Raw genomic sequence first — 57,671 nt, forward strand, 5'->3', positions numbered from 1 at the left:
TCGCGGCCAGCTCCCGTTCGACGGCCGCCAACTCCTCGGTCAGCTCGGTGCGCTGCCGGGCCAGCCCACGTCGACGGCGGTGGGACTCGGCGAGTTGGGCGGCCACCGCGTCGGCGAAGGTGGCCACGTCGGTCGGGGCGGTGTCACCGGCGGCCAGCGTGCGGGCGTACGTGCCGCCGGCCCGGTCGGCCAGCCGGGTGAGGAACTGTCGTCGCTGCGTCTCGACCTCGGCGTCGTCGTCGACCTCGGCCAGGGCGTCGGCCAGTTCCCGGGCCCGCCGGGTGAGCGCGTCGACCTGACCGTCGGTGCTGCGGGGCTGCCGCCAGGTGCTCACCTCCACCCCGAGGACGGTGACCGCGCCCCCGCCCCCGGTGCGCAGGGAGTCCCGGCGCAGCCGCAGCGGCAGGGGGGCGATCCGGATCCGGTGTTCCCCGGCGGTCAACCGGGTGCTCCCCCGGCGGGTGACCCGGGCCCGGTCCGGATAGACGGTGACCGCGACGACGGGTGCTTCGATCTCCACAGCGTCCACGGCGGCGAGGGTAGCCGGGGTGCGCTCGTGGCCCGCGCTGCCGGTCCGTGGCGGGAACCGCTTGATCGCGCTCGATCCCGGAGGTGGTCCCCTCCGTCGCGCGGCCGGATGCCACTACGACACGGATCGAGCGCGATCATGGCGGGGTCCGGTGGGCCCGGCCCGGCTACCCCGGGGGGAGGCAGACGATATCGAGGCGGCGGGGGCCGTGCACGCCCTCCACCCGGTTCAGCTCGATGTCGCTGGTCGCGGAGGGGCCGGAGATCATCGTCAGGGGGCGGGTGGGGTCGGGCAGCGCGATCACCAGGTCGGGCACGTCGGCCACGATCTGCGCGGCGCGGACCACGCAGACGTGGTGGTCGGGGACCAGGGTCAGCAACCGGCGGCCCTGGGCCGCGCCCCCGTCGAGGACCAGGGTGCCGGTCTCGGCGACGGCGAGTGCGCAGCCGGTGAGCACGGACAGGCCGGGGGCGTCCAGCTCGGTGGCGGTGAGCGTGTCGCCGGCCAGGGTGGGCGGGCCGAGCCGGGTGGTCCACTGCGGTGGTGTCCCGGGCGGCAGCACCACGGCGGTCGCCCCGGCGAGCAGGGTGGCGAGCAGCCCGGGCAGTTCCGCCGGGGTGCAGGGGTGCACCCCGGCGTGGTGGTCCCCGGCCCGGGCGACGAAGAGCGCGGTCAGCTCAGGAGTCATGGGTGCGGTGCCACCAGTCGCGGAAGGACTCCTCGGCGGGCAGTGGGGCGTCGCGGTGCGTCGTCCACGCCGACAGGGGCCACGGGGCGCGGCGCAGCCGCCCGTCGTGCCGCCGGCCCAGCACCCGCAGGGGCCGGCCGCCGGAGCGGGCCGCCCGCAGCGCCGCCCGCCACCGCCGACGGTCACGCATCGTCCAGGCGAGCCACGCCATCGCCACGCGTTCGGCGGCCGGCTTCGGCCCCGTCTGGCGCAGGTGGACCAGGATGGCCGGGATGTCGATCTTGACGGGGCAGACGTCGTAGCAGGCCCCGCAGAGCGTCGAGGCGTACGGCAGGGTCGCGTTGTGGCCGGCGTCCTGCCCGGTGAGCTGGGGCGACAGGATCGCCCCGATCGGCCCGGGATAGACCGAGCCGTAGGCGTGGCCGCCGACCCGCTCGTAGACCGGGCACACGTTCAGGCAGGCCGAGCAGCGGATGCAGCGCAACGCCGCCCGGCCCACCGGGTCGGCCGCCACCCGGCGTCGGCCGTTGTCCAGCAGCACGACGTGCAGCCGACGCGGCCCGTCGCCGGGGGTCACCCCGGTGAAGATCGAGGTGTACGGGTTCATCCGTTCGCCGGTCGACGAGCGCGGCAGCAGCCGCAGGAAGTCACCGAGATCGGCGAAGCGGGGCAGCAGCTTCTCCACCCCGACCACGGCGATCAGGGTGTCCGGCAGGGTCAGGCACATCCGGCCGTTGCCCTCGGACTCGACGACCACCAACGAGCCGGTCTCGGCCACCGCGAAGTTGGCCCCGCAGATCGCCACCCGGGCCGCCAGGAAGGTACGCCGCAGATAGTCCCGGGCGGCACCGGCCAGCACCGCCGGATCGTCCGAGTCGGCGTGGAAGCCGGGCATCCGCCGGGCGAACAACTCCCGGATCTGCCCCCGGTTGTAGTGGATCGCCGGCACCAGGATGTGCGACGGGGTGTCGTCGGCGAGTTGGACGATCAGCTCGGCCAGGTCGGTCTCCACCGCCGTCACCCCGGCCGCCGCCAACGCCTCGTTGAGGCCGATCTCCTGGGTCGCCATCGACTTGACCTTCACCACCTGGTCGACGCCCTGCGCCCGGACCAGGTCGGTGACCACCGCGTTGGCGGCGGCGGCGTCCGTGGCGTGGTGCACGGTCGCCCCGGCGGCGGTGGCCGCCCGCGTGAACCGGTCCACCAGCTCGGGCAGCCGGTCGAGCACGTCGTCCTTGACCCGGGCCGCCCGGTCGCGCAGCTGCTCCCAGTCGGGCACCTCGGCCACCACCGCGGCCCGCTTCTCCCGGATGGTGCGGGTGGCCCGGCCCAGGTTGGCCCGTAGTTGGGCGTCGCGCAGCGCACCGGCCGCCGCCCGGGGGAACGGGGTGACGGCCACGATGGGCAACTGCCGGCCCGGCGGGGGGTGTCGGGTGCTCATCCCACCGCTCCGGCCCCGGTCGCGGCGAGGATCTCGGCGTAGTGGACGGGTCGCGGGGCGCCGGGCCGGCGGGCCAGACCACCACCGATGTGCGCCAGGCAGGAGCTGTCGGCGGCGGCCAGGTAGTCGGCCCCGGTGGCCACCGCGTGGGCGCACTTGTCGGCGAGCATGGCACCGGAGACGGCGGCGTTCTTGAGCGCGAAGGTGCCCCCGAAGCCGCAGCACTGCTCCGGCTCGGGCAGGCCCAGCAGTTCCAGGTCACGCACCGCGCCGAGCAGCCGCAGCGGCCGGTCGCCCAGCCGCAGCATCCGCAGCCCGTGGCAGGTCGGGTGATAGGTGACCCGGTAGGGGAAGCGGGCCCCCACGTCGGTGACCGCGAGCACGTCCACCAGCAGCTCCGACAGCTCGTACACCGGCAGTCGGGTGTGCGCCCGCAGGTGGGCCACGCAGGAACCGGACGGGGAGACGACGACGTCGTGGCCGGCGAACGCCGCCTCGGTGCTCTGCTCCAGCGCGCGGGCCGGGCCCGGATAGCCGGTGTTGGCGTGCAACTGGCCGCAGCAGCTCTGCCCGGCGGGAAAGGTCACGGTGTGGCCGAGCCGCTCCAGCACCGTCACGGTGGCGATGCCGACGCGCGGGAAGAGCGCGTCGTTGAGGCAGGTGACGAACAACGCGATGCGCACCGTGCCCCCTCACCGCTCCCGGCCGCGATCGAAGAAATCGTATATGATCTATGGCGTCCGGTGCGAGGTGCGATGTGCTGCGGTCCCGGCGGCCGGGCGGGCGGCTGGCCCGCCGATCGCCACGGCACACCGGCCCCGGTGGACGTCCGGTGCGGGTGGGGCGTCCGCCGGTCCCTGTCGCCCGTGCTACGAGGTGCCGAGATGACGGATTTCCACGGTCTGGTGGCGGCGGTCACCGGCGGCGGTTCGGGCATCGGCGCGGCGGTCGCCGACCTGCTGGCCGCGCGTGGGGCCCGGGTCGCCGTCCTCGACCGCGACCCCGGTGCGGGCGGCGGGCACCTGCGGCTCACCGCCGACGTCACCGGCCCGCTGGACGGGGTCATGGACCGGGTCGCCGCGACCCTGGGCGGTCTCGACGTGCTGGTGAACTGCGCGGCGGTCAGTGCGGTGGGGGCGGTGGAGGCCGCTGACGACGCCGAGTGGCACCGCTGCCTCGACGTCAATGTCGTCGGGGTCGCCCGGGCCTGCCGGGCCGCCCTGCCCCACCTGCGGCGTTCGACCAGCGCCGCCATCGTCAGCATCACCTCGATCGCGGCGACGGCGGGGCTGGTCGACCGGGCCGTCTACTCCGCCACCAAGGGTGCGGTGCACGCACTCAGCCTGGCCATGGCCGCGGACCTGGTGGGCGACGGCATCCGGGTGTGCACGGTGGCGCCGGGCACGGTGGACACCCCGTGGGTGACCCGGCTGCTCGCCGGGGCCGGGGACCCGGCCGCGGAGAAGCGCCGGCTCGCCGCCCGGCAGCCCACCGGCCGGCTGGTCACCGCCGACGAGGTCGCCCAGGCGGTGGCCTTTCTCGCCTCCCCGCTGTCGGGGGCGACCACCGGCACCGCGCTGGCCGTCGACGGCGGCATGTCGGGCCTGCGGCTGGTCCGCTGATCCGGGCGGACGGCAGGGCCACCCGGGCAGCGGTCGCCGGCTCCCGTCGGGCCGGTGCCCGCTCCCGTGGGGCTGGCGCCCGGCTCCCGTCGGACCGGTGCCCACTCCCGTCGGGCCGGTGCCGGCCCGTCAGAATCGCCGGCAGCGGCTCCCCGCCGCCGGTCAGGCCGCCGCCATGGTGACCCGTTGCCGGCCCAGCCCGTCCACCTCGACCTCCACCACGTCACCGGGCCGCAGGTAGGGGAACCGGCCGGACAGGGCCACCCCCTCCGGCGTACCGGTGTTGATCACGTCACCGGGGTCGAGCACCGTGTACTGCGACAGGTGCCAGATCAGGTACGCCACATCGAAGACCATGTCCGAGGTGCGGGAGTCCTGCCGGGGCTCGCCGTTGACCCAGGAACGCAACCCGAGATCCTGCACGTCGGCGATCTCGTCCGGGGTGACCAGCCACGGGCCGAGCGGCTGGAAGGTCTCACAGGACTTCCCCTTGGACCACTGGCCACCGGAGTCACGCAGCTGGAAGTCGCGCTCGGACACGTCGTTGGAGACCAGGTAGCCGGCGACGTGGGCGAGGCTCTGCGCGGGCGACTCCAGGTAGCGGGCCCGCCCGCCGATGACCACGGCCAGCTCGACCTCCCAGTCGGTGGCGGTCGCGCCCCGGGGCACCAGCACGTCGTCGTACGGGCCGACCACCGTGTTGGGTGCCTTGTAGAAGATGATCGGGGTCTCGGGCGGGGCGGCACCGGACTCGGCGGCGTGCGCGGCGTAGTTCTGCCCCACGCAGAGCACCGCGCCGGGCCGGGCCACCGGCGGACCGACCCGCAGGCCGGTGACGTCCACCTCCGGCAGGTCGCGGGCCGCCCGGACCCGGGCCGGGCCGTCGGAGGCGAGGAAGGCGGCGTCGATGTCCGTGGTGAGCGGGGACAGGTCGTAGTGCCGGCCGTCGGCGTGCAGCACCGGCCGCTCCGCGCCGGCCGGGCCCACCCGCATCAGTTTCATCCGGTCCCCCTCCACTGACGACAGTGCACGCTATCCTGCCCGATGCCACTGCGACCGGGGACGAGGCACACATGGATCCGCAACCCAGCACGGGGTTACGGCAGGCGGTACGCACGGGTGCGCTGGTCCTCGCGGGCCTGCTGACGGCGACCGGTTGTTCGGGCACCGCCGAGCCCGTCGCCGCGAGGTCGGCCGGGGCGTCGCCGCCACCCCCCGACCCCGCCGTGCCGCGGTTGGACAAGCCGACGACGGTGCTGGGCACCTGGAACGAGTCGCTCGACCGGCGACTGACCATGGTCGCCCAGAGCACCATGTCAGGGCTCAAGCCGCTGCTCGACGGTGAGCCGGGCAGCGCGGTGGGCACCGCCTACATCCCGGTCAAGGAGGAACACTCGGCCGAACTCGGGCTGTACCGACCCGGCGACCGTCGGGTCGTCCTGCTCAGTGGGGTCTCCGGCACGGTCCCCGACCCCGAGCGGGCCCTGGACCAGATCTTCGCCCGGCTCACCGCCATCACGGATGTGACGCCGGTGCCCCCGGGGCCGGTCGGTGGGTCCGCCCGCTGCGGGCACGGCCGCAGCGGGGGTGTCTGGTTCGACGTCTGCGCCTGGGCCGACCGGCACACGCTCGGTGTGGTCCACCTCGCCGACTTTCCGCAGACCGCCCAGCCGCAGGAGATCTTCCGGCAGATCCGGGCCCAGACCGAGCACGCCGCGCCCTGAACCACGCCCACCGGCGGCACCACGGTCGGCGGCGCCACGGTCGGCGGCGCCACGGTCGGCGGCGCCACGGTCGGCGGCCCGACCCCAGCAGCAGTCGCCGGCCGGACTGCGACGCCCGGGGTTGCCGGCCGGACTGCGACGCCCGGGGTTGCCGGCGGCTCCCCGACCTGCCCGGGGCCGGGGGGTCGGGGAGCCGCCGGCCGCCCGGTCAGCTGGACGTGGTGGCGGGTTCCCCGGCACCGGCCTCCGGTCCGACGGCGACCGGGGTGGCCTGCCGGTCGGCCAGGTGCCGACGCAGTGACCAGGTCACCGCGGCCACCCAGAGCACCACGACGATCAGGTAGCTGGCGTAGCGGACGGCGTCCGGCGCACCGATCCAGTCGCTGCGCAGCAGGGTCCGGATGTTGGTCAGGACGATGACCCCCCCGACGGCGGAACCGAGCACGCGGGGCGGGACCAACCGGACGAGCCAGGCGGCGATCGGCGCGGCGATCATGCCGCCGAGCAGCAGCGCCCCCACCCAGCCGAAGTTGATGTTCTCCGAGCCGATGCCGACCAGGAAGCCCAGGCTCGCGGCGACCGCCACCAGGAACTCGCTGGTGTCGATCGAGCCGATCACCCGGCGGGGCTCCAGTCGGCCGCTGGCCAGGATCGCGGGCGTGCCGACCGGGCCCCAGCCCCCGCCACCGGTGGCGTCGACGAAGCCGGCGACGAGCCCCAGCGGCCCGAGGAAACGCTTGCGCAGGGGCAGCCCGACCCGGTCGCGGGGCAGCCCGGCGACGGTGAACCGGATCAGCACGTAGAGGCCGAGGGTGAGCAGGATCAGCGACATGATCGGGGCCGCGGTCGCGGTGGAGAGGCTGGACAGGAAGGTCGCGCCGGCGAACGCCCCCACGGCGCCCGGCACACCGACCCGGCGGACCACCGTCCAGTCGACGTTGCCGAACCGCCAGTGCGCGGCACCCGAGACCAGGGTGGTGCCGATCTCGGCCAGGTGAACGGTCGCCGAGGCGCTGGCCGCGCCTGTGTTGAGGGCCAACAACAATGTGGTGGATGTCACGCCGTACGCCATCCCGAGGCTGCCGTCGACCAGTTGCGCACCGAGGCCGACGAGGGCAAGAAGAAGCAGGCTACGCACAATTACCGCCGATCCGGAAGGTGAATGGGGAAAGTCGGCCCGGCTAGGGCGGATCACCGTGGCGGTGACGGACGTCCCGGCTGGTCGGGGCCTGTACGGGGGTGGGCACCGCTGGCGGAATCCCCCGCAGATCGCTTGCGCCGACCCGCAGGAGGGGGATCGGCAGACAGCGCGTGAAACGTTCGTTAAGTGAGTACGTCGACTGTCGTCAAAGCTTGGCGTTTGACCAGCCCAGAGCCGTTATCGGCGACACCGGCGGGGCATCTTCGCGCGGCCGATGGTCACCGCCGAGGTCAGCGGCGATGGGCGAGGCGGGAGCCCGGGTGACCGACACCCCGCCCCCGACCAGGGATTCTAATGATCGAAGCCAATCTCACCTCGCCTCACGAATGCCATATCAAATCGATGGGTAATGACGGCAAGAATGCCGATACGGATCTTTAATGTTCACCGCAATCCATGGCAAGGCCCGTTCCACATCGTGGGATGCGCGGCGAGTTGATCTCTGCTACCAGGAGGTTCTCGATCAGCAGAAAACAGTTTGGAAATAAACCCGCAAATGAACTGGCAACTCACCGTGGCACGATCTGGCGACAGCGTCGGCTCACCGGCCGACATTTTGCCTGGTGACCCCGAGGGCATATCCGGTAGCCTTGGTAGGAAATCTTCACTGCGGCGGCTCCGACGGTTGGATTTAACCGGGATGTAACTGAGCCACACTAGATTGTGACTCAGCGCGACATTGACTGCCGCAAATCAGAACCGCGCTCGCTGGCGTTCGGCCGGCAGATCCCCCCGTCACCACGCGATCCTTCGCGACCGAAGTGGGAGCCCGATGAGTAGCGCACCGTACACGCGTGACCTGATCCTGGTCGTCAATCCTGTCGGCGTCCTGGAACCCGGCCCACGGATCACGGCCGCCACCACCGCCGGTGGTGGGCGCGGCATCATCGACCTGGCCGCCGGCGACGACTGGTCGTTACGGGCACTTACCCGGGCGGCGAACTGGTCGGCCGACCCGATCGGCATCCGGGTGCCCGCCGGCTGCCGGGCCACCCCCGCCGACGTGGCACGCGCCGCGGCCGGCCGGGTGGATCTGGTCGTGGTCGAGCCGGCGAGCCCGTGGCCGCTTGCCGAGATCACCGGGCACCACCGGGTGCTCGTGGAGGTCACCAGCCGGGCCGAGGCGCACGCCGCAGCGGCGGCCGGGGCACACGGGCTGATCGCCCGGGGAATGGAGGCCGGCGGCCGGGTCGGCGAGCTCAGCTCGTTCGTCCTGCTCCAGCAGCTCGTCGCCGACGACACCCTCGACCTGCCGGTCTGGGTGGCCGGCGGGATCGGCCCGCGGACCGCCGGCGCCTGCCTGGTCGGCGGCGCGGCCGGCGTCGTCCTGGACACCCAGCTCGCCCTGATGCCCGAGTCGGAACTCCCGGCCGACGTCCAGGCCGTGATCCGGCGGATGGACGGCTCGGAAACCGTGCTGCGCGACGGGGTCCGGGGCATCCGCCGGGGCGGGCCGCACCAGGCCGACGCCGAACTGCTCCCCGTCGGCCAGGACGGCTGGCTGGCCGCCGCCTTCGCCGACCGCTGGCCGGACACCGCCGCCGCCGTACGCGGCATGCGCGCGGCGATGCTCGACGCCGTCGACGGCCCGGACGCCGCCGACCTGCTCCAACCCGGTGCGCCCCTGGCCGAGGCCCTCGGGGTGCGGGTGCCCGTCGCCCAGGGCCCGATGACCCGGGTCAGCGACGAGGCCGCCTTCGCCGCCGCCGTCGCCGACGGCGGCGCGCTGCCGTTCATCGCGCTCGCCCTCAACTCCGCCGACCAGTGCCGCCGGATGCTCACCGAGACCGCCGCCCAGCTCGGTGACCGCCCGTGGGGCGTCGGGGTGCTCGGTTTCGCCCCCGAGGAGCTGCGCGCCGCCCAACTGGCGGTCATCCAGGAGATCCGGCCCGCCTGCGCGATCATCGCCGGTGGCCGCCCACCGCAGGCCCGCGCCCTGGAGGAGCAGGGGATCAGCACCTTCCTGCACGTGCCCTCCCCCGGCCTGCTGCGCCAGTTCCTGCGCTCCGGCGCCCGTAAGTTCATCTTCGAGGGCGCCGAGTGCGGCGGGCACGTCGGACCCCGGGCGAGCTTCCCGCTGTGGGAGGCCCAGCTCGCGGTGCTCGACGAGCACCTCGACACCGACCCGGCCGCCGGCGCCCAGCTCCAGGTCTTCTTCGCCGGTGGGGTGCACGACGCCCGGTCGGCCGCGATGGTCGCCACGATGGCCGCGCCGCTGGCCCGCCGGGGCGCCCGGGTCGGCGTCCTGATGGGCACCGCCTACCTGTTCACCGCCGAGGCCGTGACCCACGGCGCGGTCCAGCCGTTGTTCCAGCGTGAGGCGCTCACCGCCGAGCACACCGCGCTGCTGGAGACCGCCCCCGGGCACGCCACCCGCTGCCTGCACACCCCGTTCGTCGACGACTTCCACCAGTTGCGCAACCAACTGGAGGGCGCCGGGGCGGAGAACCGCGAAGTGTGGGAACAGTTGGAGCTGCTCAACGTCGGCCGGCTGCGGATCGCCAGCAAGGGCCTGCGCCGCTCCGGCGACGTCGTCGAGTCCGTCGACGAGAGCGTCCAGGCCAGCGACGGCCTGTTCATGGCCGGCCAGGTCGCCGTACTGCGCAACACCGCCACCACCGTCGCCGCGCTGCACGACGAGGTGACCACCGAGGTACGCGGCTTCCACGCCTACCGGCTCGACGCGCTGCGGGCCCGGCTCACGCCGCCGACCGCCGACCTCGACGAGTCGCCCGCCCCGCTGGACATCGCCATCGTCGGGATGGCCTGCATGCTGCCCGGCTCCCCCGACCTGGACAGCTTCTGGCGTACCGTGCTCAGCGGTGTCGACACCGTCACCGAGGTGCCGGCCGACCGCTGGGACACCGACCACTACTACGCCCCCGAGGTCGGTCCGGGGCAGACCGGCCGGATCAGCGTCTCCAAGTGGGGCGGGTTCATCGACCCGGTGCCCTTCGACGCCATCGGCTACGGCATTCCGCCGGCCGCGCTGAGCAGCATCGACCCGACCCAACTGCTCGCCCTGGAGGTCTCCCACCGGGCGCTGGTCGACGCCGGTTACGCCTACGACGCCCCCGGCGCGGACCACGCCCGCACCGGCGTGGTCTTCGGCGCGGAGGCCGGCAGCGACATGGGACACGCGCAGACCCTGCGCACCATGCTCCCGGCGTACCTCGGTGAGGTGCCCGAGCAGATGCAGGAGCTGCTGCCCACGGTCACCGAGGACAGCTTCCCCGGCGTGCTGGCCAACGTGATCGCCGGCCGGGTCGCCAACCGGCTCGACCTGGGCGGGCCCAACTACACCATCGACGCGGCCTGCGCCTCGTCCCTGGCCGCGATGGACGCCGCGTGCAAGGAACTGGTCGCCGGGGACAGCGACCTGATGATCTGCGGCGGAGCCGACCTGCACAACGGGGTCAACGACTACCTGATGTTCACCTCGGCGCACGCGCTGTCCCCCACCGGCCGGTCGCGCCCCTTCGACAGCACCGGTGACGGGATCGCCCTCGGCGAGGGCGTCGCCTGCGTCGTACTCAAACGGCTGGCCGACGCCGAACGCGACGGCGACCGGATCTACGGCGTGATCAAGGGGCTCGGCGGGGCCAGCGACGGGCGGGCCCTCGGCCTGACCGCGCCGCGCCCCGACGGGCAGCGCCGGGCCCTGGACCGGGCCTACCACCGCACCGGCATCTCCCCCCGGGAGGTCGGGCTGGTCGAGGCGCACGGCACCGGCACGGTGGTCGGCGACCGCACCGAACTGGAGACGCTGACCCGGATGTTCGTCGAGTCCGGCGCCGAACCGGGCAGCTGCGCGCTCGGCTCGGTGAAGTCCCAGATCGGGCACACCAAGTGCGCCGCCGGCCTGGCTGGGCTGATCAAGGCGACGCTCGCCCTCTACCACGGCGTCCGGCCCCCCACCATCCATCTGGAACGACCCAACCCGGCCTGGCACCCGCAGCAGAGCCCGTTCGCGTTCTTCACCGAGGCCCGCCCGTGGCCGGTGCCGGCCGCCGAGCGGATCGCCGGGGTCAGCGCCTTCGGCTTCGGCGGCACCAACTTCCACGTCGTGCTCAGCGCCTACCCCAACGCGGCGGAACCCCGGCACGCGCAACGGATCTGGCCGGCGGAGCTGTTCTGCTTCCGGGGCACCGACCGGGCCGCCGCCCACCAGGGCGTCCGGCAGCTGCTGGAGAGCCTGGCCGCCGACGGGACCGGCAACCGGTCGGGTCGGCTGGCCGAGCTGGCCGCGTCGGTCGCCGCCAAGGCCGCCAACCGGCCCGGGACGACCCAGGTCGCGGTGGTCGCCCGCGACCTGGCCGAACTGGAGACCCTGCTGCACCGGGCGCTGGCCGGCGAACACGACCCGGTCCGGGGCCTGGTCCAGCCGACCGGGGTCGACCCGGTCGGGCCCGGTCAGCTGGCGTTCCTCTTCCCCGGCCAGGGCAGCCAGCGCCCCGGCGCGCTGGCCGAACTCTTCGTCGCCTTCCCCGAGCTGCGGCACTACCTCGAACTCGACCCGGCCGCCGCGGAGCTGCTCTTCCCGCCGGCCGCCTTCGACCAGGACTCCCGCCGCGCCCAGGACGACCGGGTACGCGACACCCGGACCGCCCAACCGGTGCTCGGCATCGGCGGTCTGGCCATGGACCACCTGCTGCGCAGGCTCGGGGTCCGCCCCGACATGACCGCCGGCCACAGCTACGGCGAACTCGTCGGCCTCTGCGTCGCCGGGGCGTTCGACGCGGCCACCCTGCTCGACCTGAGCCGGGAACGGGCGGCGGCCATCCTCGGCGCGTGCGGTGAGGACCCGGGCACCATGGCGGCCGTCACCGCCACCGCCGACCAGGTCGCCCAGGTGCTCGCCGGGGCCGGCCTGACCAGCGAGGTGGTGCTGGCCAACCGGAACGCGCCGCAGCAGGTGGTGGTCTCCGGCCCGACGGCGAAGGTACGGGCGGCGGTGGTCGCGCTCAAGGAGGCCGGCCTGTCGGCCCGGACCATCCCGGTGGCCTGTGCCTTCCACAGCCCGGTGGTCGCCGGGGCGGTGGAGACCTTCGCCGAGGTGCTCGCCGCCCGGCCGATCGCCGAGCCCCGGATCCCGGTCTGGTCGAACCTGACCGCCGCCCCGTACTCCGGTGACGCCGGCCAGGTCCGGCACCACCTCGCCGAGCAGATCGGCGCACCGGTGCGCTTCGTCGAGCAGGTCGAGGCGATGTACGCCGCCGGCGCCCGCCTCTTCGTCGAGGTCGGCCCCGGTCAGGTGCTCAGCCGGCTGGTGCAGGCGGTCCTCGGCGACCGGCCGCACCGGACCGTCGCCTGTGAACGCGGTCCGTCCGACGGGCTACGCGGATTCCTGATCTCGGTGGCCGAACTCGCCTGCGCCGGCGCACCGGTCCGCCCCGACTGGCTCTTCCACGGGCGGGTCGCGGACGACACCACCACCACCGCTCCGAGTCGTCGTCCGCTGTGGACGGTCGACGGTCAACTCGTCCGGGACCAGCACGGCAACTGTCTTCCCGGTGGCATGACCCCACCCCGACGGATCAAGGAGTTGTCGATGACCCCCGCCAACGGCACCGCCACCACCCCCGGCACCGCCACCGGCACCGTCCGCGCCCCCGAACCGGTGACCGTCCGCGAAGTCCGGACCGTCACCGTCCCCGAGCCGGCGGCCGTCCGGGACATCCGGGGCGAGCTGCTCAGCGAATACCTGCGCACCACCCGGGAAATGATCGCCACCCAACGCGACGTGATGCTCGCCTTCCTCGGCGACTCCGGTGACGGCGGCGGTCGGGTGGGCGGGCAGCCCACCGAGACGTACCGGGTCGAGCAGTACCCGGCGCTGCCGGCCGGCCCGGCCCCGACGCCCACCCCGGCCCCGGTGCCCGCCCCGGCGGCGACGCCCGTGGCGACGCCCCGACCCTCGGTGACGCCGGCGGTGGCTCCGCCTCCCACCCCGACCCCCCGGGCCGTGGCGGCTCCGGCAGCGATGCCCGCCGTGGCGGCGTCGAACGGCGGCACGGCGCTGGCCACCGCGCCGGTGATCGAAAGGCCCGCGCCGGTCACCCCGGACCTCGTGCCCTCCTTCCCCACGGTCGGTGGTGTCGTCCCGGCTGCCGCCCCGGCGGGCGTGGTCGTGGCTCCGGCCGGGCCGGGCATCGCCGAGTTCCAGCAGGCGATCCTGGCGGTGATCAGCGAGCGCACCGGCTACCCCGTCGACCTCATCGAACTCGACCTCGACCTCGAAGCCGACCTCTCCATCGACTCCATCAAACGCGCCGAAGTCGCCGGCGAGGTCGCCCAACGCCTCTCCCTCAGCGTCGAAGGCGACGAGAGCGAACTCGAAGACCTCGTCAAGGCCCGCACCGTCCGCGCCATGGTCACCTGGCTCGACGAGAAGATGAGCGGCACGGTCACCGCCACCGCCACCCTGACCGCCGCGCTGCCCTCCGGCGACCAGGTCGGCGTGACCGCAGCGGACTTCCAGCAGGCGATCCTGGCGGTGATCAGCGAGCGCACCGGCTACCCCGTCGACCTCATCGAGCCCGACCTCGACCTCGAAGCCGACCTCTCCATCGACTCCATCAAACGCGCCGAAGTCGCCGGCGAGGTCGCCCAACGCCTCTCCCTCAGCGTCGAAGGCGACGAGAGCGAACTCGAAGACCTCGTCAAGGCCCGCACCGTCCGGGCCATGGTCACCTGGCTCGACCAGAAGATGAGCGGCACCATCCACGTCTCGTCCACCACGACCGGCCCGCTGGCGGCCACCCCCGCCGGGGCGCTCCCCGCCGCCCCGGTGGCGCTGCCCGCCGCCGCCCCGGCCGGGCCGGTCACGCCCGCCGGTGCCAGCCTCGCGGACTTCCAGCAGGCGATCCTCACCGTCATCAGCGAGCGCACCGGCTACCCCGTCGACCTCATCGAACTCGACCTCGACCTCGAAGCCGACCTCTCCATCGACTCCATCAAACGCGCCGAAGTCGCCGGCGAGGTCGCCCAACGCCTCTCCCTCGCCGTCGAAGGCGACGAGAGCGAACTCGAAGACCTCGTCAAGGCCCGCACCGTCCGCGCCATGGTCACCTGGCTCGACCACAAGATGAGCGCCACCGTCACCGTCACCCCGACGGTCGCCGTCGCCGCCGCACCGCCCGCCCCGGCGACCGTCGCCGCACCGGCCGCCGTCGCCGCCCCGCCCGCCGCACCGCCCGCGCCGACCGAGGTCGGGGTGGGGATCGCACCGAAGCGACTGGTCGCCCGGGAGAGCACCCAGGCCGGCCAGCAGCTCGACCCCGCCACCACGCTCACCGGAATGCGCTTCCTGATCACCGGGGGCGGCCCGGTCGGGGCGTACCTGGCCGAACTGCTCGGGGCCCACGGTGCCGGCGGCCAGCTGGGAGTGCTCGACAGCGAGCAGGCCGACCAGGGGTTCGACGGGGTGCTGGTGCTCGACGGGTTGACCAACCTCGACGAGCCGCTGCTGCCCGACGTGTTCCCGCTGTTGCAGCGGGCCCTGGCCGCCGGGCCGCGCTGGCTGCTCGCCGCCGGGGCACAGGACGTCACCGGCGCGGCCGACGGCATGCCCGGCCTGTTCCGCACGATCGCCCGGGAGTACCCGGGGCTGACCGCCCGCTTCGTGGCGGTCGACCCGGCCGCGTCGCCGGAGGTCCTCGCCCGGCAACTCCTCGACGAACTGCTCACCGCCTCCGACGCCCCGGTGGTCGCCCGACGCGGCACCGACCGGTACGTCGCCGACCTGGTCCCGGTCGAACTGGGCGCGCTGGCCGCCGGGGGTGCCGGACCGGCCGGTGACGGGGTCTCCGAGGCGGCCGCGATCGGCCTGGAACGCGACTCGGTGGTGGTGCTGATCGGTGGGGCGCGGGGCATCACCCCGTGGTTCGCCCGGGCGCTCGCCTCCGCCACCGGCTGCCGCATCGAACTGGTCGGCCGTACCCCGTTGCCGACCGGCCCCCAGGACCCGGAGCTGGCCGCCGCCACCGACCGCGCCGCGCTCGTCGGTGTGCTGGCCCGGCGCGGGTCGTCCTCGCCGGCCGAGATCTCCCGCACCGCGCAGGCGATCCTGGCGGCCCGGGAGGTGACCGCGACCATCGCCGAGCTGACCGAGCTGGGCGGTGAGGTCCGCTACCACGCCCTGGACGTCCGGGACGCGGCGGCGACCAGCGCGCTGCTGGCCGGCATCCACGCCGAGTACGGCCGCCTCGACGGCGTGGTCTACGCCGCCGGGATCATCGAGGACAAGCTGATCGCCGAGAAGGACCCGGCGTCGTTCACCCGGGTCTTCGACACCAAGGTCGACGGGGCGCGGGGCCTGCTGGCCGGCCTCGACGCGCTGCCCACCGCGCCACGGTTCCTGGTCTTCTTCGGCAGCATCGCCGCCGCCTACGGCAACCGGGGCCAGGCCGACTACGCGGCGGCCAACGACGCGCTGGACGCCATCGGCACCCGGTACGCCGCCCGGACCGGGGTGCGCTGCGTGACCGTCCACTGGGGTCCGTGGGCCCCGGGCGTCGGCCACGGCGGCATGGTCACCGCCGAACTGAGCCGGGAGTACGCCCGGCGCGGCATCGGCCTGATCGACCCGGAGGAGGGCGCGCTGGCCCTGCTGCGCGAGCTGGCCTGGGCCGACCCGTCGGTCACCTCGGTCGTCTACACCGCCTCCGGGTGGTGAGGGTGTCGATGCCTCGTCCCGCCCCCACCCGCCCCATCCGTCGGAGGAACCGATGAACAACGGCGCCGCTGCGCCCGGCCAGATCGCGATCGTCGGGATGGCCGCCCTGATGCCCTCCGCCGGTGACCTGGAAAGCTACTGGCGCAACCTGATCGGCGGGGTCGACGCGATCACCGACGTCCCCGCGCACCGTTGGGACGAGGAGTTCTACGACCCGGAGCAGTCCCACCGGGCCGACCGGATGTACTGCCGGCGCGGCGGGTTCGTCGACGAGTACGCCACCTTCGAGCCGCTGCGGTTCGGAGTGATGCCGGCCTCCGTCGGCGACATCGAGCCGGACCAGCTGATCACGCTGGAGGTGGCCGCCGCGGCGATCGACGACGCGGGCGGCGGCGACCGGCTCCCGGCCCGCGACCGGATCGGCGTGATCCTCGGCCGGGGTGGCATCCTCAGCCCCGCCCAGGCCCGCTACGCCCAACGGGTGCGGATGTCCAGCCAGGTCGTCAGCATCCTGCGGGAGCTGATCCCCGATGTCGACCCGGCCCGGTTGGAGCTGCTGCGCAAGAAGTTCGACGAGCGGCTCGGGCCGTACCAGCCGGAGGGGACGATCGGTCTGGTGCCCAACCTGGCCGCCTCCCGGGTGGCCAACCGGCTCGACCTGCGCGGCCCGGCGTACACCATCGACGCCGCCTGCGCCTCGTCGCTGATCGCCGTCGACCAGGGCATCACCGAGCTGGTCAACGGTCGGCTCGACGCGGTGCTCGCCGGTGGCGTGCACCACGTCCACGACATCAGCTTCTGGTCGGTGTTCAACCAGCTCCGGGCGTTGTCCCGGCAGGGGGAGATCCGGCCGTTCGACGCCGCCGCCGACGGCCTGCTGATCGGCGAGGGCACCGGTGTGGTGGTGCTCAAGCGGTACGCCGACGCGGTGCGCGACGGCGACCGGGTCTACGCGGTGATCCGGGGCAGCGGGGTGTCCAGCGACGGCAAGTCGGCGAGCATGTTCAACCCGGCGGTCTCCGGTCAGGTGCTGGCGATCCGCCGGGCCTGGGAGGCCGCCGGGCTCGACCCGACCGCCCCCGACGCGTTGGGGCTGCTGGAGGCGCACGGCACCGGCACCCCGACCGGGGACGCCGCCGAGCTGACCACGGTGGCGGAGGTGTTCGGCCCGTACACCGGTGGGCCGCGTCCGGTGATCGGCTCGGTGAAGTCGATGATCGGGCACACCATGCCGGCCGCCGGGGTGGCCGGCCTGATCAAGGCCGCGCTCGCCGTGCACCGGGGGGTGCTGCCGCCCACCCTGCACTGCGAGACGCCGCGCAAGGAGATGGCGGCGACCCGGTTCGCGCCGATCGACACCGCCCGGCCGTGGGAGAGCGACGGGCCGCGCCGGGCCGGCGTCAACGCGTTCGGGTTCGGTGGGATCAACGCCCACCTGATCATCGAGCAGGCCCCGGTGTCGGTGGGCGAGCCGGTGGTGGGGCTGACCGCCCCGGCCGCCGGCCGGGCCGTCGTCGACGAGCCGGACCAGGTGCTCTGGCTGGCCGCGTCGGACCCGGCCGGGCTCGCCGACCTGCTGGACCGCGACGACCAGGAGGTACGCCGGATCGGCGTCGAGCTGGCCGCCCGCTCCGGCGGGGAGGCCCCGCCGCAGACCCGGCTGGGCATCGTCAACCCGACGGACAAGCTGCTCGCGGTGGCCCGCAAGACGGTTGCCCGGGGGCAGGCGTGGCGGGGCGGGCGGGACATCTGGTTCAGTCCCCGGCCGCTGCTCGGCCCGGGGGCGGGCAAGCTCGCCTTCGTCTTCCCCGGCCTGGAGGCGGAGTTCGCCCCCCGCACCGCCGACCTGGCCGCCCACTTCGGCCTGCCGGACCGCGAGTGGTCCGCCGCCGACCTGGGCCGGCACGGCGCCGGCCTGATCGAGGTGGGCAAGCTGCTCGACGACGCCCTGGCCCGGATGAGCGTACGACCCGACGCGGTCGCCGGGCACAGCATCGGCGAGTGGACCGCCGCCGCGGTCAGCGGCCAGATCAGCACCGCCGCGATGGACGAGTTCCTCGACCTGTTCAACGCCGACTCGGTGGAGGTCTCCGGCTACGTCTTCGCCGCCGTCGGGGCCGGCGCGGACCGGGTCGCCCCGCTGCTCGGCGACTACCCGGGGGTGGTCCTGTCGCACGACAACGCTCCGGCGCAGTCGGTGGTCAACGGGCCGGAGCCGCAGGTCGACCGGCTCGTCGAGGCGCTGCGTACCCGCAACATCCTGTGCCAGAAGCTGCCGTTCCGGTCGGCGTTCCACACCCCCGCCTTCGCCGACGGGCTCACCTCGATCGGTGCCGCCCTGGGCCGCTGGGAGGTGCACCCGACCCGGATGCCGGTCTGGTCGGCGACCCTGCACGCGCCGTTCCCCGCCGACGAGGAGGAGGTCAACCGGATCTTCGTCCGGCACATGATGGAGCCGGTCTGGTTCCGGCAGACCGTGGAGGCGATGTACGCCGCCGGGTTCCGGGTGTTCCTCCAGGTCGGCGCGGGGCAGCTCGCCTCGCTGATCGGGGACAACCTGCGCGGGCGCGACCATCTGGCGATGCCGGTGAACACCGCGCACCGCAGCGGGTTGAACCAGCTGCGCCGGGTCGCCACCGCCCTGTGGGTGGAGGGGGCCTCCCCGGATCTGGGCGCGCTGACCCCGGCCGATCGGACGGCGGCCACGACGCAGCGCCGTACCCCGGATGCGGCCGGCACCGACGGCCCGGCGAAGCCCGGGGTGGGCACCGGCCGACGCGGTCCCCGGATGAAGCTCGACCTCGGCGGGCCGCTGGTCCGCCTCGGCGCGGACGCCGCCGGCCTGCTCGGCGTGACCGCGTCGCAGGACGCTCCGCTGTCCACCCCGGGCAACGGAAACGGCGCGGCCCGGCCGGCCGTGGTGCCCGCCACGGTCACCCGGCCGACCGCCGTGCCCGCTGCGGTCACCCGGCCGACCACAATCACCCCGCCGGCTGCCGTGCCCGCTGCGGTCGCCCGACCCGCCGCCGCACCGCCGCCGGTCACCGCACCGCCGCCGGCCGTGGCACCGACGGCCGCACCGGTCCCGGTCGCCCGGGTGGCCGGACAGCCGGCCGCCGCCACGCCGGCCGGTGCTCCGGCCGCCGCGCTGGACGCGCTGCACCGGCTCTCCGGCGGTTCCAGCGCCGCCGCCGAACTCGCCGCCCTGCTGCGGGAGAACACCCGGGGCACGGCCGACGCCCCGACGGCCACCGGTGGCAACGGCACCGCGACGTCGGCCCGACCCGCGACCGCCCCCACCGGGCGGCCACCCACCACGCCGACCGGGATGCCGCCCACCACGCCGATGGCGAAGACGCCCACCGTGCCGACGGCGCAGACCGCCACCGTGCCGACCGGCAACCGGCCGGTGACGCCGGCCGCCCCGGTCCGCCCGGCGACCGTCGCAGCGGTCGGCGCGGAGATCGGTCGGATCACCCGGCGGATCTCCCTGGAAACCATGCCCTACCTGCTGGACCACTGCTTCTTCGTGCAGCCCGACGACTGGCCGGACCCGGAGGACCGGTGGCCGGTGGTGCCGGCGACCGCCCTGGTCGCGCACATGATGGAGGCCGTGGAGCAGCTGGTGCCCGGCGTCCCGGTGGTGGCGGTGCACGACGCCAAGTTCAACCGGTGGCTGATCGCCGAACCGGCCACCGACGTGGAGATCGTGGTCCGCGCGGCCGGCCCGAACCGGTACGCGGTCGCCTTCGCCGGGTACGCCCGGGCGACCATCGAGGTCGGCACGGCGTACCCGACGCCGCCGCCGGTCTGGACCCACGACCCGGCCACCGAACGCCCGCCCACCCTCGGCGCCGCCGAGATGTACGCGGAGCGGCTCATGTTCCACGGCCCGCAGTTCCAGGGCGTGACCGAGGTGCACGCGCTCGGCGACATGCACGTACGCGGCATCGTCACCGCACCGGTGCCCCCGGGTGCGCTGCTGGACAACGCCCTGCAGCTCATCGGCAACTGGCTGATCACCACCCAGCCGTTCCGGACCGTCGCGCTGCCGGTCGGTCTCGGCCAGGTGCGGTTCTACGGTCCGCCACCGCCGGCCGGCCGGGCGTTCGAGTGCGTCGCCCGGGTCCGCGTCATCGACGACGGCAAGCTCGTCGCCGACACCCAGCTCAGTTACCAGGGCCGGGTGTGGTCGGAGATCGAGGGGGCGGTGGACCGGCGGTTCGACAGCCACCCGCAGGCCCGGGTCGCGGAACGGTTCCCCGAGCGGCACCCGATGTCGCTGTTGCAGCCCGAGGGCTGGACGATGGCCTTCGACTGCTGGACCGACCTGGTCACCCGGGGCATGGCCGCCCGGGGCATCCTCGGCGGGGCCGCCTACGCCGAGTACGAGCGGCACCCGGCCAAGACCCGCAAGCAGTGGATGCTGGGTCGGATCGCGGCCAAGGACGCGGTGCGGGCCCGGCTCTGGGAGGACGGCCACACCGACATCTACCCGATCGAGCTGACCGTCGGCAACGACCCCGACGGCCGGCCGTGGGTGCGTGGGCGGCCCGGCCGGGGCCTCGGCGACTGTGACGTCTCGCTGGCGCACTGCGCGGAGATCGGGGTGGCGATCGCCCGCCGCCGGGCACCCGACGCGGTGCCCGGGTCCCCCGGCGTCGGCATCGACGTCGCGGAGGTCACCGAGCACCCGGAGAGCACCTTCACCTTCGCCCTCACCCCGGCCGAGCTGACCCTGCTGACCTCCCTCGCCGGCACGGACGTCGAGGCCCGGCGGTTGTGGTTCACCCGGTTCTGGGCGGCCAAGGAGGCGGTCGCCAAGGCCGAGGGCACCGGGCTGGACGGCTCGCCGCGCCGGTTCCGGGTCTACTCGGCCACCGACGTCGGGATGACCGTCCAGATCGGCGGACGGGCCTACCGGGTCGGTCACCGGGACGTGGCCAACCCCGAGGACCTCCCGCCGCGCCGTTACGTCGTGGCCTGGACCTGGGGGCCGGAGCCGGCACCCGCCACCCCGCCCGGGGTGTCCCGGCCGTGACCCGGCACCCGGTGCGCAGCACCGCCCAACCCATCCGATCAGCAGAAGGAGCAACGATCATGCCCGCGGCCCAGGACACCATCCTCGCCGAGCTCACCGAGATGATCGACGCCGTACTGGGCGACTTCGCCGACGACCAGGTGGTCACCATGGACACCACGTTCTCCGGTGACCTGGGGATGGAGAGCATCGACGTGGTCGCGCTCGCCGGTCGGCTCCAGTCCCGCTACGGCGACACGGTGAACTTCGCCCACTTCGTCGCCAAGCTGGACCTGGAGACCGTCCGGGAGTTGAAGGTCGGCCAGCTCGTCACGCACATCGCCGAGTCGCTGGGGCAGGCCGACGAGGTCGGGGCGGGCAGCCGGTGACCATGGTCCGGGCGAACGGGATCACCCTGCACACGCAGCGGCTCGATCCCCCCGGTCCGGCCGTCGACGGCCGGACCGGGCCGACGCCGACCGCCGTGCTGATCCACGGGATGGCCTCGGACACCATGGCGAGCTGGTACTTCACCCTGGCCGAGCCGCTGTCCCGGGCCGGCTTCCCGACCGTCCTGTACGACCTGCGCGGCCACGGGCGCAGCGAGCGCCCCGCCACCGGGTACGCCCTGGACGACTTCGTCGACGACCTGGCGGAGCTGCTGGCCGCCCTGGACGTCACCGGGCCGCTGCTGTTGCTGGGCAACTCGTTCGGCGGGACCATCGCGTTCGGGTACGCCGCCCGGCACCCCGAACGGGTGGCCGGCATCGTGACCGTGGAGTCCGCGCCACCGGTCCCGGAGTGGATGCGCCGGGTCCGTGAGCGGCTGGCCCGGGTCGCCGACCGGCTGCCCCGGGCCGGGGCGGTCACCGAGATCGGAGCCCGGCGGGGCCGGGTCGCCGCCCAACGGGCCGCCGAGACGCACCGGATGCTCACCGACACCAGTCTGGCGCAGGAGTTGCCGGCGAGCCCGCTGCCGACGGCCGGGGCGCTGGCCGCGATCGACTGCCCGGTGCTCTGCCTCTACGGCGGCGACTCGGCGGTGGTGGAGCTGGCCCCGACGGTACGCGGGCTGCTGCCGCAGACCCGGGTCGTGGTGCTGCCCGACCAGCGGCACACGGTGCTGATCGACCGGCCGGAGGAGGTGCGCCGGCAGGTCTTCGCCTGGCTCGCCGAGGACTGCTCACTCGACGTGGCCCAACCCACCACAGCATGACGACGCGACACGCAGGAGGAGTACCGATGGACACCCCGATCACCGGCCGGTCGATCATCATCAGCAACGGTCGGTGCGGCTCCACGCTGCTGTCCGACCTGATCCACGAGGAGCCGGACACCCTGTCGGCCCAGGAGTTCTTCATGTCGGTCGCGCCGTGGGCGCGCAGTGCCGAGGTGCTCACCGGCGCCGAATACTGGGCGGTGCTGGCCAGCCCCAAGGCGGAGCTGTCCACGCTGTTCCGGATCGGCCTGCCGCCGAAGGAGGTCCGTTACCCGGCCACGGGCCGGTGGGCCGACCGGCTCACCGAGCTGCCCCGCATCCTGGCGATCACGCTGTCGAAGCTGACCCCCGACCCCGATGCGCTGTTCGACCAGCTCGCCGAGCGGGTGCCGCAGTTCCGCACCCAGACGGTGGCCCAGCACCACCACGACTTCCTGGATCTGCTCGCCGTGCTGACCGGCAAGACCCGGTGGGTGGAACGCTCCGGCGGCTCCAGCCACGTGGCGCCGTACCTGCTGCGGGGGTTCCCGGACTGCAAGGTCGTCTACCTGACCCGCAGCTGGGAGGACACCGCCCGGTCGATGAGCCGGCACTCGTCGTTCCAGCTCATCCAGTTGCGGGTGGAGTTCCTCGGCCGGTGCGGTCTGGACCCGTTCCGGGTCGGCGCGGACCAGGCGGTGCCGGAGGACCTCCAGCCGTACCTGCCGGACCGGTTGACCGCCGACGCGCTGCGCGAGCGGGGCCAGGACCTGCGCCGTTACCTCGGGTTGTGCGCCTTCATGAGCAGCCAGGCCGACCAGGCGCTGCGGGACGTGCCCCCGGCGCACCTGCTGCGGATGTCCTACGAGGACCTGGTCGCCGACCCGGTGGCCGAGCTGACCGGTCTCGGCCGGTTCCTGGACTTCCCCGACCCGTCCGGGTGGGCCGAGCGGATGGCGTCGCGGGTCGTCGCCCCGGCGCCCCGGAAGCTGCCCGCCGCCGTCTAGGCGGTCCCTGTGTGTCCCTGCCCGCTACCGGGTCCGGTCCGCCGGGCCCGGGAACGGGTGTCCACCTTCCTTCGAAAGAGAGATTGTTGGTGAATCCACTCCGGTTCTCCGCACGGCGGTTGTCGACCGCCGTCGCCGTACTCGGACTCGGGTCGGTGTTGGCGGTTCCCTCGGCGGCGCTCGGTGCGCCACTCGACGCCGCCGACCCCGGCAGCGCGGCCAGCGCGGCCGGCGCGCAGCAGAGCAGCCCGCAACTGCTCGCCAAGGCTCAGCCGGACGAGTGCTTCGCCGGGATCGGGCTGCCGTACCCGGCCGGGCCGCCGTGCGCCGAGGGCAAGACCAAGGTCAACCAGGCGTACCTGTGGGGGATGACCCGGGTCGGCAAGATGCTGTGGTTCGGCACCGGAGCGAACGTCAACTGCCTGACCAGCGGACGGGCCCTGCGCAACACCACCCCGACGGTCAACGACGACTGGGTCTGCGAGTACGGCGAGAGCCAGGTCGCCAAGCGCAACCCGCAGTTGCCGCCGATCCTCGGTGACCACCGTCAGCCGCGCCTGTACACCTATGACACCCGCGCCAACAAGCTGACCGAGAAGACCGACCTGGTGAAGGCGGCCTCCACCGAGGACTCGAACCGGTTGCAGACCACTGCGGGCATCCGGGCGGCCGGCAGCTTCAACGGGGTGGCCCTGCTGGGCGGCCCGGCGCTGGGCACCAGCGTCAACCTGTTCGCGTTCGACACCGACACCGGCGCGTTCCTCGGCTCCCGCAACTTCCCCATGTACGGCAACATCCGGCACTTCACGGTGGCCGGTGACGCCCTGTACGCCGGGGTGGGTGTCGGGGCCAACGGGGGTGAGCGCGGCAACGTGCTGCGCTGGACGGGCAGCAAGTCCGACCCGTTCGCGTTCACGGTGGTGGCGAACCTGCCGGCGCAGGCCGCCGACCTCACCGTCCACCAGGGGCGGCTGTTCGTCACCACCTGGCCGGGCTCCGACGCCGAGCTGGCCGGCCCGACGGCTGGTTCGGCCGCCCCGCCGCCGAGCATCGCCGCGGTCTGGATGAGCCCGCTGCTGGCCTCGGGCGCCCCGGGGCTCAACCCGGAGGACGCCGACGGCTGGCAGCAGGTGTGGAACGTGTCGGAGTACGAGCCGGACCCGGTGGTGGCCCGCGCGTACGCCCTGGGTGGCCTGGCCTCCTACGGCGGTTTCCTGTACTGGGGCACGATGCACGTGCCGATGAAGGCGACCACGGTGCACATGTCGACCTACCCGCCGGTGGACGAGGCGGCGGCGCAGGCCACCATCCAGAACACCCAGCGGTCGATCAGCATCTACCGGGGCCGCAACTTCGGCTCCCACTTCGAGAAGGTCGAGCTGCTGTACGGCGCGACCGAGCTGCCCGCGTTCGACCCGGCGGCCAACAACGGGGTCGGGGCGTGGGCGTTGCAGTCGACGCACCAGACGCCGAAGTTCGGCCCGCCCGGTTTCGGTAACCCGTACAACAACTACACCTGGAAGATGGTGGTGGCCGGCGGGAAGCTGTACGTCGGCACGATGGACTGGAGCTACCTGGCCAAGGAGCTGGGCAAGGAGACCGCCGCCGAGTTGGGCCTGTCACCGGCGTTGGCCGACGACCTGGCCCGGGCGCCGATGGACGCGGCCGGGATGCGCTCCAGTGCCCTGCCGGAGGCGGTCTACGGCGGTGACCTGTACGCCTTCTCGTCGCCGACGAAGCCGGCGACGACGGTGGACAACACCGGGTTGGGCAACTACCTGAACTACGGCATCCGCAACATGGTCGCCGACGGTCCCACCCTCTATCTGGGGATGGCGAACCCGATGAACCTGCGGGCGGACCCGACCGACGACGTCCCCGAGGGTGGTTGGGAACTGCTCCGGCTCCGGGGCTACTGAGCTGAGGCGTCGGCCCGGTGACCGCGTCGTCGCCGGGCCGGCGGCCTCCGCCGTCCCTTGCCCAATCCTGGCGCGTCCCTGACGTTGCTCGAACATTCCCGGGCGAAAGTATTGATATGATGCCTTTTACCGTTTTTCGCCCTGAAGTCGGGCAGCACTCCGCCCGGCCGGGCCGGTCGGCTCGTCGGCTCGTGGGGGCGCTCGCCCTGCTCGTCGCGCTGACCGCCCCCGCCGGATGCAGCCCCCGCCGCGAGGACGCCACGCCCACCGGCGGCACCACCCCGCCCGCCAGCGCCGCACCCTCCGCCGACGCCCGGCCGGACGTCGCCGTCGGCAGCTCCACGCACACCATCACCGTGGACGGGCGGGAACGCAGCTACCGGCTCTACCGGCCCGCCTCGGCCGACCTCAGCGGGCCGGTCCCGCTGGTGGTGATGCTGCACGGCGCGGCCGGCACCGGCGAGCAGGCCGAGCAGGCGTACGGCTGGACGGCCCAGGCCGACCGGGACGGCTTCCTGGTGCTGTTCCCGGACGGGCTGAACCGGGCCTGGGCCGTCGGTCCACAGTGCTGCGGCGCACCCGCCCGGGAGGGCGTCGACGACGTCGGCTTCATCACCGAACTGGTCACCACCGTCGGCCGGGAGCTGCCGGTCGACCCGGCCCGCCGCTACGTCACCGGGATCTCCAACGGCGGGCTGCTGGCGTACAAGCTGGTCTGCGACACCACGACGTTCGCCGCGATCGGCGCGGTGGCCAGCACCCTCACCGGGCAGTGCGCCGATCCGAAACCGGTCTCGGTGCTGCACATCCACGGCCGCCAGGACCAGACCATGCCGTACGCCGGTGGCCCCGGCCGCCGGGACAACGGCGGCACCGGCCGCAACCCGGTCAAGATCGACGGTCCGCCCACCACCGAACTGGCCGCCCGCTGGCGCTCCGTCGACTCCTGTGGCGCACCGAAGGTGACCACCGACGGGCCGGTCACCCGCACGACGGCGAACTGCGCCCAGGGCCGCGCCGTCGAGCTGATCACCGTCGCCGACGCGGGACACCAGTGGCCCGGCGGACGGCCCAACCCGCCCCGGGCGGAGAAACTGCTCGACCTCGATCCCCCCTCCACCGCGCTGAACGCCACCGACACCATCTGGCGGTTCTTCGCCGCGCACCCCCAGCCCTCCGGCGGCTGACGGCACCACCACCGGCCCCGGCTGCTGACGGCACCACCCGCCGGCCGGGGTCGGTACCCGCACCCCACAGGACAGGAGTTGAGATGCCCAGCAGAGACGGGCCGGCAGTGGTCGAGGTCGACGACCTCGTCAAGCGTTATCCCCGCGCGGACACCAACGCGGTGGACGGGCTGTCGTTCACCGTCGCGCCGGGCGAGATCTTCGGGCTGTTCGGGCCGAACGGGGCCGGCAAGTCCACCACCGTCGGCATCCTGACCACCCGGCTGCGGGCCACCGGCGGCCGGGTGGTGGTCGGTGGGGTCGACGTGGGCCGGGACCCGGCCGCCGCCCGCGCCCAGCTGGCCGTGGTGCCGCAGCACAACAACCTGGACCGGGCCCTGACCCCCCGGCAGAACCTGGTCTACCACGCCACCTACCACGGGGTACGACGTCGGGAGGCGCAGGCCCGCGCCGCGGAGTTGCTGGAGCGGTTCGGTCTCACCGAACGGGCCGACCGGCGGATCGAGGCGTACTCGGGCGGGATGGCGCAGCGGTTGATGATCGCCCGGGCGCTGACCCACGAGCCGACGGTGCTCTTCCTCGACGAGCCGACCAACGCCCTCGACCCGCAGACCCGCCTGTTGATCTGGGGGCAGCTGCGCGAGCTGCGGGCCCGCGGGGTGGCGATCGTGCTGACCACCCACGCGATGAACGAGGCGGCCCGGGTGGTCGACCGGGTCGGCATCGTCGACCACGGCCGGCTGCTCACCCTCGACACCCCCACCAACCTGGTCCGGGGCCTGGCCGGGGACGCGCTGCTCGACCTCACGGTCACCCCGGCCGGCGGGGACGACCCGGACGCGCTCTGCGCCGCCCTGGGCGAGCTGACCGGCGTACGCAAGGCGGAACGGTTGGCGACGCCGACCGGCCCGCCCGGCGGGCGACCGGGCGGGCTGGCCGGTGTCGGTGCGGGTGGTGCCGCGATGTTGGCCGCGCTCGCCGCCGGTGGTGGTGGGCGGCCCGGTGGCGGCCGGTTGGCCGCCCTGGCCGGGGCGGGTCTGCTGGGGCGCGGCGGCGGCGCTGCGGGCAACGGCGGCCGGGGCCGGCTGCGCATCCGCCTGCACCTGGCCGGCGATGCCGCCACCCTGCTCGGCCCGGCGGTGGCCGCGCTGGCCGCCCGGTCGGCGGCGGTCAACGCGGTCGACATCAGCGAACCCAGCCTGGAGGACGTCTTCATCGAACTCACCGGAAGGCAACCGAGGTGACCGCTCTCGACACCCCGACCCCACTGCGCCCGGCCACCGAGCCGCGCTCCCGCCCCGGCACCGGGCGGGTGTTCGCCGCGGTGCTGCGCCGCGACCTGATGGTCACCGGCCGGGAACTGTGGGTCATCCTGGTGCAGGTCGGGTTGACGCCGCTGTTCATGCTCTTCGTCTTCGACACCGTCCTGGGCAGCCAGGGCCTCGTCGGGCGCGGCTTCGCCGACGTCTTCCTGCCCGGCATCATCGCGCTGGCCGCTCTCACCACCGCGTTGCAGAGCGTGGCCCTGCCGCTGGTGAAGGAGTTCGGCTTCACCATGGAGATCGAGGACCGGTTGATGGCGCCGCTGCCGACCGGGTACGTCGCGATCGGCAAGCTGGTGATCGCCACCATCCGGGGGCTGCTCGCGGCCGTGCTGATCTATCCGCTCGGGGCGCTGATGGTCGGTTCCGCGCCGTGGCGGCCGGCGGGGCTGCCGCTGGCGTTCGTGGTGGCGCTGCTCGGGGCGTGGATCGGCGGGGCGATCGGGATGAGCCTGGCCACCACCCTGCCGGTGCAGCGGATCAACGTGACCTTCTCGGTGATCCTCACCCCGATCATCTGGACCGGCTGCATCCACTACCCGTGGCCCCGGCTGTCGTCGGTGCCCTGGTACCAGGTGGTCACCGCGCTCAACCCGATGACGTACGTCTCGGAGGGGGTGCGCGGGGCGTTGCTGCCCGGCGTGCCGCACCTGCCGGGGTGGGTGTGCCTGACCGTGCTGACCGGGGTGGCCGTCGTGCTGACCTGGGTCAGTGTCCGCTGCTTCAACCGTCGGGCGATCCAGTGACCAGCCGCGCCCGGCACCGCACCCGCACCACGCCCGTTCCCGACAGGTCGAGGAGTTGCCATGGTTGACCCCACCATCGCCGAATCCGACGCGGCGCTCGCCCGCCGGCTCGCCGTCCTCGCCGGTGAACTGCTGCTCCGGGTACGTGCCACCCACGGTCACGCCGATCCCGCCGCGTTGAAGGCCGCCGGTGACCGGGCGTCGCACGACTTCCTCCGGGCCGAGCTGGCCCGGTGGCGGCCCGCCGACGCGGTGTTGTCCGAGGAGGACGAGGGCTCGCGGCTGGTCGACGGCGGGGACCCGGTGTCCCGCCGGACCGCCGACCGGGTGTGGATCGTCGACCCGTTGGACGGCACCCGGGAGTTCTCCGAGCCGGGGCGTGCCGACTGGGCGGTGCACGTGGCGCTCTGGGCCCGCGACGCGGCCACCCCGCACGGGTTGGTCGCCGGGGCGGTCGGGTTGCCGGCGCAGAGTCGGGTGCTGGCCACCGACGATCCCACCGCACCGCCGCCCCCGCCTGGCGGGGTGATCCGGCTCGCGGCCAGCCGCAGCCGTCCCCCCGCGTTCCTGGCCGCGCTGGCCGAGGAGGTCGGCGCGGAACTGGTGCCGATGGGTTCGGCGGGGGCGAAGATCGCGGCGGTGGTGACCGGTGAGGTGGACGCCTACATCCACGCCGGCGGCCAGTACGAGTGGGACTCCGCCGCACCGGTGGCGGTGGCCACGGCCGCCGGGTTGCACGCGTCCCGCATCGACGGTTCCCCGCTGACCTACAACGAGGCGGACCCCCGGCTGCCCGACCTGCTGGTCTGTCGCGACGAGCTGGCCGGGCCGCTGCTGGCCGCGCTGCGACGGCAGCTGGCCGGCACGGCGGTCCCGTCCGGTTCCCCCGTCCCCCACCCCGGAAAGGACCCGAGATGAGCAGCGGATCGGCTGCGTACCAGGTCTCCCAGCTCGACGAACTGGAGGCGGAGAGCATCTTCGTGATGCGTGAGGTGGTCGCCGAGATGGAGCGGCCGGTGCTGCTCTTCTCCGGTGGCAAGGACTCGATCGTGATGCTGCGCCTGGCGCAGAAGGCGTTCGCCCCGGCCGGCATCCCGTTTCCGGTGATGCACGTCGACACCGGGCACAACTTCCCCGAGGTGCTCGACTACCGCGACCAGCGGGTGACCGAGTTGGGTCTGCACCTCATCGTGGCGAGTGTCCCGGAGGCGCTCACCCGGGGCCTGGTCCGCGAGTCCGGTGACGGGATGCGGAACCGGATCCAGACGCCGGTGTTGTTGGACGCGGTGGAGAAGCACCGGTTCGACGCGTTGTTCGGTGGGGCGCGGCGGGACGAGGAGAAGGCGCGGGCGAAGGAGCGGGTGTTCTCGTTCCGGGACGAGTTCGGGCAGTGGGATCCGAAGAATCAGCGGCCGGAGTTGTGGTCGTTGTACAACGGTCGGCATCATCCGGGTGAGTCGATCCGGGTGTTCCCGTTGTCGAACTGGACCGAGTTGGACATCTGGCACTACATCGCGCGGGAGCGGGTGCCGTTGCCGTCGATCTACTACGCGCACGACCGTGAGGTGATCGAACGCGACGGCATGTTCTACGCCGTCAACGAGTTCTTCACCCCCCGGGCCGGCGAGGAACCCTTCACCGCCCGGGTGCGGTACCGCACGGTCGGCGACGCGTCGTGCACCGCCGCCGTCCGCTCCGACGCGGACACGGTGGAGAAGGTGATCGACGAGGTCGCGTCGACCCGGATCACCGAGCGGGGCGCCACCCGGGGCGACGACCGGGTCAGCGAGGCCGCCATGGAGGACCGCAAGCGGGAGGGCTACTTCTGATGAGCACCGAGATGCTGGCACCGGCCGGTTCCCCGGCCGAGGCCCGACCGATGGACCTGCTGCGGTTCGCCACGGCGGGCAGTGTGGACGACGGCAAGTCGACCCTGATCGGTCGGTTGCTGTATGACACGAAGTCGTTGTTCACCGACCAGTTGGCGGCGGTGGAGGCGGTCAGCGCGGCCCGGGGTGACGAGTACACCAACCTGGCGTTGCTCACCGACGGTCTGCGGGCCGAGCGGGAGCAGGGCATCACCATCGACGTGGCGTACCGCTACTTCGCCACCCCCCGGCGCAAGTTCATCATCGCCGACACCCCCGGGCACACCCAGTACACCCGCAACATGGTCACCGGCGCGTCCACCGCGGACCTCACCCTGGTGCTGGTGGACGCCCGTAAGGGCCTGGTGGAGCAGTCGCGGCGGCACGCGTTCCTGTGTTCGCTGCTGCGGGTGCCGCACCTGGTGTTGTGCGTCAACAAGATGGACCTGGTCGACTACTCCCAGGACGTCTTCGAGCAGATCGCCGACGAGTTCACCGCCTTCGCGACCAAACTCGACGTGCCCGACCTGGCGGTGATTCCGGTGTCGGCGTTGCAGGGTGACAACATCGCCACCCGCGCCGACACCATGCCGTGGTACGAGGGTCCGTCGCTGCTGCACCACCTGGAGCACGTGCACATCGCCTCGGACCGCAACCTGGTCGACGTCCGGTTCCCGGTGCAGTACGTGATCCGCCCCCAGTCGACCACGGTCACCGACTACCGGGGCTACGCCGGGCAGGTCGCCTCCGGGGTCCTCAAGCCCGGCGACGAGGTGATGGTGCTGCCGTCCGGCTTCACCAGCCGGATCGCCTCGATCGACACCGCCGACGGCCCGGTCGACGAGGCGTTCCCCCCGATGTCGGTCACCGTCCGCCTCGACGACGAGATCGACGTGTCCCGGGGCGACATGATCTGCCGGCCGAACAACACCCCGACCGTCTCGCAGGACATCGAGGCGATGGTCTGCTGGATGGACGAGACCCGCCCGTTGGAGGTCGGCGGCCGGTACGTCGTCAAGCACACCACCCGGACGGCGCGCGCCATCGTCCGCGAGCTGCACTACCGGCTCGACATCAACACCCTGCACCGGGACGAGAGCAGCACGTCGCTCGCGCTCAACGAGATCGGGCGGATCCGGTTGCGGACCACCGTGCCGTTGCTGGCCGACGACTACCACCGCAACCGCACCACAGGCGGTTTCGTCATCATCGACGAGACCACCAACCGCACCGTCGCCGCCGGCATGGTCATCCAGCGGGACTGACGCCGCACCACGCACCGGCCGGCCCGGCACCTCCCCGCCGGGCCGGCCGACCCCGGCCTTCAGGACCGGTCGGCGCGCGGCGGGCCGAACCAGCGGGTGAGCGCGGCCCGCAACCCGTCGCGGTCCGCGTCGTCCCGGGTGGACTGCCAGGCCACGTAGCAGTCCGGACGCAGCAGCAGCGCGGTCGACGTGCCGTCGCCGGGCGCGTCGGCCGCTGCGGTGTCCAGGGCGAACCGCCCGGTGACCACGTCGACCCGGTCCCGCCACGGCCCGGCCACCTCGGCCAGCTCGCCGGTGGGGTCGAGCAGCAGCGCACGGGCGGTCCGGGTCAGCCCGGCCAGCCGTACCGGGCCGGCGTCGGTGTGCCACACCAGGTCGGGTGCCCAGCGCCCGACCAGCGGCCCGCCCGGCGTCCCCGTCTCGTAGCGGATGTCCGCGCCGGCCAGGAGGGCGGCGACGTGGGCGGCGTTCTCCGGCCGGCTGAGCAGCTCGCCGAGGAGCACCCGCAGCGCGGTGACGTCACTGCCCGGGGCGATCAGCGCCGACTGGGCCTGCGTCGACATGGTCACCCGACGCGCCACCGGGCGACGCTCCGCCTCGTACGAGTCCAGCAGCCCGTCCGGGGCCCAGCCGTGCAGCTGCCCGGCCAGCTTCCAGCCCAGGTTCACCGCGTCCTGGAGGCCGAGGTTGAGTCCGGGCCCGCCGATCGCGGAGTGGACGTGGGCGGCGTCGCCGAGCAGCAGCACCCGCCCGGCGCGGTACCGTTCGGCGAGCCGGGTGTTGCCCCCCACCAGGCGGCGCAGCAGGTGCGGCCCCGGGCCGGCCGGCGGATCGATCGGCACGTCGACCCCGAGCACCCGGGCGACACTGGCCCGCATCTCGGCGAGGGTGAGTGGCCCGTCGAACTGCCTCGCGTCGGGCCACTCGATCGTGCTGAGGCCCGCCGGACGCCCGGTGAAGGGGGCCCAGGCGATCAGTCCCCGCTCGGTACGGGTGTGCCGGAACGGTGCGACGGTGCCGTACCCGGGAATCGCGAGGCCGCCGGTCGACGCGTCGATCAGCTCCGCCGGCAGGCTGACCTGGGCGGTGCGGGAGACGGTGCGATCCGTCGACACGCCGGGGAAGTCGATCCCGGCCAGCCGGCGGACGACGCTGTGCCCGCCGTCCGCGCCGACCAGGTAGCGGCAGCGCAGGGTCGTGCCGTCGGAGAACGCGACGCGTACGTCGTCGGCCCCCTGGGTCAGCCCGGTCACCTCGTGCCCCCGGCGGACCTGCACGCCCAGTTCGGCGGCCCGTTCGGCGAGCACCCGCTCCAGGTGGGCCTGCGGAACCTCGATCAGGTGCAGTGGGTTGTCCGGCACCGCCCGCAGGTCCAGCGGCAGCGCCCCGAAGACGAACCCGGGCGCGGGCTGTGGCGGTGCCGGATCGTCGACCAGACGGTGGTGCAGGCCGCGCCGGTCGAGCATCCGAACCACCTGTCCGACCAGTCCGTTGGCACGCTGCTCGGTGGTGGGTGCCGACAGCCGCTCACACACGACGGGCCGAACGCCGGCCAGGGCCAGTTCGATGGCGAGCAGGAGGCCGTTCGGGCCGGCACCGACGATTACGACATCGATCATCGCAAGATCCTTTCGGGGGCAGGGTGGCCCCGCTCGCCGGGACGGCGGCGGACCATGGGCAGGACAGGACACCCCGACGGCCTCGGGGTGGACGCGGTGAGCTGCGGTTCAGAGCGGGCGGTCGTCGCGGTGCGCGGATGATGCCGGCGTACGGTCGGGCCGGCGCGCGTGGGTCAGGCCGGCGTGCGCATGGTCAGGGATGCACGGTCAGCGGTGACGCGGAGAGCGGGCCGGGGCAGGGACATGGCCGAGGCAGGGCAGGGGATGCGGTCATCGTGGTGTGGGCGCCGGCAGGCCGGCGGCGAGTTGGGCCAGCGCGTCGGGGAGCAACCGCTCCATCGGAACGGGCGGATCGGCACGCAGGTAGTGCCGGATCGCCGCGTTCACGGCGGCGGTCACACTGGCCGCGACGAGATGGGGATAGAGGTCGCGTCCCAGGTCGGTGCCGGTGCGTTCGGCGACGGCTGCGGCCAGGTCGGCCTCGGCGATCGCGCTGGCGCGCAGCATCTCCGCCTGCAACGCCGGCTCGGCGAGCATCACCGCGAGCCCGTCGACCCACTCGGCGTGCGCGCCCGGTGGCGACTGGGCGACCTCCGGGCCGGGGGTGAACCGGGTCAGCGTCGCCTCGACCAGCGCCGCCCAGAGTGGTTCGCCGGCCGGCCGCTGGCGCAGCGCCTCGGCCACCCGGCGACTGCGGTCGAGATGCCGGAAGGCGATCGCCTCGGCCTTGCTGGAGAAGTAGTTGTTGAACGTTCGCGGGGAGACGCCCACGGCCTGGGCGATGTCCTCCACCAGCACGTTGTCGAAGCCCCGGGCCACGGTCAGCCGGATGGCCGCCCAACTCAGCGCCGCCCTGGTCTCGATCTTCTTGCGCTCACGGAGGCCGCTCATGTGACCACCGTACAGGAAAGTGCGCACCACGCAATATTACGTGGCGCGCACTTTCACTGTCGATCCGCTCAGGCGGGTAGCGCCTGCCGCGACCGGCCTCGACGGCGGAACACGTAGCCGGTGAACAGGAGCAGGACCACGGCCGACGCGACGAAGCCGCCGGTGAGCACCAGTCCGGAGCGGTCCGTGCTGGTCGCGGCGGCGGCCGTCGGCCCACCGAAGGAGACCGTGCCGGTCGCGGTGCGCTTGGTCCACCCGCTGGCGAGGTCGAGCCGGGCGGCCCACGGGCCGTCCGGCAGTCGGGGGTCCAGCACCACGCGTACGGTGGTGGTGGCGCCGAGGGCAAGCGTGTCCGCCTCGGCGCGCACCGGCCCGACCGACAGCCCACCCGGGCCGTCGGTGAGGCGTAGCTGGCCGGCGAGATCCAGCGCCCGCTGCCCGGTGTTGCGCACCTCGGCGGTCACCACCGGTGCGCCGTCGCCGTCGCGGTCGCCGGTGAGCCCCGACACCTCGAAGCCCGACGGCGGCTCGCCGCCCGGCCCGACCGACAGGTACACCCGGATTCCGGCCCGACCGATGTTGCGGACGTTCGCGCCGTCGGTGGTGGACACCTCGGCCCAGATGACCGCGTACCGTTCCCCGGCGGATGCCTTCTTCGGCACCGTGATGGTCACCGTGAGCACCGCCTCGTCGTCGGGCTCCAGCTCCACCTCGTCGCGGTCGACGGTGATCCAGCTGCTCAGCTCGTTGGGCGTCCGGTCGGGTGCGAAGACGAAGCCGGTGCGGTCGATCTCGGCGGCGGCGGCGTAGACGGCGATCTTCCGCTCGACCTCCGAGACGTTCTCCACCACGATCCGCCGCCTGATGGTCGTCCCGGGGTGGACGTGGTCGACGATGTACTTGTGCGCGCGGCTGTCGTCGCGCCGGTTCACCGGGGCGTCGAGCAGCCGGATGCCGACCGCCGCGGCCGGCCCGCTGAAGCTCGGGCTCGGCTGCGGCGACGGCGACGCGGCAATCGCCGGTGTCCCGGCCGCCACCAGGACGGTGACGGCCAGGATCACGACACGGAGTCGGTCAGGCCACCGAATGGGTGATCACCCCCGAGTAGAGTCCGCCGACGGCTGCGGGCGGAATGGTGATCCGGAGGCTGGGGTCCCAGGTGGCCGAGTTGTTGCCGCTGCCGGAGGTCTTGGAGAAGGCCGTCCGGGGCAGGTTGAGCGTCACCGCGTCGGCCACGGTGGGTTGACCGGGCACGAAGGTGCCGGTGCCCGTGGTGGACAGCGCCGGCCCGGACCAGTACTCCACCAGGTTGGGCAGGATGGTCTCCTCACCCGAGCCCGCACCGGTGGTGAACGAGGTGCTGGTGACCGACGCGGTCCAGGTCGCCGAGAGCGCCGCCCGGCTGTCCGTGACCGTGACGTTGCCGAGCGAGCCGGTGATGGTGGAGCCGGCGAAGGCCGCGCCCAGGTTCACCGAGGCGGGCACGGCGATGTCCAGGTTGGCGGTCGACACGGTGAAGGTGACGATGGTGTCGCCCGACGGGGCGGCGGCGGCGGGCGACGCTACGGCGAGCACCGCCGCCCCGGCGGCCAGGGCGAGCAATGACTTCTTCATGCCTCCACGCTAAACACTCAAAAAGCCCATAGGTTGCATTAGCGTCAAATCACCCATTAGGCGACAGAGTGTGTGATGGTGCCGGAGTAGACGCCCGTCACCGCTCCGGCGGGGATCGCCACGCGGAGGGTGGGCGCCCAGCTCACGCTGTTTCGCTGGTTGCCCGTGGTCTTGCTGAACGCGATCCGTGGCACGGTAAGCGTCACCGCCTGGGCTGCGGTGGCCTGACCAGGCACCTTGGTACCCCCACCGTTCTGCTTGGTCACCGGGCCCGACCAGTAGGAGACCTGGGTGGTGGCGATGGTCTGGGCCGGGCCACCCCCGCCGGTGATGAACGCCGTGGCGGACACGGTGGCCGTCCAGGTGTTGGGGTTGGTCGTCCGGGTGTCCGCCACGGTGACGGTGCCCAACGAGCGACTGAGGGTGGTCCCCGCCAGGCCCGCACCGAGGCTGGCCGTAGGGGGCACGGTGATGTCCAGCCCGACCACCAGCGCCATCGCCTGCACACGGGCGACGGGTGCCACGCCGGGCGGCGCGACGCCACCGACGAGCAGCAACGGGCTGACCAGGGCTGCCAGGAAATACACGGAAGAGACTATATGGCGCTTTGGCAGCTTTTGTCCAATATGAAGTGGGTTCACCCGCCCCCGAACCGGAACGGGCCCCGGCCGATCGTCGATCGGCCGGGGCCCTTCAGGGAACCTGGGGTCAGGACAGGTCGAACCGGTCCAGCTCCATGACCTTGGTCCAGGCCGCCACGAAGTCGGTCACGAACTTGGTGCCCGCGTCCTGGCTGGCGTAGACCTCGGCGAGGGCCCGCAGCTGGGAGTTGGACCCGAAGATGAGGTCGACCGCGGTGGCGGTCCACTTCACCTCGTCGGTGGCCAGGTCCCGGATCTCGTAGACGTGCTCGTCGGACTCCGACGCCCGCCACCGGGTGCCCGGCGAGAGCAGGTTGGCGAAGAAGTCGTTGGTGAGCACGCCCGGCCGGTCGGTGAGCACGCCGTGCGCCGTGCCGCCGACGTTGTTGCCGAGGGCCCGCAGACCGCCGACGAGGACGGTCATCTCCGGCGCGGTCAGGTTGAGCATGTACGCCCGGTCGACGAGCAGCACCTCCGGCTGGGTCTTCTCACCCGGACGCAGGTAGTTGCGGAACCCGTCGGCACGCGGCTCCATCACGGCGAAGGACTCGACGTCCGTCTCCTCCTGGCTGGCGTCGGTGCGGCCGGCCCGGAACGGCACGGTCACCTCGACACCCGCCTCGCGGGCCGCCCGCTCCACGGCCGCCGAGCCGGCCAGCACGATCAGGTCCGCGAGGGAGATCTTGGCCGCACCGGCGGCGTTGAACTCCCGCTGGATCCCCTCCAGCGTGCCCAGCACCGTCGCGAGCTGCTCGGGCTGGTTGACCTCCCAGCTGCGCTGCGGCTCGAGGCGGATCCGCGCGCCGTTGGCGCCACCGCGCTTGTCGGTGTGCCGGAAGGTCGCCGCAGAGGCCCACGCGGTGGCGACCAGCTGCGCGGTGGTCAGGCCGGAGTCGAGGACCTTCGCCTTGAGGGCGGCGACGTCGGCGTCGGACACCAGCTCGTGGTCGACGGCCGGCACCGGGTCCTGCCAGAGCTGCGGCTCGGCGACCCACGGGCCGAGGAAGCGGCTGACCGGGCCCATGTCCCGGTGCAGCAGCTTGTACCAGGCCTTGGCGAACGCCAGGGCGAACTCGTCCGGGTGCTCCAGGAAGCGCCGCGAGATCTTCTCGTACGCCGGGTCGACGCGCAGCGACAGGTCGGTGGTGAGCATCGTCGGCTTGTGCTTCTTGGCCGGGTCGTGCGCGTCCGGGATGATCGCCTCGGCGTCCTTGGCGACCCACTGCTTCGCCCCGCCGGGGCTGGTGGTCAGCTCCCACTCGTAGCCGAAGAGGATCTCGAAGAAGCGGTTGCTCCACTGCGTCGGCCGGTCGGTCCAGGTGACCTCCAGACCACTGGTGATGGTGTCGCCACCCTTGCCGCTGCCGTGGGTGCTCAGCCAGCCCAGGCCCTGCGCCTCCAGCGGGGCGCCCTCGGGCTCGGGGCCGACGTGGTCGTCGGCGATGCCGGCGCCGTGGGTCTTGCCGAAGGTGTGGCCGCCGGCGATGAGGGCGACGGTCTCCTCGTCGTTCATCGCCATCCGGCGGAAGGTCTCCCGGATGAAGTGCGACGCCGCGAGCGGGTCGGCGTTGCCCCGGGGACCCTCCGGGTTGACGTAGATGAGGCCCATCTCGGTCGCCCCGACGCCGGCCGCCATCTCACTCTCGGAGGCGTAGCGCTCGTCGCCGAGCCAGGTGTCCTCCGGGCCCCAGAAGATCTCCTCCGGCTCCCAGACGTCCTGCCGGCCGAAGCCGAAACCGAAGGTCGTGAAGCCCATCGACTCCAGGGCCACGTTGCCGGCAAGCACGAGCAGGTCGGCCCAGGAGATCTGCTGGCCGTACTTCTGCTTGACCGGCCAGAGCAGCCGGCGGGCCTTGTCCAGGTTGGCGTTGTCCGGCCAGCTGTTCAGCGGCGCGAACCGCTGCCCGCCGTCACCGGCGCCCCCACGGCCGTCCTCGATCCGGTACGTGCCGGCGGCGTGCCAGCTCATCCGGATCATCAGGCCGCCGTAGTGGCCGAAGTCGGCCGGCCACCAGTCCTGCGAGGTGGTGAGCACCTCGGTGATGTCCCGCTTGAGCGCCTCGACGTCGAGCTTGGCGAACTCCCTGGCGTAGCTGAAGTCCTCCCCCAGCGGGTTGCCCTTGGCCGAGTGGGCGTGCAGGACCGAGAGGTCGAGCTGGTTGGGCCACCAGTCCCGGTTGGTACGCGGACGCCCACCGGTCTTCGGCGTCGGCGAGTCGATCGCCGGGTTCTCGCTCTCGCTGCCGTGCGCGGTCACCGAGTCGTGCGCGACCGGGCAACCGGCCGCCGCCTTCTGGTCCACGCCCTGCGCGCTGGCGGGAGCGTTGTCCTGGGTGTCGCTCATGTGCTTCCTTCCGAACTGGTGGATCACTGGGAGGTGCGGTCGGCCGCGCAGTCGGGGCAGGTGCCCCAGTAGACGACCTCCGCCTCGTCGACCACGAAACCGTGATCGTCGGAGGCGGTGAGGCAAGGAACGTGACCGACGGCGCAGTCGACGTCGGCGATCGCACCGCAGGAGCGGCACACGACGTGGTGGTGGTTGTCCCCCACCCGTGACTCGTAGCGGGCGGTCGCCCGCCCCGGCTGGATGCGGCGCACCAGGCCGGCGTCGGTGAGCGCCCGCAGCACGTCGTAGACCGCCTGGTGGGAGACCGTGGGCAGGTCGGCCCGGACCAGCGCGATCACCGTGTCGGTGTCGACGTGCGGGTGGTCGCGCAGCGCGGCGAGCACGGCCAGTCGGGGCCGGGTCACGCGCAGCGATGCCGCCCGCAACTGTGCCTCGAGGTCGGCCGTCATGGCACGACCCTAGCCCGCTGTTCTGGAACAAATCAAGTTTAGCTGCGGCGCGTCGACCCATGTCCCCCCACCGGATGACACCGGCGGGCGAATCGGGCAAACCGGCAACCCCCGGCGGCACGGGCACCGGCCGACCCCCGGCAGCACAGGAACAGGGCGACCCCCGACCGCACAGGCACTGGGCGGACCGGCAGCACAGGCACAGGGCGGACCGGCAGCACAGGAGCTGGGCGGACCGGCGGGGCCGCCACCGCCCGGGACCGACGGCACCTGTTGCCGACGGCACGGCGCACGGGTCCGCGACCCGCCCGGGGTCAGCGGGACCGTGGTACGGCGGTGCTGCCCCGCACCACGAGCGAGGTGCCGAGTTCGTAGCGGTCCTGGGTGAGCGGGTGGCCGTCGGCCAGGGTCAACGCGAGCCGGGCGGCGGTGGCCCCGATCTCCCCGAACGGCTGCCGCACCGTGGTCAGCGGCGGCGCCAGCCAGGCCGCCTCGTCGACGTCGTCGAAGCCCACGACGCTGAGCTCGTCGGGAATCCGCAGTCCGACCTCCCGGGCCGCCGCATAGACGCCCAACGCCTGCAGGTCGTTGCCGCAGACGACGGCGGTGGGCGGCTCCGGCCGGCCGAGCAGCTCGGCGGCGAGGCGTCGGCCCTCCTCGAAGGTGAACACCCCGCCGCGTTCGAGGCGCTCGTCGAATGGGACACCCGCGTAGTCCAACGCGGCGCGGAAGCCGTCCCGGCGGGCCCGCGCCGACAGGTCCCCGACCGGACCGTTGAGCACCCCGATCCGCCGGTGGCCGAGATCCAGGAGATGCCGGGTGGCGGACAGCGCCCCGCTCCAGTTGCTCGACCCGACGGCGGGGACGGGAAACAGGTCGCCGATCGGATCGACCGCCACCAACGGAATGCCGGCGGCGCTGAACCGCGCCCCGTCCTCGGCTGTGAGAAGCGAGAACACCGTGATCACGGCGGCCGGTTGGCGCAGCAGCAGCGACTCCACCCAGGGCTGCCCGGCCCGCAGGCGGTGGTGCACGTCGGTGAAGCCGACCGTGTGGTCGCGGGGGCCGGCGACCTCCTGGACCCCGCGCAGGATCGGCATGGCGATCGAGGAGAGCATCTGGTGGAAGACCACCTCGATGCAGGGTGCCACGCCACCGGCCGGTCGGCGGCGGTAGCCGTGGTCGCGTAGCAACGCCTCCACCCGCTGCCGGGTCTGCTCGCCCACCCCCCGGCGGCCGTTGAGCACCTTGGACACCGTCGGCGGGGACACCCCGGCGAGTTCGGCGATGGTGGCGATGGGCAGGTCGCCCCGCCGGGGCTTGCGCGAGCCACGGCGTCGACCTTCCTCGATCACGGGACGAAGTCTACGGTGCGGGCTCCACCGACGGCCCGGTAGCGCCCACGGGCCCGGCACCGGCGCGCTCCGCCACCGGCCGGTACGCGAACCAGTCGAACGCGGCGCTGCCCTGCGTGACGTACATGCCGATGACCCGGCCGGTGAAGCCGGCGGCGACCTCGGTGGACAGGTAGCGCCCGTCCAGTTCGGCCAGCACGGTCGGGCCGGTCGGGCCGGCCACCTCGAAGGTGACCATGTCGCAGCCGGCGGCGCGTACCCCCCGGGGTGCGGTTCCGGCCGCCAGTTCGGCGGCGGACGTCACGGTCGGCGGGAAGACGTCGTCGGTGCGGGTGGCGATCGTCAGCACGAGCGGGCCCGGCGGCACGGCACGGGTGGCGAACACCTGCCGGAACGGCCCGACCCGGCCGACGACCCGGACCGTGCCGGCCCCTACCTCCAGGTCGTAGTGGTGCGCCTCGTCGATCCGGATGGTGAGCCCGGCGGTGCCGTCGCCCGGGTCCACCCGGACGCTGGCCCGGCAGTCGTGGTGCCGTTGCCGCAGCGCCACGATCGTCGCGCCGGCCAGGTCTAGCGTCGCGCCCTCGGCATGCAGGGTGAGCCAGCCCGGCCGGGCGGTCAGCGACCAGGAGTCGGCGGGTCGGCGGCGGGGCGAGATCCACTCCGGTGCCAGGGTGGTCGCGTCGAAGTCGTCGTGGTGGTCGCCCGGGTCGGGCGGGGCGGCACCGGCCGGGGCGCTGCCGGCGGGTGCCACGGTGAGCTCCTCGACCGGGTCGACGACCGGCCAGCCGTCGACCCAGCGCACCGGGGCGAGGAAGGTCTCGCGGCCGAGGACGTGGTAGGGCGGCCAGTGGCCCTTGGCCCGGATGCCCAGCAGGACCAGCCACCAGCTGCCGTCGACGGCCTGGACCAGGTCGGCGTGCCCGGTGGCCTGCACCGGGCGGTCACTGCTGCGGTGGGTCAGGATCGGGTTGGTGGGCGCGGGGGTGAACGGGCCGCGCGGGCTGCGCGAGCGGGCGACGGAGACGGCGTGGCCGGTGTGCGTGCCACCCTCGGAGAGCAGCAGGTACCACCAGCCGTCGATCCGGTAGAGGTGCGGCGCCTCGGGGTACTGGCCGCCGGTGCCCGACCACAGCGCGATCGGGCCCTCCAGCACCTCCCCCGTCTCCGGGTCGATCCGGTAGGCGTCCACCCCGGAGGTGGTCAGCCAGCAGTTGCCGTCGTCGTCCCAGGCCAGCGAGGGGTCGACGTGCGGCAGGTCGAGATAGACCGGGTCGGACCAGGGGCCGTCGGGGTGCGGCGCGGTGACGATGAGGTGCCGCCCCAGGCTGACGTTGGTGGTGATCAGCCAGAACCGTCCGTCGTGGTGGCGCAGGGTCGGCGCGAAGATGCCCCGGGACGCCTCGGCGTCCGGGGGCAGTTCGCACTGGCCCGGCCGGTCCAGGATGTTGCCGATCTGCCGCCAGTTGACCAGGTCACGGCTGTGCAGCAGGGGTACGCCGGGGAAGTACTCGAAGCTGGAGCAGACCAGGTAGTAGTCCTCGCCCACCCGACAGACACTCGGGTCGGGGTGGAAACCGGGGACGACCGGATTGCGGTAGGACGGTCCGGCGGACACCGGGCATCACCTCCCTGAGGGGAATTTCACCACAGTGGACGGTGCCTGTGGGCCCGCGACGCTGCCACGGTCCAGAAATGTTTGCGATAACATTTCGCGACCCGAATGCTACGGAAGACCCGCCCGGGGTTCAAGGTCCCCGGCTGCCGGCACACCCCCACCCCCGGCGGCGCACCCACCGGCACCCCGCCAGGACAGCGCCCTGAGCTGGCAAGAAACCCCGCACCCCGGGCCCGAGTCGGTAGCTCCCCCGACGGCACCGGGCGTCCACCCACCCGGCGCGACGGGACACGGCCGGCCGGCCGGACCGCCGGTACCCGGCAGGAACATTCGCGCAACATGGCCGTCATATCTTGACGGGACCCCGCGAATCCACGAGAGTCCATATAAGGCGAGATGGTGCGCCGCCGGGAGCTCGACGCGCCGTCACGGCATTCGCGGATGTCGACGTCAGGGTGCGAGGGGCCGCACCTGTTAACGCTCACAGCGGCGTATCCCGTTGCCGGCTGATCGAAACACCGACTCGGGCCGGTTGGCGATCGGCCGTGTCCCCGTCCCGGGACCACGACGACGGCCGTCCCACCCTGCCCTGCGGTCGGACCACCACTGCGTAGCACCGACAGGAGTCATGCCATGGCACGACGTCCGGCCAGCACCGATGCGCCGGCCACGGCGGGCCGGGCGTGACGGTTGAGCACCCGGCCCGGCGGCGACGCCCGTCCCCCCACCCGCACCCGTCCCTGATCCGCACTGCTGGGAGTGATCATGTCTGAAGTGACCCGAAGGAACGTCCTCAAGGCAGGAGCGGCAGGGGCCGGTGCCGCGCTGGTCCCGGTCGCCTGGACCGCCACCGCCCGCGCCGACTCGGTCGCACCGCCCCAGGTGTTGGCCGCCAACGACCTGGCCCTGTGGTACGACGAGGGAGCCGGCACCGACTGGCTCCGCGCGCTGCCGATCGGCAACGGACGGCTCGGCGCGATGGTGTTCGGCAACGTCGACACCGAGCGGCTCCAGCTCAACGAGGACACCGTCTGGGCCGGCGGCCCGTACGACTCGGCCAACACCCGGGGGGCGGCCAACCTGGCCGAGATCCGGCGGCGGGTCTTCGCCGACCAGTGGACCTCGGCGCAGGACCTGATCAACCAGACCATGATGGGCAACCCGGGCGGCCAGCTCGCCTACCAGACCGTGGGCAACCTGCGGCTGGCCTTCGGCTCGGCCAGCGGGACGAGCCAGTACGTCCGGACCCTCGACCTGACCACCGCCACGGTCACCACGACCTACCTGCTCAACGGGGTACGGCACCAGCGGGAGGTGTTCGCCAGCGCAGCCGACCAGGTGATCGTGGTGCGGTTGACCGCCGACCGGGCCAACGCGATCACGTTCTCCGCCACCTTCGACAGCCCGCAGCGCACCACCGTGTCGAGCCCGGATTCCGCCACCATCGGGCTGGACGGCATCTCCGGCAGCCAGGAGGGGGTCACCGGCTCGGTGCGGTTCCTGGCCCTGGCCAACGCCGCCGCGACCGGTGGCACGGTCAGCAGCTCCGGGGGCACCCTGCGGGTGTCCGGGGCCACCAGCGTGACCATCCTGATCTCGATCGGCTCCAGCTACGTCAACTACCGCACCGTCAACGGCGACTACCAGGGCATCGCCCGCACCCGGCTCAACGCCGCCAAGGGCGTCGCCATCGAGCAGCTGCGCAGCCGGCACCTCGCCGACTACCAGGCGCTGTTCAACCGGGTGAGCATCAACCTGGGTCGGACGGCCGCGGCCGACCAGACGACCGACGTACGGATCGCCCAGCACGCGAGCAGCAACGACCCGCAGTTCGCCGCGCTGCTGTTCCAGTTCGGGCGGTACCTGCTCATCTCGTCGTCGCGGCCGGGCACCCAGCCGGCGAACCTGCAGGGCATCTGGAACGACTCGCTGACGCCGTCCTGGGACTCGAAGTACACGATCAACGCGAACCTGCCGATGAACTACTGGCCGGCCGACACCACCAACCTCGCCGAGTGTTTCCTGCCGGTCTTCGACATGGTCAAGGACCTGACGGTGACCGGTGCCCGGGTCGCCCAGGCGCAGTACGGCGCGGGTGGCTGGGTCACCCACCACAACACCGACGCCTGGCGGGGCGCGTCGGTGGTGGACGGGGCGCTGTGGGGCATGTGGCAGACCGGTGGCGCGTGGCTGGGCACCCTGATCTGGGACCACTACCTGTTCACCGGTGACCTGGGCTTCCTCCAGGCCAACTACCCGGCGCTCAAGGGCGCCGCGCAGTTCTTCCTCGACACCCTGGTCGCCCACCCGACGCTGGGTTACCTGGTGACGAACCCGTCGAACTCACCGGAGCTGCCGCACCACTCGAACGCCAGCGTCTGCGCCGGGCCGACGATGGACAACCAGATCCTGCGGGACCTCTTCGACGCCGCCGCCCGCGCCAGCGAGACCCTCGGCGTGGACACCACCTTCCGGTCGCAGGTACGCACCGCCAAGGACCGGCTGCCCCCGAACCGGGTGGGTTCGCGGGGCAACGTGCAGGAGTGGCTGGCCGACTGGGTGGAGACCGAGCGGAACCACCGGCACGTCTCGCACCTGTACGGACTGCACCCCAGCAACCAGATCACCAAGCGGGGCACCCCGTCCCTGTACGAGGCCGCCCGCAAGACCCTGGAGTTGCGGGGCGACGACGGGACCGGCTGGTCCCTCGCCTGGAAGATCAATTTCTGGGCCCGGCTGGAGGACGGCGCCCGCGCCCACAAGCTGCTGAAGGACCTGGTGCGCACCGACCGGCTCGCCCCGAACATGTTCGACCTGCACCCGCCGTTCCAGATCGACGGCAACTTCGGCGCCACGTCCGGCATCGCCGAGATGCTGCTGCACAGCCACACCGGTGAGCTGAACGTGCTGCCCGCGCTGCCCAGCGCCTGGCCCACCGGCCAGGTCGCCGGCCTGCGGGGGCGCGGCGGCTACACCGTCGGGGTGGCGTGGAGCAGCGGGCAGCCCGACGAGATCGGTATCCGCGCCGACCGCGACGGCACGCTGCGGGTGCGGTCGCGGCTGTTCACCGGCAGCTTCACCCTCGTCGATGTCGCCGACGGCAGCGCACCGGCCACCACCCGCCCGGAGACCGACGTCGTCCAGTTCACCGTCCGCGCCGGGCACACCTACCGGGCGGCCCGGCCGGGCGTGACGCCGACCCCGACGCTGACTCCGACCCCCACGCCGACCACCCCCGTCCCGACCACCCCGCCGCCGACGACCCCACCGCCGACGACCCCGGTCCCGACCACCAGCTCGCCCGCACCCTCGGGAGCACGGGCGACGTACGCGGTGACGGGCTCGTGGTCGGGTGGCTTCCAGGCCGAGGTCACCGTGACCGCCGGCGCGACCGCGATCCGGGGCTGGACGGTGTCCTGGACGTTCCCCAACGGACAGACCGTCAGCCAGATCTGGGGCGGGTCGCACACCCAGAGCGGCGCGAACGTGACCGTGAAGAACGTCGACTACAACGGGGCGCTGGCCGCCGGTGCCTCCACCACGTTCGGCTTCATCGGCACGGTGAGCGGCACCAACAACGCGCCGACGAACCTCACCTGCACCACGAGCTGACCGGCACCGGACGTGTCGTCGCCGCCTCGGTCCGCCCCCGGGCCGGCCGAGGTGGCGACGACGCGTCCCGCCCCCTGCCGGCACACATGATCCCCGAGTGGAACGGACGGAAGAACATGAGAAGACCATCTACCCGCAGGCGTCGCCTGCTGACCGCCCTGGCGGCCGGGCTGCTGCTGGTGGCGGGCCCGGCGGTGGTGCTGCGGACCTCCCCGGCGCTGGCCCTGGACAACGGGGTGGCCCGCACCCCGCCGCTGGGGTGGAACAGCTGGAACACCTTCGGCTGCAACATCAGCGAGGCGCTGATCCGGCAGATGACCGACGCGATGGTCAGTTCCGGCATGAAGGACGCCGGCTACCAGTACGTCGTGGTCGACGACTGCTGGATGAACCCGAACCGGGACTCGGCCGGCAACCTCCAGGGTGACCCGACCCGGTTCCCCTCCGGCATGAAGGCGCTCGGCGACTACATCCACGCCCGGGGGCTGAAGTTCGGCATCTACCAGGCGCCGCTGGACAAGACCTGCGCCCAGTACTTCAACTCCTACCCCGGCGCCACCGGCTCCCAGGGCCGCGAGGCCCAGGACGCCCGGCAGTTCGCCGCCTGGGGCGTCGACTACCTGAAGTACGACTGGTGCTCGCCCAGCGGCAGCATCGACGACCAGGTGCGGGCCTTCGCCAAGATGCGCGACGGGCTGGCCGCGGCCGGTCGACCCATCGTGCTGAGCATCAACTCGAACAGCATCCACTCCAAGACCGGGCCGCAGCGCAACTGGGGCGACGTGTCGAACATGTGGCGCACCACCGAGGACATCACCAACACCTGGAACAGCGGCCAGACCAACGGCTACCCGATGGGCATCCAGAACATCGTCGACGTCACCGTGCCGCTCGCGGCGCGGGCCAAGCCCGGCGCGTTCAACGACATGGACATGATGGAGGTCGGCCGCGGTGGCATGACCGACACCGAGATGCGCAGCCACTTCGCGCTCTGGGCCATCCTGGCCTCACCGATGATCGCCGGGAACGACCTGCGCAACATGAACGCGGCGACCCAGACGATCCTGAAGAACGCCAATCTCCTCGGCATCAGCCAGGACCCGCTCGCGCTCCAGGCCAGCCAGGTCTCCTTCGACGGCACCCGCCGGGTGCTGGCCAAGCGGCTCGCCAACGGCGACGTCGCCGTCGCCCTGTTCAACCAGGGGACGGCCGCCACCACGATCAGCACCACCGCCGCCGCGATCGGGCTGTCGGGCGGCTCGTTCACCCTGCGTGACGCGTGGGCCAACACGACCAGCACCACCTCCGGGGCCATCTCGGCCAGCGTGCCGGGTCACGGGACGGTCGTCTACCGGGTCAGCGGCGCGACCAGCACCCCCACCCCGACCACCCCGCCCCGACGCCCACCACGCCGGCCCCGACCACCCCGGCCCCGACCACGCCGCCGCCGTCGACCGCGTCCTGCCAGGTCACGTACGCGATCAGCAGCCAGTGGCCGGACGGGTTCCAGGCCGAGGTGATCGTCCGCAACACCGGCACCACGGCGGTCGACGGCTGGAGCCTGCGCTGGTCGTTCGCCAACGGCCAGCAGCTCAACCAGGCGTGGGGTGCCACCTACACGCAGAGCGGGGCCCAGGTCACCGCCACGAACGTGGGCTGGAACGGCACCATCAGCCCCGGTGGCAGCGCCAACTTCGGCTTCATCTCCAGTTGGTCCGGCGGCAACGCCAAGCCGACCGGGTTCACCCTCAACGGCCAGGAATGCGCCGTGGCCTGACGGGTGTCCCCCGCAACGGCGGGCCCCCCGGTCATGACGTCGGCCCCGACTCCGGGATCCGACAGCTCAGGACCGGGGGGTCCCCGCCGGGCGGACGCACCGCCGTACCGGCGTGAGCAGGGTGCGGTCAGTTCAGTCGTCCAAGGTGGCCAGCAGTGCGGTGGCCATGCCCTGCTCGCCCCGGGCGTTCGGGTGGAAGGGCGCGGCGGCGTTCTCCGGCAGCAGCCCCTCCACCCACCGGGTGCCGCTGCTCTTGCAGGTGTCGCGTCCGATCGACGGGGTGTAGACGTCGGCGTAGACGGCGTCGTTGGCGGCGGCGGCACCGGCCAGCATCGCGTTGAGCGACTTGGCCACCCCCCGCAGGTACGGCACGTCCTGGTAGGCGATCGGGACCAGTGGCCAGCAGCCGTACCCGGAGTCCGGCACGATCGCCGGGTATCCGAGCACCACGATCCGCGCGCCGGGCGCCGCCTGGCGGACCGCCTGGAGCACGGCGGTCACCTTCGGCGCGGTGGCGGTGATCCGGGCCTGCAACTGGTCGGTGCCGCCGGCGGTGTAGAGGTTCTTGCACGGCGAGCCGAGCGGACTGCTGAAGCTCGCCTGCGCGCAGTCGCCGATGATGCTGGAGAAGCCGATGTCGTTGCCGCCGATCTGCACCGTCACCAGGGCGGTGTCCGGGGTGACCGCGGTGAGCTGCGGGGGCAGCGTGCCGCTGCCGTAGCGGATGTCGTCCGTGGTGGCCCCGGAGCAGCTCACGTCCGTGAACGACGAGGAGCCGGCGGACGCGGCGACCAGGGACGGGTAGTTGCGGTTGGAGCGCAGGCAGTTCCGGTCGACCTGGGTGGGGATCAGCGGACCGGACGTGTACGAGTCGCCGAGCGCGACGTAGCGGCCGGTGGGGACGGCGGCGGTGGCGGGCGCGGCGGCGACGGACAGCACACCGGCGGTGGCCGCGGCGAGCGCGACCGTCCGGGTGGCGGCCCGCAGCAGCGGCAGACGGGGACGGGGCATGACGCCTCCAGGGCAGATCACGGGGGTGGTGCCGCGATCCTGCCGCTGCCGACGCCCGACGTCAATATAGATGGATCTCGCTAAATTTCCGGTCCGGGTACGGCCGGGACGCCACCGGCCGACGCCCCGCACGACGACCGTCTCGATTGACGGACGTGAAAGCCGGGCGGGATAATGCCTGCGGAGCCGGGCTGGCTGCGGACGAGACACCGCACGACACCAACAGACGCGAGTCGACCGACGGCGGATCAGGGCCGTTGGCGGCACGCCACCACCCGGCGCATCCCCTCGACGCCTGCGCGGCCACCGCCCCGAACGGGAGATCCGGTGCAGCCGCCCCGAACCACGGCCGACAACAGTCGCCGCCACCCTCGCGGAAGGACCATCGATGCGACTCACCCGTTCCCGGTTCCGGTTGGCGGTGTCGCTGTTCGCCACCGCCACCGTCGCCGCCACTGCCGCGCTCGTCGGCACCGTACCCGCCCAGGCAGCTGCCGGCTGTCGGGTCACCTACACGGTCACGAACCAGTGGCCGGGCGGGTTCGGCGCGAGCGTCGACCTCACCAACCTCGGCGATCCGCTCACCGGTTGGCGGCTGACCTGGTCCTTTTCCGCAGGGCAGGTGATCGACCAGCTGTGGAACGGCACGGTGACCCAGTCCGCCGGTCGGGTCACGGTCACCAATGCCGGTTGGAACGGCACCCTCGGCTCCGGGGCGAGCACCCAGTTCGGCTTCGGCGCCTCATGGAACAACGCGGCGAACCCGGTGCCTGTCGACTTCGCCCTCAACGGGGTGCCGTGCACCGGGCGTACCACCAGCCCGACCGCGCCGCCCACCACCGCGCCGCCGACGACCACGCCGCCCACCACCGCACCACCGACCACCGCGCCGCCCACGACGGTGCCGCCGACCACCGCGCCGCCGGCATCCGGGGCGCTGGACCAGACGTCGACGGTCGGGCGGGTCAAGGCGGTCGGCAGCAGCGCGCAGTACACCTGGCCCGGCGTCTACTTCGAGGGCCGGTTCCGCGGCACCGGGGTCGGGATCGTCCTCAACGACGCGCAGAACGACTACGTCGTGCAGATCGACGGGGCGACCGTCGCCACCCTGGTCACCCCGGGTCGGACCACCTACTGGGTGCGCAACCTCGCCAACACCGAGCACACCGTACGACTGGCCAAGCGCACCGAGAGCCCGTGGGCCGCCGGCGAGTTCGGTGGTCTGGTCGCCGCCTCCGGCGGTGCGATCCTGGCCAGACCCGCCCCGCGCAGTCGGCAGATCGAGTTCATCGGCGACTCCTGGACCGCCGGGTACGGCAACATGTCGACCACCCGGGACTGCAACAGCAACGGCGGGGTCACCCGCAACTCCAACGCCGACGTCACCTTCGGCGCGCTGACCGCGCAGAGCCTGAACGCCGACTACCAGCTCATCGCCTGGTCCGGCCTCGGCATGGTGCGCAACTACAACGGTGGCGGCACGGACAACTTCCGCACCTACTACGAGACCGATCTCCAGGCCCTGTGGAACAGCACGACGTGGCAGAACCCGGGCACCTGGAAGCCGCAGCTGGTCGTGGTCGGGCTGGGCATCAACGACTTCTCCACCGCCCTCAACCCCGGTGAGCGCTGGTCCACCGTCGACCAGCTCGCCGCCGACTACCGGACCGCCTACCTGGCGTTCATCGACAAGCTGCGCAGCCGGTACGGCCCCGACACGTTCATCGTGCTCACCTACCCCGACCTGTCCCCCACCACGGCGCTCGCCAGCTCAGTCCAGCAGATCGTGCAGACCCGCACCAGCCGGGGCGACACCCGGATCCGCTCGCTCTACTACGACGACAACGCGCTGGGGCTGGACAAGCTCGGTTGCGACTGGCACCCCTCCCGCCGCGACGACCAGCTCCTCGCCGGCGCGCTCACCCGGTTCGTCAACACCCTGCCCCTGACCTGGTGAACCACCCTCCCGGCTGACGCCGGCACGGGCCCACGACGACGGGGCCGGCGATGCGGACCGGTCCGCGTCGCCGGCCCCGTCGTCGCGCACCCGGTGCCCGCCTGGCCGGGCTCCGGACCGGCACGCCTCGGACCCGCTCCGTGGCCACCACCGACCGCCCGCTCGTTGACATCATACGTCATACGGATTACGTTCGTAATCATCGATGAATGTGAACGCCTGTCCCGATCCGGTGACCCACCACCGGCGCGACCGGGTCACCCCACGACCGCCGCCGTCCGCGCCGGGCAGGCGGGCAAGTCACACCCCCCACCACCACGCTGACGTCGAAGGAGTTCCCCTGATGTCGAGACACCGACTCGCGGCCGGCATCGTCGCGGCAGCGGCGACGCTCGCCCTCACGCTGGGCGGTGCCGCGATCACCGCCGGAGCCAGCCCGCCCGCGTACGCCAACGACGTCACCCCGCTCGCGGCGACCGCCGGCTGCGGCAAGGCACCCACGCTGACCAGCGGCAACCGCACCATCTCCAGCGGCGGCCAGAACCGCTCGTACATCCTGCGGATCCCCGACAACTACGACCGCAACCACCCCTACAAGCTGATCTTCGGCTTCCACTGGAACGGTGGCACCGCCAACGACGTCGACTCGGGCGGCACCAGCGGCTATCCCTGGTCGTACTACGGCATCCGGGCGCTGTCGAACAACAGCGCGATCTTCGTCGCACCGCAGGGCATCGGCAACGGCTGGGCCAACAGCGGCGACCGGGACCTGACATTCGTCGACGACATGATGCGCCAGATCGAGTCCGCCCTGTGCGTCGAGACCACCCAGCGGTTCGCCATGGGCTTCAGCTACGGCGGCGGCATGAGCTACGCCATCGCCTGCGCCCGCGCCACCGTCTTCCGCGCCGTCGCCGTCTACTCCGGCGGCCAGCTCAGCGGCTGCAACGGCGGCACCCAGCCGATCGCGTACATCGGCATCCACGGGCTGCGGGACAGCGTGCTCCCCATCGCGACCGGGCGGTCGCTGCGCGACCGGTTCGTCCGCAACAACGGCTGCACCCCGCAGAACCCGCCGGAGCCGGCGCAGGGCAGCCTGACGCACACCATCACCTACTACTCGGGCTGCCGGGCCGGATACCCGGTCGCCTGGGCGCCGTTCGACGGCGGGCACGCCCCCAACGCCGTGGACGGCACCGCCGACCCCTACGCGCCCGGCGAGAAGTCCTGGACCCGACCGGTGGTGTGGAGCTTCTTCACCCAGTTCGACGGCACGACGCCGCCCACCACGCCGCCGCCGACCACTCCCCCGGCCACCCCCACCACTCCCCCGCGACCCCGACCACGCCACCGCCCGGCGGTAGCGGCTGCTCCGCCACCGTCACGGTGAACCAGTGGACCGGGGGCTTCACCGCCTCCGTACGGGTCACCGCCGGCTCCTCCGGCACCACCGGCTGGACCGTCAGCACGACCCTGCCCGGTGGCGCGAGCGTCACCAACACCTGGAACGCCACCGCCAGCGGCAGCACCGGCACGGTGCGCTTCACCAACGTCAGCTACAACGGCCAGCTCGGTGCCGGCCAGGTGGCGGAATTCGGCTTCCAGGGCAACGGCAGCGGGTCCGGGCTGACACCCACCTGCACCGCCCGCTGACCCGGGCCGCCCGCCGGCCGCACCGCCCGCTGACCCGGGCCGCCCGCCGGCCGCACCGCCCGCTGACCCGGGCCGCCCGCCGGCCGCACCGCCCGCTGACCCGGGCCGCCCGCTGAACGGACCGGCCGCTGAACGGCTGCGCCACCGGGAAGCGGCAGGCAGGCGACCCGGGGGCGGGGGCACGGGAGTGACGTCCTGTGCCCCCGCCCCCGGGTGTCGTCCACTCCCACCACGGCGGGTCGGCCGACTCGCCGGCAGGAGTCACCCGATCCGCGAATTCGTGCCGGCCGATTGTCGATCCAGCGGTCGGACGGGGCACTTGCTGCCATGATGGCGGACGTGGGAGCTGCGAAAATCAATACACCTGTGGTCTCGCCGCTGGCCGGCGAGCCGATCAAACGTGCCGACGCGGAACGGCTCGCGGGAGTGCTGAAGGCATTCGCCGACCCGGCCCGCCTGCGACTGCTCAGCCTCATCCAGTCCGCCCCGGAGGGCGAGGCGTCCGTCACCGACCTCACCGCGCCGCTCGGCCTGTCCCAGCCGACGGTCAGTCACCACCTGCGCATCCTCACCGAGGCCGGGTTGATCGAACGCGAGAAGCGCGGGGTCTGGGCGTACTACCGCACGGTGCCCACCGCGATCAGCGCGATCGCCGACCTGTTGACCCCGCCCCGCAAACGGGCGACCAGGAAGACCCGCTGACGGCGGGCACCGCAGCGAGCACGATCCCGGTCCGCAGCTCGACGGACCACCCGACCCAGGCCGACCCCGACCGATCCCCGTTCGGTGACGGACCCCCGGTCACACTTGGTCCGCCGCGGCCGGCACCGCAGCCGCGCCCGGGTCCCACCCGTCCGACGACAGGGTCGCGCCGGGATGCGAGCAGGTCGGACACCGGTGATCAAGCCACCGGCGGACGCCACAGGTCGCCCGGCCCCCCGGGAACGGTCCCCCGGACCAGGTGCTCCGGCTCGGTGAGGTGGGCGTAGAGCAGATCCAACACGGCCCGGCTCGCCGCCGGGGAGACACTGAAGACGTGTGACGTCGAGCCCGGGTTGACGAAGATGCCGCCTTGTGCGCCACCAGGGCCGCACGCACGGCGGCGAGTTCCGCGTCGGTGCCCCGGTCGAGGTCGAGCCCGACCAGCCGGGCGGCGCAGTGCGGCCCGGGCCGAGTGAGGGCCAACCAGGTCTCAGACAAACAGTGGCCCACGCCGTGGAACGAGTGATCGTCCGACCGGGGCCGCCGGGGCGGCGTCCGGCCGGTGAGATGGGGGGTCGCGTCGCAGCGCTCGATCCCCGGAAACGGAGCATCCGTCCCCTGCCGCCACATTCATCATATGCGCCGGTCAAGCCGCCCAGATCGTCCCGGATAACGATTTTTGCCCCCGGGGACCCGCCTACGCTCGACCGGTCCACGCCGGACCGGCCGGCGGGAGAACGGGGAGCACGTGTCCGAGACAGCCCGGCAGATCGCCATCGAACAACAGGTGGTCGACGCGGTGTACGCCCGCCTGGAGGTCATGCGAGCGCAGGCCAGACAGCTGAACGAGGAGGGGCACCGGCGGGCCGGCGGCGGACCGGTCGCCGGCCTGGTCGAGCGGGACGCCATGGTGCTGGGTGCCGCCACCCGGCTGTCCGATCTCGACGACCAGGAAGAGGGCATCGTCTTCGGCCGGCTCGACTTCGACGACGACGAGACGTACCGGATCGGTCGGTTGGGTGTCCGCGACGCCGACCGGGAGCCGCTGGTGGTGGACTGGCGGGCCCCCGCCGCCGCACCGTTCTACCGGGCCACCCCCGGCGAACCGCTCGGGGTCACCCGTCGCCGTGTGATCACCTGCGCCGGGCGTACCGTGGTCGGCCTCGACGACGAGGTGCTGTCGACCACGCCCGTCGACGGGGTGGTCGGCGAGGGTGCCCTGCTCGCGTCGCTGACCCGGGAACGTGGCGCACACATGCGCGACATCGTCTCGACCATCCAACGCGAGCAGGACGAGGCGATCCGGGCACCGACCCACGGGGTCACCCTGATCACCGGCGGTCCGGGGACCGGCAAGACGCAGGTGGCCCTGCACCGGGCCGCCTACCTGCTCTACCGCGACCGGGGCCGGTTCGCCGACGGCCGGGTGCTGGTGGTCGGCCCGTCCACGGTGTTCACCGCCTACATCGGCCGGGTGCTGCCCGGTCTCGGCGAGGACAGCGTCCACCTGCGCGCGATCGGTGAGCTGTTCGACGGTGTCGTGGCGACCCGACGGGACAGCGCCGAGGTGGCCCGCACCAAGGGTGACCTGCGGATGGTGCGGGTGCTGACCGACCTGGCCTGGGACACCCCGCCGAACGTGCCGGACCGGCTGTGGGGTCTCGACGCCGACGACCTGGCGCGCGCCCGCCGGGAAATCCGCCGCCGGTGCGAGGCCGCCGGGATCACCCCCAACGCCGCCCGGCCGCAGGCCGCGACGGTGCTGGCGGAACTGCTGGACGGCCGGGAGGTCCCCGACGCCTTCCTGACCGCCTGGTGGCCGGCACTGACCCCGCAGGACGTCCTCCCCGCCCAGCGGGGCGGATGGTCGGTGGACGACGTCCCGCTGCTCGACGAGCTGGCCGAGATCCTGGGCCGGCCGCCACGGGTCGCCGAGGTCCGGCCCGAGTGGCAGCGCCGGGAACTGGGCAGCGGCACCCGGCTGGCCGAGACCTTCGTGCTCAGCCCGAGCCTCGCCGACGGGTGGCAGCTCTTCGCCCCCGGCCTGGCCACCCCCATGGCGCAGTCCGGGCAGTCGCTGGACAGCGGCCACTGGGGTGCCCAGCGCTGGGCGGCGGCGATCATCCTGCGGGAGGGTCACCAGGTGGTGGGCTGGGTCGACGGCTTCGACCCGTACGGCGAGGAGGGCTACGTTCCGGTGCTGGCCGAGCCGCTGCCGGTGGCCGAGGCCGAGGATCCCGTCGAGGACGCCTACCAGCACGTCATCCTCGACGAGGCGCAGGACCTGTCGCCGATGGAGTGCCGGATGATCGCCCGCCGGGCCGAGTACGCCTCGATGACCATCGTGGGCGACCTCGGTCAGGCGACCCATCCGCTGGCCTGCGGCTCGTGGCCGGAGCTGGTGCAACGGCTCGGCAAGCGGACCGCCCGAACGCTGGACCTGCCCACCGGCTACCGGGTGCCCGAGGTCATCGCCGACTTCGCGGCCCGGGCCCTGCCGCCCGGCATCGCCCCGACCCGGTCGTTCCGGCCCGGCGGCAGCCTGGAGATCCGCCGGGTCGACGACCTGGCCGCGGCCGTGGCCGGGGAGACCGGGACCGTCATCGCCCCCGACCACCTGGCCGACGCCCTACACGCGGTCCCGGTCAGCCAGGTCAAGGGCCTGGAGTACGACCGGGTGGTGCTGGTCGAACCCGCCGACATCGTCGCCGCCGAACCCCGGGGCATGAACCGGCTCTACGTCGCCCTGACCCGGGCCGTCGGAGAACTGGTGATCCTGCACAGCAAGCCGCTGCCGGAGCAGCTGAGCCGTCCGGCGGCGCCCACCCCGCCCCACCCGGGCACGACCTGACCGGGTCGGCCCCGCCCGTGGGGCCGGCCCGCGCCGGGCCGGCCCTGCGACGCCCCACCGCCGGGTGCTCAGCCGGCCCGGCGCGGTGGCACGCCGCCGGGTGCTCAGCCGGCCCGGCGCGGTGGCACGCCGAGCGCGGCGCACGCCTGCTCGTACATCCGGACCACCTCCCGGCGGATCTCGGCCCGCTCGGTGAGCCGGTGGGCGAACGGAACCCGCACCGGCACCTCGATGTCGTCGAGGGTGACGGCGAAGTCCATCCCGTCGGCGTCCAGCCCGGTCACCCGCGCCCGGCTGGCGTCCGGGCAGCCACCGAGGGTGCGGCAGATCAGCAGCGCGTCCCCGGCGTGGTCGTCGTTCATGTGCCGGCTGACCGCGCGGACGACGTCGGCGTCGAACGGCTGCCCGGTCACGCCACCGCCTCCGTGGCGTCCGGGCCGTCCGGCACGTGCCGGGCCAGGGCCGAGAAGACCGCCATGTTGTGCCGGTACGCCACCAGCACCTCGTCCAGCAGCGCCGCCTCGTCGGCCGCGCTCATCGGCAGGGCGTCCAACCGCGCCCGGTACGCGTCCTTGTACGCCTTCGGCCGGGTGATCTGGTCGAAGGCGTAGAACGCCACTCCGGACCCGTCGGTCAACCCGTACCGCCGGGACACCGCCCGTCCGATGTACAGGCCGCCGGAGAGATCACCGAGGTAGCGGGTGTAGTGGTGGGCGATGAACCGCACCGGGGAGGTGCCGCAGACGGCCCGGATCCGGTCGGCGTAGGCCACCGTCGCCGGGTTCGGCGCGGTGCGCGACGCCCAGTCCGGGCCGACCAGCCGGCTAAGGTCCGCCTCCAGCGCGGGCAGCCGGGTCAGCGCGTCGTCGACGAACCCACCGGCGAGCGGGTCGTCGCGCATCACCCCGGCGGCCGACTCCAACGCCTGGTAGAGGGCGTGGTGCTGGACCACCAGGTCGACGTAGCCGGCGAGGTCCAGCTCACCGGCGACCAGCGCGGAGACGTAGCGCTGGCTCTCGGCGGCGGCGTGGGCGCCCTGGGTGGCGGCCCGCAGCCGGGCCGAGAACGGCATGGGCGGGGTGTCCATCTATTCCTCCGTGAGGGGGGTGTTCCGGGCGGGGCCCCGACGGCGGGGCACGACCAGCGGCAGGCGGGTGTCGGGGTGCGGCACGACCTCGATGTCGTGCCGGTAGACCTCACTGAGCAGGGGCGCGGTCAGCACCGTGTCGGGGGGGCCGGCGGCGCGTACCCGCCCGTCGGCGAGCAGGGTGATCCGGTCCGCGTACGCCCCGGCCAGGGCGAGGTCGTGCAGCACGACCACCACCGCGTCGCCGGCGTCGGCGCGGTCCCGGGCGATCCGCATGACGAGCTCCTGGTGGTGCAGGTCGAGGGCGGCGGTCGGTTCGTCGAGCAGGAGCACCCCGGCCTGCTGGGCCAGCACCCGGGCCAGGGCGGCACGGGCCTGCTCGCCCCCGGACAACGACGGGAAGGGGCGGGCGGAGAACCGGATCACGTCACAGCGTCGCATGGTCTCGGCGACGACCGCATCGTCGTGGGCCTCTTCCGGACGGCCGGCCCAGGGCGCCCGGCCCATCCGGACCACCTCGACCACCGCGAACGGAAAGCTCAGGGTGCTGCGCTGCGTCAGCACCGCCCGGCGCATCGCCAACTCCACGGCCGACCATTCGGCCAGCGGACGACCGTCCACCTCGACGGTCCCGGCAGCGAGCGGCAGGTCACCGCTGACGGCGGCCAGCAGGGTGGACTTGCCGGCGCCGTTCGGGCCGACCAGGGCGTGCAGTTCACCGGCGCGGATGGACAGGTCGACCTGGTCGAGCACCGGTCGGCCGGCGCGCTCGACCCGGACCCCGGTGACCTGGACCCGGGTGCCGCCCGGTGTCGCCGGCGCCGGTGTCCGGGGGTCGACCGGCGGCCGGTCAGCCGCAGCCGGACCCGTCGGCGGCGGTCCCGTACCCGGGGGCCGTCCCCGCTCATGCCCAGCCTCCCGCGCGGTCGCGGGTGCGGCGCAGCAGCCAGAAGAAGGCGGGGCCGCCGACGATCGCGGACAGCACCCCCAACGGCAGTTCCTGGTAGTCGACGAGGGTCCGGGCGGCGAGGTCGGCGACGATGACGACGATCGCGCCGCCGAGGGCGCTGGCC

General features: G+C 73.2%; 39 protein-coding genes and 2 pseudogenes (2 of these 41 cut by a window edge). 21 read left to right on the forward strand and 20 right to left on the reverse strand.

What is annotated here, in order from left to right; genetic code table 11:
• From J7462_RS07370 to J7462_RS07385, 4 genes are all read right to left on the reverse strand, one after another.
• Positions 1 to 529, reverse strand: partial view of a DUF4139 domain-containing protein gene (locus J7462_RS07370; RefSeq protein WP_219462950.1) — the beginning only. 1,052 nt of this gene lie to the left of the window's left edge; only the first 529 of its 1,581 coding nucleotides appear in the window; its start codon is at positions 527 to 529; the stop codon falls past the left edge of the window.
• A 166-nt stretch (positions 530 to 695) separates the two neighbouring features.
• Positions 696 to 1,217: an LUD domain-containing protein gene (locus J7462_RS07375; RefSeq protein WP_219462952.1), complete on the reverse strand. Its 522-nt coding sequence runs from the start codon at positions 1,215 to 1,217 to the stop codon at positions 696 to 698.
• Positions 1,207 to 2,658, reverse strand: coding sequence for a lactate utilization protein B (locus J7462_RS07380; protein ID WP_219462954.1), 1,452 nt, complete (start codon positions 2,656 to 2,658; stop codon positions 1,207 to 1,209). Before J7462_RS07380 ends, J7462_RS07375 begins: the two co-directional genes overlap by 11 nt.
• Entirely contained in the window at positions 2,655 to 3,341 is a 687-nt protein-coding gene (locus tag J7462_RS07385) for a (Fe-S)-binding protein (protein WP_208566784.1), read from the reverse strand. The genes J7462_RS07380 and J7462_RS07385 overlap by 4 nt, the downstream gene beginning before the upstream one ends.
• 201 nt (positions 3,342 to 3,542) lie before the next feature.
• On the opposite strand from J7462_RS07385, the gene J7462_RS07390 reads away from it, so the two are divergent.
• Positions 3,543 to 4,280: an SDR family NAD(P)-dependent oxidoreductase gene (locus tag J7462_RS07390; protein ID WP_219462955.1), complete on the forward strand. Its 738-nt coding sequence runs from the start codon at positions 3,543 to 3,545 to the stop codon at positions 4,278 to 4,280.
• A 162-nt stretch (positions 4,281 to 4,442) separates the two neighbouring features.
• Here the strand turns inward: J7462_RS07390 and J7462_RS07395 are convergent, their stop codons facing one another.
• Positions 4,443 to 5,282, reverse strand: coding sequence for a fumarylacetoacetate hydrolase family protein (locus J7462_RS07395; protein ID WP_219462958.1), 840 nt, complete (start codon positions 5,280 to 5,282; stop codon positions 4,443 to 4,445).
• A 71-nt stretch (positions 5,283 to 5,353) separates the two neighbouring features.
• Here J7462_RS07395 and J7462_RS07400 point away from each other — a divergent pair, with 71 nt between their 5' ends.
• Positions 5,354 to 6,004, forward strand: coding sequence for a hypothetical protein (locus J7462_RS07400; RefSeq protein WP_219462961.1), 651 nt, complete (start codon positions 5,354 to 5,356; stop codon positions 6,002 to 6,004).
• 208 nt (positions 6,005 to 6,212) lie between these two features.
• On the opposite strand, the gene J7462_RS07405 is transcribed toward J7462_RS07400, so the two are convergent.
• Positions 6,213 to 7,142, reverse strand: coding sequence for a sulfite exporter TauE/SafE family protein (locus J7462_RS07405; RefSeq protein WP_208566788.1), 930 nt, complete (start codon positions 7,140 to 7,142; stop codon positions 6,213 to 6,215).
• An 835-nt stretch (positions 7,143 to 7,977) separates the two neighbouring features.
• Between J7462_RS07405 and J7462_RS07410 the strand changes: the two genes are divergently transcribed.
• From J7462_RS07410 to J7462_RS07475, 12 genes are all read left to right on the forward strand, one after another.
• Positions 7,978 to 15,882: a type I polyketide synthase gene (locus J7462_RS07410; protein ID WP_255597626.1), complete on the forward strand. Its 7,905-nt coding sequence runs from the start codon at positions 7,978 to 7,980 to the stop codon at positions 15,880 to 15,882.
• Positions 15,883 to 15,934: 52 nt separating this feature from the next.
• Positions 15,935 to 20,923, forward strand: coding sequence for a type I polyketide synthase (locus tag J7462_RS07425; RefSeq protein ID WP_219462962.1), 4,989 nt, complete (start codon positions 15,935 to 15,937; stop codon positions 20,921 to 20,923).
• 59 nt (positions 20,924 to 20,982) lie between these two features.
• Entirely contained in the window at positions 20,983 to 21,291 is a 309-nt protein-coding gene (locus J7462_RS07430; protein ID WP_208566792.1) for an acyl carrier protein, read from the forward strand.
• Positions 21,292 to 21,293: 2 nt separating this feature from the next.
• Complete coding sequence (locus J7462_RS07435; protein WP_255598285.1) at positions 21,294 to 22,118, forward strand: alpha/beta fold hydrolase; 825 nt, start codon at positions 21,294 to 21,296, stop codon at positions 22,116 to 22,118.
• 26 nt (positions 22,119 to 22,144) lie between these two features.
• On the forward strand, positions 22,145 to 23,107 hold the full coding sequence (locus tag J7462_RS07440; RefSeq protein ID WP_219462966.1) for a sulfotransferase domain-containing protein: 963 nt from the start codon (positions 22,145 to 22,147) through the stop codon (positions 23,105 to 23,107).
• Positions 23,108 to 23,196: 89 nt separating this feature from the next.
• Positions 23,197 to 25,026: a hypothetical protein gene (locus J7462_RS07445; RefSeq protein WP_308291101.1), complete on the forward strand. Its 1,830-nt coding sequence runs from the start codon at positions 23,197 to 23,199 to the stop codon at positions 25,024 to 25,026.
• A 191-nt stretch (positions 25,027 to 25,217) separates the two neighbouring features.
• Entirely contained in the window at positions 25,218 to 26,213 is a 996-nt protein-coding gene (locus tag J7462_RS07450) for a PHB depolymerase family esterase (RefSeq protein WP_308290800.1), read from the forward strand.
• An 83-nt stretch (positions 26,214 to 26,296) separates the two neighbouring features.
• A complete protein-coding gene (locus J7462_RS07455) occupies positions 26,297 to 27,457 on the forward strand; it encodes an ABC transporter ATP-binding protein (RefSeq protein WP_219462968.1) in 1,161 nt (386 codons plus the stop codon).
• Entirely contained in the window at positions 27,454 to 28,281 is an 828-nt protein-coding gene (locus tag J7462_RS07460; protein ID WP_307799143.1) for an ABC transporter permease, read from the forward strand. The genes J7462_RS07455 and J7462_RS07460 overlap by 4 nt, the downstream gene beginning before the upstream one ends.
• Positions 28,282 to 28,341: 60 nt before the next feature.
• A complete protein-coding gene (locus J7462_RS07465) occupies positions 28,342 to 29,199 on the forward strand; it encodes a 3'(2'),5'-bisphosphate nucleotidase CysQ (protein WP_219462970.1) in 858 nt (285 codons plus the stop codon).
• The gene (gene cysD / locus J7462_RS07470; RefSeq protein ID WP_219462972.1) at positions 29,196 to 30,110 is read left to right on the forward strand and encodes a sulfate adenylyltransferase subunit CysD; all 915 of its coding nucleotides are present in this window, start codon (positions 29,196 to 29,198) and stop codon (positions 30,108 to 30,110) included. The genes J7462_RS07465 and cysD overlap by 4 nt, the downstream gene beginning before the upstream one ends.
• Positions 30,110 to 31,414 (forward strand): sulfate adenylyltransferase subunit 1, encoded by a 1,305-nt coding sequence (locus tag J7462_RS07475; protein ID WP_219462973.1) that lies wholly within the window; start codon positions 30,110 to 30,112, stop codon positions 31,412 to 31,414. Before cysD ends, J7462_RS07475 begins: the two co-directional genes overlap by 1 nt.
• 59 nt (positions 31,415 to 31,473) lie before the next feature.
• Here the strand turns inward: J7462_RS07475 and J7462_RS07480 are convergent, their stop codons facing one another.
• The 9 genes from J7462_RS07480 to J7462_RS32905 all read right to left on the reverse strand — a co-directional run bounded on the left by J7462_RS07480 (position 31,474) and on the right by J7462_RS32905 (position 41,948).
• A complete protein-coding gene (locus J7462_RS07480) occupies positions 31,474 to 33,033 on the reverse strand; it encodes an FAD-dependent monooxygenase (RefSeq protein WP_219462975.1) in 1,560 nt (519 codons plus the stop codon).
• Between the two features lie 270 nt (positions 33,034 to 33,303).
• Positions 33,304 to 33,924, reverse strand: a complete 621-nt coding sequence (locus J7462_RS07485) for a TetR family transcriptional regulator (RefSeq protein ID WP_219462978.1) — start codon at positions 33,922 to 33,924, stop codon at positions 33,304 to 33,306.
• Between the two features lie 68 nt (positions 33,925 to 33,992).
• A complete protein-coding gene (locus tag J7462_RS07490) occupies positions 33,993 to 34,985 on the reverse strand; it encodes a DUF916 domain-containing protein (protein ID WP_219462981.1) in 993 nt (330 codons plus the stop codon).
• A gap of 13 nt (positions 34,986 to 34,998) precedes the next feature.
• Entirely contained in the window at positions 34,999 to 35,538 is a 540-nt protein-coding gene (locus tag J7462_RS07495) for a hypothetical protein (RefSeq protein ID WP_219462983.1), read from the reverse strand.
• Between the two features lie 56 nt (positions 35,539 to 35,594).
• Complete coding sequence (locus tag J7462_RS07500) at positions 35,595 to 36,125, reverse strand: hypothetical protein (RefSeq protein ID WP_219462985.1); 531 nt, start codon at positions 36,123 to 36,125, stop codon at positions 35,595 to 35,597.
• Between the two features lie 121 nt (positions 36,126 to 36,246).
• Positions 36,247 to 38,523 (reverse strand): catalase/peroxidase HPI, encoded by a 2,277-nt coding sequence (katG, locus tag J7462_RS07505; protein ID WP_219462988.1) that lies wholly within the window; start codon positions 38,521 to 38,523, stop codon positions 36,247 to 36,249.
• A gap of 23 nt (positions 38,524 to 38,546) precedes the next feature.
• Complete coding sequence (locus J7462_RS07510) at positions 38,547 to 38,975, reverse strand: Fur family transcriptional regulator (protein ID WP_219462990.1); 429 nt, start codon at positions 38,973 to 38,975, stop codon at positions 38,547 to 38,549.
• A gap of 314 nt (positions 38,976 to 39,289) precedes the next feature.
• A complete protein-coding gene (locus J7462_RS07515; RefSeq protein ID WP_219462991.1) occupies positions 39,290 to 40,330 on the reverse strand; it encodes a LacI family DNA-binding transcriptional regulator in 1,041 nt (346 codons plus the stop codon).
• A gap of 10 nt (positions 40,331 to 40,340) precedes the next feature.
• On the reverse strand, positions 40,341 to 41,948 hold the full coding sequence (locus J7462_RS32905; RefSeq protein WP_219462993.1) for a glycoside hydrolase family 43 protein: 1,608 nt from the start codon (positions 41,946 to 41,948) through the stop codon (positions 40,341 to 40,343).
• Between the two features lie 765 nt (positions 41,949 to 42,713).
• On the opposite strand from J7462_RS32905, the gene J7462_RS07525 reads away from it, so the two are divergent.
• The 3 genes from J7462_RS07525 to J7462_RS31965 all read left to right on the forward strand — a co-directional run bounded on the left by J7462_RS07525 (position 42,714) and on the right by J7462_RS31965 (position 47,337).
• Positions 42,714 to 45,560: a glycoside hydrolase N-terminal domain-containing protein gene (locus tag J7462_RS07525; protein WP_219462995.1), complete on the forward strand. Its 2,847-nt coding sequence runs from the start codon at positions 42,714 to 42,716 to the stop codon at positions 45,558 to 45,560.
• 116 nt (positions 45,561 to 45,676) lie between these two features.
• On the forward strand, positions 45,677 to 47,080 hold the full coding sequence (locus J7462_RS07530) for a glycoside hydrolase family 27 protein (RefSeq protein ID WP_255597628.1): 1,404 nt from the start codon (positions 45,677 to 45,679) through the stop codon (positions 47,078 to 47,080).
• On the forward strand, positions 47,077 to 47,337 hold the full coding sequence (locus tag J7462_RS31965; RefSeq protein WP_308290801.1) for a cellulose binding domain-containing protein: 261 nt from the start codon (positions 47,077 to 47,079) through the stop codon (positions 47,335 to 47,337). Before J7462_RS07530 ends, J7462_RS31965 begins: the two co-directional genes overlap by 4 nt.
• 132 nt (positions 47,338 to 47,469) lie before the next feature.
• On the opposite strand, the gene J7462_RS07540 is transcribed toward J7462_RS31965, so the two are convergent.
• On the reverse strand, positions 47,470 to 48,348 hold the full coding sequence (locus tag J7462_RS07540) for an SGNH/GDSL hydrolase family protein (RefSeq protein ID WP_208570836.1): 879 nt from the start codon (positions 48,346 to 48,348) through the stop codon (positions 47,470 to 47,472).
• 388 nt (positions 48,349 to 48,736) lie between these two features.
• Here J7462_RS07540 and J7462_RS07545 point away from each other — a divergent pair, with 388 nt between their 5' ends.
• The 4 genes and pseudogenes from J7462_RS07545 (at position 48,737) to J7462_RS07560 (ending at position 55,511) form a co-directional block, all read left to right on the forward strand.
• A complete protein-coding gene (locus J7462_RS07545) occupies positions 48,737 to 50,305 on the forward strand; it encodes a cellulose binding domain-containing protein (protein ID WP_219462998.1) in 1,569 nt (522 codons plus the stop codon).
• A gap of 343 nt (positions 50,306 to 50,648) precedes the next feature.
• Positions 50,649 to 51,958 (forward strand): annotated as a pseudogene (locus J7462_RS07550) (cellulose binding domain-containing protein).
• 330 nt (positions 51,959 to 52,288) lie between these two features.
• Entirely contained in the window at positions 52,289 to 52,660 is a 372-nt protein-coding gene (locus J7462_RS07555) for a helix-turn-helix transcriptional regulator (protein ID WP_219463000.1), read from the forward strand.
• A 748-nt stretch (positions 52,661 to 53,408) separates the two neighbouring features.
• Positions 53,409 to 55,511 (forward strand): UvrD-helicase domain-containing protein, encoded by a 2,103-nt coding sequence (locus tag J7462_RS07560; protein ID WP_219463002.1) that lies wholly within the window; start codon positions 53,409 to 53,411, stop codon positions 55,509 to 55,511.
• A gap of 104 nt (positions 55,512 to 55,615) precedes the next feature.
• On the opposite strand, the gene J7462_RS07565 is transcribed toward J7462_RS07560, so the two are convergent.
• The 4 genes and pseudogenes from J7462_RS07565 to J7462_RS07575 all read right to left on the reverse strand — a co-directional run.
• Positions 55,616 to 55,924, reverse strand: a complete 309-nt coding sequence (locus J7462_RS07565) for a DUF2470 domain-containing protein (protein WP_307799991.1) — start codon at positions 55,922 to 55,924, stop codon at positions 55,616 to 55,618.
• Positions 55,921 to 56,598, reverse strand: coding sequence for a heme oxygenase (biliverdin-producing) (locus J7462_RS31970; RefSeq protein WP_255597629.1), 678 nt, complete (start codon positions 56,596 to 56,598; stop codon positions 55,921 to 55,923). The genes J7462_RS07565 and J7462_RS31970 overlap by 4 nt, the downstream gene beginning before the upstream one ends.
• A pseudogene (locus J7462_RS31975) lies at positions 56,599 to 57,381 on the reverse strand (heme ABC transporter ATP-binding protein); the annotation flags it as partial.
• Positions 57,382 to 57,502: 121 nt separating this feature from the next.
• Positions 57,503 to 57,671 carry the 3' portion of an iron ABC transporter permease gene (locus J7462_RS07575; RefSeq protein ID WP_219463004.1) on the reverse strand. It continues 929 nt past the right edge of the window, so only the last 169 of its 1,098 coding nucleotides appear in the window; its start codon lies off the right edge, out of view; its stop codon occupies positions 57,503 to 57,505.

It is taken from the genome of Micromonospora sp. RL09-050-HVF-A (assembly GCF_019374995.1).
Classification (GTDB): domain Bacteria; phylum Actinomycetota; class Actinomycetes; order Mycobacteriales; family Micromonosporaceae; genus Micromonospora; species Micromonospora antibiotica.

Bases quoted from the DNA above. Each gene is read 5' to 3' on its own strand.
- J7462_RS07485 (WP_219462978.1), bottom strand. From the start codon at position 33,924: ATGAGCGGCCTCCGTGAGCGCAAGAAGATCGAGACCAGGGCGGCGCTG.
- J7462_RS07495 (WP_219462983.1), bottom strand. From the start codon at position 35,538: ATGAAGAAGTCATTGCTCGCCCTGGCCGCCGGGGCGGCGGTGCTCGCC.
- J7462_RS07390 (WP_219462955.1), top strand. From the start codon at position 3,543: ATGACGGATTTCCACGGTCTGGTGGCGGCGGTCACCGGCGGCGGTTCG.
- J7462_RS07530 (WP_255597628.1), top strand. From the start codon at position 45,677: ATGAGAAGACCATCTACCCGCAGGCGTCGCCTGCTGACCGCCCTGGCG.
- J7462_RS07400 (WP_219462961.1), top strand. From the start codon at position 5,354: ATGGATCCGCAACCCAGCACGGGGTTACGGCAGGCGGTACGCACGGGT.
- J7462_RS07525 (WP_219462995.1), top strand. From the start codon at position 42,714: ATGTCTGAAGTGACCCGAAGGAACGTCCTCAAGGCAGGAGCGGCAGGG.
- J7462_RS07540 (WP_208570836.1), bottom strand. From the start codon at position 48,348: ATGCCCCGTCCCCGTCTGCCGCTGCTGCGGGCCGCCACCCGGACGGTC.
- J7462_RS07375 (WP_219462952.1), bottom strand. From the start codon at position 1,217: ATGACTCCTGAGCTGACCGCGCTCTTCGTCGCCCGGGCCGGGGACCAC.
- J7462_RS07425 (WP_219462962.1), top strand. From the start codon at position 15,935: ATGAACAACGGCGCCGCTGCGCCCGGCCAGATCGCGATCGTCGGGATG.
- J7462_RS07480 (WP_219462975.1), bottom strand. From the start codon at position 33,033: ATGATCGATGTCGTAATCGTCGGTGCCGGCCCGAACGGCCTCCTGCTC.
- J7462_RS07475 (WP_219462973.1), top strand. From the start codon at position 30,110: ATGAGCACCGAGATGCTGGCACCGGCCGGTTCCCCGGCCGAGGCCCGA.
- J7462_RS07545 (WP_219462998.1), top strand. From the start codon at position 48,737: ATGCGACTCACCCGTTCCCGGTTCCGGTTGGCGGTGTCGCTGTTCGCC.
- J7462_RS07440 (WP_219462966.1), top strand. From the start codon at position 22,145: ATGGACACCCCGATCACCGGCCGGTCGATCATCATCAGCAACGGTCGG.
- cysD (WP_219462972.1), top strand. From the start codon at position 29,196: ATGAGCAGCGGATCGGCTGCGTACCAGGTCTCCCAGCTCGACGAACTG.
- J7462_RS07510 (WP_219462990.1), bottom strand. From the start codon at position 38,975: ATGACGGCCGACCTCGAGGCACAGTTGCGGGCGGCATCGCTGCGCGTG.
- J7462_RS07435 (WP_255598285.1), top strand. From the start codon at position 21,294: ATGGTCCGGGCGAACGGGATCACCCTGCACACGCAGCGGCTCGATCCC.
- J7462_RS07430 (WP_208566792.1), top strand. From the start codon at position 20,983: ATGCCCGCGGCCCAGGACACCATCCTCGCCGAGCTCACCGAGATGATC.
- J7462_RS07410 (WP_255597626.1), top strand. From the start codon at position 7,978: ATGAGTAGCGCACCGTACACGCGTGACCTGATCCTGGTCGTCAATCCT.
- J7462_RS07465 (WP_219462970.1), top strand. From the start codon at position 28,342: ATGGTTGACCCCACCATCGCCGAATCCGACGCGGCGCTCGCCCGCCGG.
- J7462_RS07455 (WP_219462968.1), top strand. From the start codon at position 26,297: ATGCCCAGCAGAGACGGGCCGGCAGTGGTCGAGGTCGACGACCTCGTC.
- J7462_RS31970 (WP_255597629.1), bottom strand. From the start codon at position 56,598: ATGGACACCCCGCCCATGCCGTTCTCGGCCCGGCTGCGGGCCGCCACC.
- katG (WP_219462988.1), bottom strand. From the start codon at position 38,523: ATGAGCGACACCCAGGACAACGCTCCCGCCAGCGCGCAGGGCGTGGAC.
- J7462_RS07395 (WP_219462958.1), bottom strand. From the start codon at position 5,282: ATGAAACTGATGCGGGTGGGCCCGGCCGGCGCGGAGCGGCCGGTGCTG.
- J7462_RS07555 (WP_219463000.1), top strand. From the start codon at position 52,289: ATGGCGGACGTGGGAGCTGCGAAAATCAATACACCTGTGGTCTCGCCG.
- J7462_RS07380 (WP_219462954.1), bottom strand. From the start codon at position 2,658: ATGAGCACCCGACACCCCCCGCCGGGCCGGCAGTTGCCCATCGTGGCC.